The sequence below is a fragment of the Halopseudomonas sp. genome (genome assembly GCF_047631575.1).
Classification (GTDB): domain Bacteria; phylum Pseudomonadota; class Gammaproteobacteria; order Pseudomonadales; family Pseudomonadaceae; genus Halopseudomonas.
Genome location: NZ_JBLIAB010000003.1, coordinates 57,672 through 113,896, shown reverse-complemented (window position 1 = coordinate 113,896; position 56,225 = coordinate 57,672). Strand labels below are relative to the sequence as shown.

At 56.0% G+C, this 56,225-nt stretch carries 60 protein-coding genes and 1 pseudogene (2 of these 61 cut by a window edge); 35 read left to right on the top strand and 26 right to left on the bottom strand.

The genetic code is table 11. From position 1 onward, the window contains the following. From lptB to ACJAXR_RS07255, 6 genes are all read left to right on the top strand, one after another. Nucleotides 1–590 carry the 3' portion of an LPS export ABC transporter ATP-binding protein gene (gene lptB / locus ACJAXR_RS07280; RefSeq protein WP_415057595.1) on the top strand. The gene continues 136 nt to the left of window position 1, outside the view, so 590 of the gene's 726 nt are visible here — the last part of the coding sequence; its start codon lies beyond the left edge, outside the window; it ends in the stop codon at nt 588–590. A gap of 84 nt (nt 591–674) precedes the next feature. Beyond that, nucleotides 675–2,174, top strand: a complete 1,500-nt coding sequence (locus ACJAXR_RS07275) for an RNA polymerase factor sigma-54 (RefSeq protein WP_415057594.1) — start codon at nt 675–677, stop codon at nt 2,172–2,174. A 91-nt stretch (nt 2,175–2,265) separates the two neighbouring features. After that, nucleotides 2,266–2,574 carry a ribosome hibernation-promoting factor, HPF/YfiA family gene (gene hpf / locus ACJAXR_RS07270; RefSeq protein WP_415057593.1) on the top strand — a complete coding sequence of 103 codons (309 nt, stop codon included), beginning with the start codon at nt 2,266–2,268 and terminating at the stop codon, nt 2,572–2,574. Nucleotides 2,575–2,593: 19 nt separating this feature from the next. Further along, nucleotides 2,594–3,052, top strand: coding sequence for a PTS IIA-like nitrogen regulatory protein PtsN (ptsN, locus tag ACJAXR_RS07265; RefSeq protein ID WP_415057592.1), 459 nt, complete (start codon nt 2,594–2,596; stop codon nt 3,050–3,052). Nucleotides 3,053–3,057: 5 nt separating this feature from the next. Then, nucleotides 3,058–3,912, top strand: coding sequence for an RNase adapter RapZ (rapZ, locus tag ACJAXR_RS07260; RefSeq protein ID WP_415057591.1), 855 nt, complete (start codon nt 3,058–3,060; stop codon nt 3,910–3,912). Between the two features lie 2 nt (nt 3,913–3,914). Beyond that, nucleotides 3,915–4,187, top strand: a complete 273-nt coding sequence (locus ACJAXR_RS07255) for an HPr family phosphocarrier protein (protein WP_415057590.1) — start codon at nt 3,915–3,917, stop codon at nt 4,185–4,187. A gap of 52 nt (nt 4,188–4,239) precedes the next feature. Here ACJAXR_RS07255 and pmbA read toward each other — a convergent pair whose 3' ends face one another. Continuing rightward, on the bottom strand, nt 4,240–5,595 hold the full coding sequence (pmbA, locus tag ACJAXR_RS07250; RefSeq protein ID WP_415057589.1) for a metalloprotease PmbA: 1,356 nt from the start codon (nt 5,593–5,595) through the stop codon (nt 4,240–4,242). A 103-nt stretch (nt 5,596–5,698) separates the two neighbouring features. Here pmbA and yjgA point away from each other — a divergent pair, with 103 nt between their 5' ends. Then, complete coding sequence (gene yjgA / locus ACJAXR_RS07245) at nt 5,699–6,214, top strand: ribosome biogenesis factor YjgA (protein WP_415057588.1); 516 nt, start codon at nt 5,699–5,701, stop codon at nt 6,212–6,214. Nucleotides 6,215–6,294: 80 nt separating this feature from the next. On the opposite strand, the gene ACJAXR_RS07240 is transcribed toward yjgA, so the two are convergent. The 8 genes from ACJAXR_RS07240 to bioB form a co-directional block, all read right to left on the bottom strand. Then, entirely contained in the window at nt 6,295–8,100 is a 1,806-nt protein-coding gene (locus ACJAXR_RS07240) for a phenylacyl-CoA dehydrogenase (RefSeq protein ID WP_415057587.1), read from the bottom strand. Nucleotides 8,101–8,370: 270 nt separating this feature from the next. Next, on the bottom strand, nt 8,371–9,141 hold the full coding sequence (locus ACJAXR_RS07235) for a putative metalloprotease CJM1_0395 family protein (RefSeq protein ID WP_415057586.1): 771 nt from the start codon (nt 9,139–9,141) through the stop codon (nt 8,371–8,373). A gap of 24 nt (nt 9,142–9,165) precedes the next feature. Next, the gene (locus tag ACJAXR_RS07230) at nt 9,166–9,474 is read right to left on the bottom strand and encodes a hypothetical protein (protein WP_415057585.1); all 309 of its coding nucleotides are present in this window, start codon (nt 9,472–9,474) and stop codon (nt 9,166–9,168) included. 75 nt (nt 9,475–9,549) lie between these two features. Continuing rightward, nucleotides 9,550–10,230, bottom strand: coding sequence for a dethiobiotin synthase (gene bioD, locus ACJAXR_RS07225; RefSeq protein WP_415057584.1), 681 nt, complete (start codon nt 10,228–10,230; stop codon nt 9,550–9,552). A gap of 1 nt (nt 10,231) precedes the next feature. Then, nucleotides 10,232–11,035 carry a malonyl-ACP O-methyltransferase BioC gene (gene bioC, locus ACJAXR_RS07220; protein ID WP_415057583.1) on the bottom strand — a complete coding sequence of 268 codons (804 nt, stop codon included), beginning with the start codon at nt 11,033–11,035 and terminating at the stop codon, nt 10,232–10,234. Beyond that, nucleotides 11,028–11,756 (bottom strand): alpha/beta fold hydrolase, encoded by a 729-nt coding sequence (locus ACJAXR_RS07215; protein ID WP_415057582.1) that lies wholly within the window; start codon nt 11,754–11,756, stop codon nt 11,028–11,030. The genes bioC and ACJAXR_RS07215 overlap by 8 nt, the downstream gene beginning before the upstream one ends. Further along, entirely contained in the window at nt 11,749–12,924 is a 1,176-nt protein-coding gene (bioF, locus tag ACJAXR_RS07210; protein WP_415057581.1) for an 8-amino-7-oxononanoate synthase, read from the bottom strand. The genes ACJAXR_RS07215 and bioF overlap by 8 nt, the downstream gene beginning before the upstream one ends. Before the next feature lie 86 nt (nt 12,925–13,010). Further along, a complete protein-coding gene (bioB, locus tag ACJAXR_RS07205; protein ID WP_415057580.1) occupies nt 13,011–14,057 on the bottom strand; it encodes a biotin synthase BioB in 1,047 nt (348 codons plus the stop codon). A gap of 86 nt (nt 14,058–14,143) precedes the next feature. On the opposite strand from bioB, the pseudogene ACJAXR_RS07200 reads away from it, so the two are divergent. From ACJAXR_RS07200 to yaaA, 11 genes and pseudogenes are all read left to right on the top strand, one after another. Beyond that, nucleotides 14,144–14,326: pseudogene (locus ACJAXR_RS07200) on the top strand (double zinc ribbon domain-containing protein); the annotation flags it as partial. 39 nt (nt 14,327–14,365) lie between these two features. Beyond that, entirely contained in the window at nt 14,366–14,863 is a 498-nt protein-coding gene (locus ACJAXR_RS07195) for a ComF family protein (RefSeq protein WP_415057883.1), read from the top strand. A gap of 115 nt (nt 14,864–14,978) precedes the next feature. Continuing rightward, the gene (locus ACJAXR_RS07190; protein ID WP_415057579.1) at nt 14,979–15,959 is read left to right on the top strand and encodes a serine/threonine protein kinase; all 981 of its coding nucleotides are present in this window, start codon (nt 14,979–14,981) and stop codon (nt 15,957–15,959) included. A gap of 86 nt (nt 15,960–16,045) precedes the next feature. Beyond that, nucleotides 16,046–17,848 (top strand): acyl-CoA dehydrogenase, encoded by a 1,803-nt coding sequence (locus tag ACJAXR_RS07185; RefSeq protein ID WP_415057578.1) that lies wholly within the window; start codon nt 16,046–16,048, stop codon nt 17,846–17,848. Between the two features lie 151 nt (nt 17,849–17,999). Beyond that, complete coding sequence (gene mscK / locus ACJAXR_RS07180; RefSeq protein WP_415057577.1) at nt 18,000–21,398, top strand: mechanosensitive channel MscK; 3,399 nt, start codon at nt 18,000–18,002, stop codon at nt 21,396–21,398. Between the two features lie 101 nt (nt 21,399–21,499). Further along, entirely contained in the window at nt 21,500–22,066 is a 567-nt protein-coding gene (yeiP, locus tag ACJAXR_RS07175; protein ID WP_415057576.1) for an elongation factor P-like protein YeiP, read from the top strand. Nucleotides 22,067–22,086: 20 nt separating this feature from the next. After that, nucleotides 22,087–22,743 carry an alpha/beta hydrolase gene (locus tag ACJAXR_RS07170; protein ID WP_415057575.1) on the top strand — a complete coding sequence of 219 codons (657 nt, stop codon included), beginning with the start codon at nt 22,087–22,089 and terminating at the stop codon, nt 22,741–22,743. Nucleotides 22,744–22,865: 122 nt separating this feature from the next. Continuing rightward, nucleotides 22,866–24,428 (top strand): ATP-dependent RNA helicase RhlB, encoded by a 1,563-nt coding sequence (rhlB, locus tag ACJAXR_RS07165; protein ID WP_415057574.1) that lies wholly within the window; start codon nt 22,866–22,868, stop codon nt 24,426–24,428. 171 nt (nt 24,429–24,599) lie between these two features. After that, entirely contained in the window at nt 24,600–24,965 is a 366-nt protein-coding gene (locus tag ACJAXR_RS07160; protein ID WP_415057573.1) for a hypothetical protein, read from the top strand. 339 nt (nt 24,966–25,304) lie between these two features. Then, nucleotides 25,305–26,687: a PhoH family protein gene (locus tag ACJAXR_RS07155; protein ID WP_415057572.1), complete on the top strand. Its 1,383-nt coding sequence runs from the start codon at nt 25,305–25,307 to the stop codon at nt 26,685–26,687. 119 nt (nt 26,688–26,806) lie between these two features. Next, the gene (gene yaaA / locus ACJAXR_RS07150) at nt 26,807–27,589 is read left to right on the top strand and encodes a peroxide stress protein YaaA (RefSeq protein ID WP_415057571.1); all 783 of its coding nucleotides are present in this window, start codon (nt 26,807–26,809) and stop codon (nt 27,587–27,589) included. 123 nt (nt 27,590–27,712) lie between these two features. Here the strand turns inward: yaaA and ACJAXR_RS07145 are convergent, their stop codons facing one another. Beyond that, nucleotides 27,713–28,486 (bottom strand): class II aldolase/adducin family protein, encoded by a 774-nt coding sequence (locus ACJAXR_RS07145; protein ID WP_415057570.1) that lies wholly within the window; start codon nt 28,484–28,486, stop codon nt 27,713–27,715. Nucleotides 28,487–28,580: 94 nt separating this feature from the next. Here ACJAXR_RS07145 and ACJAXR_RS07140 point away from each other — a divergent pair, with 94 nt between their 5' ends. Beyond that, nucleotides 28,581–29,336, top strand: coding sequence for a Crp/Fnr family transcriptional regulator (locus ACJAXR_RS07140; protein ID WP_415057569.1), 756 nt, complete (start codon nt 28,581–28,583; stop codon nt 29,334–29,336). Between the two features lie 3 nt (nt 29,337–29,339). On the opposite strand, the gene ACJAXR_RS07135 is transcribed toward ACJAXR_RS07140, so the two are convergent. Further along, nucleotides 29,340–29,792 (bottom strand): flavodoxin domain-containing protein, encoded by a 453-nt coding sequence (locus ACJAXR_RS07135; RefSeq protein ID WP_415057568.1) that lies wholly within the window; start codon nt 29,790–29,792, stop codon nt 29,340–29,342. A gap of 121 nt (nt 29,793–29,913) precedes the next feature. Between ACJAXR_RS07135 and ACJAXR_RS07130 the strand changes: the two genes are divergently transcribed. Then, entirely contained in the window at nt 29,914–30,360 is a 447-nt protein-coding gene (locus ACJAXR_RS07130) for a PAS domain-containing protein (protein WP_415057567.1), read from the top strand. A gap of 12 nt (nt 30,361–30,372) precedes the next feature. On the opposite strand, the gene ACJAXR_RS07125 is transcribed toward ACJAXR_RS07130, so the two are convergent. Further along, nucleotides 30,373–31,215, bottom strand: a complete 843-nt coding sequence (locus ACJAXR_RS07125) for an HD-GYP domain-containing protein (protein WP_415057566.1) — start codon at nt 31,213–31,215, stop codon at nt 30,373–30,375. On the opposite strand from ACJAXR_RS07125, the gene ACJAXR_RS07120 reads away from it, so the two are divergent. Next, nucleotides 31,201–31,476, top strand: a complete 276-nt coding sequence (locus tag ACJAXR_RS07120) for a hypothetical protein (RefSeq protein ID WP_415057565.1) — start codon at nt 31,201–31,203, stop codon at nt 31,474–31,476. The genes ACJAXR_RS07125 and ACJAXR_RS07120 overlap by 15 nt on opposite strands. 9 nt (nt 31,477–31,485) lie before the next feature. Here the strand turns inward: ACJAXR_RS07120 and ACJAXR_RS07115 are convergent, their stop codons facing one another. Both ACJAXR_RS07115 and ACJAXR_RS07110 read right to left on the bottom strand, forming a co-directional pair. Then, nucleotides 31,486–31,614: a DUF3391 domain-containing protein gene (locus ACJAXR_RS07115; RefSeq protein ID WP_415057564.1), complete on the bottom strand. Its 129-nt coding sequence runs from the start codon at nt 31,612–31,614 to the stop codon at nt 31,486–31,488. Nucleotides 31,615–32,006: 392 nt separating this feature from the next. Then, on the bottom strand, nt 32,007–32,975 hold the full coding sequence (locus ACJAXR_RS07110) for a MerR family transcriptional regulator (RefSeq protein ID WP_415057563.1): 969 nt from the start codon (nt 32,973–32,975) through the stop codon (nt 32,007–32,009). Nucleotides 32,976–33,120: 145 nt separating this feature from the next. On the opposite strand from ACJAXR_RS07110, the gene ACJAXR_RS07105 reads away from it, so the two are divergent. Further along, on the top strand, nt 33,121–33,555 hold the full coding sequence (locus ACJAXR_RS07105) for a thiol-disulfide oxidoreductase DCC family protein (RefSeq protein ID WP_415057562.1): 435 nt from the start codon (nt 33,121–33,123) through the stop codon (nt 33,553–33,555). Here ACJAXR_RS07105 and ACJAXR_RS07100 read toward each other — a convergent pair. After that, nucleotides 33,552–33,809 carry a hypothetical protein gene (locus ACJAXR_RS07100; protein WP_415057561.1) on the bottom strand — a complete coding sequence of 86 codons (258 nt, stop codon included), beginning with the start codon at nt 33,807–33,809 and terminating at the stop codon, nt 33,552–33,554. The two genes, ACJAXR_RS07105 and ACJAXR_RS07100, sit on opposite strands and share 4 nt — an antisense overlap. A 209-nt stretch (nt 33,810–34,018) precedes the next feature. On the opposite strand from ACJAXR_RS07100, the gene folM reads away from it, so the two are divergent. The 6 genes from folM (at nt 34,019) to ACJAXR_RS07070 (ending at nt 36,920) form a co-directional block, all read left to right on the top strand. Then, a complete protein-coding gene (gene folM / locus ACJAXR_RS07095) occupies nt 34,019–34,720 on the top strand; it encodes a dihydromonapterin reductase (RefSeq protein WP_415057560.1) in 702 nt (233 codons plus the stop codon). 20 nt (nt 34,721–34,740) lie between these two features. Continuing rightward, nucleotides 34,741–35,298 (top strand): GTP cyclohydrolase I FolE, encoded by a 558-nt coding sequence (gene folE, locus ACJAXR_RS07090; RefSeq protein WP_415057559.1) that lies wholly within the window; start codon nt 34,741–34,743, stop codon nt 35,296–35,298. A gap of 2 nt (nt 35,299–35,300) precedes the next feature. Next, entirely contained in the window at nt 35,301–35,678 is a 378-nt protein-coding gene (gene folX, locus ACJAXR_RS07085) for a dihydroneopterin triphosphate 2'-epimerase (RefSeq protein ID WP_415057558.1), read from the top strand. Nucleotides 35,679–35,756: 78 nt separating this feature from the next. Beyond that, entirely contained in the window at nt 35,757–36,062 is a 306-nt protein-coding gene (locus ACJAXR_RS07080; protein ID WP_415057557.1) for a DUF1244 domain-containing protein, read from the top strand. Beyond that, a complete protein-coding gene (locus ACJAXR_RS07075) occupies nt 36,059–36,394 on the top strand; it encodes a HopJ type III effector protein (RefSeq protein ID WP_415057556.1) in 336 nt (111 codons plus the stop codon). The genes ACJAXR_RS07080 and ACJAXR_RS07075 overlap by 4 nt, the downstream gene beginning before the upstream one ends. A 31-nt stretch (nt 36,395–36,425) precedes the next feature. Beyond that, nucleotides 36,426–36,920 carry an RDD family protein gene (locus tag ACJAXR_RS07070; RefSeq protein WP_415057555.1) on the top strand — a complete coding sequence of 165 codons (495 nt, stop codon included), beginning with the start codon at nt 36,426–36,428 and terminating at the stop codon, nt 36,918–36,920. 27 nt (nt 36,921–36,947) lie between these two features. Here ACJAXR_RS07070 and lptG read toward each other — a convergent pair whose 3' ends face one another. Both lptG and lptF read right to left on the bottom strand, forming a co-directional pair. Next, a complete protein-coding gene (gene lptG / locus ACJAXR_RS07065) occupies nt 36,948–38,009 on the bottom strand; it encodes an LPS export ABC transporter permease LptG (protein ID WP_415057554.1) in 1,062 nt (353 codons plus the stop codon). Further along, the gene (gene lptF / locus ACJAXR_RS07060) at nt 37,996–39,099 is read right to left on the bottom strand and encodes an LPS export ABC transporter permease LptF (protein WP_415057553.1); all 1,104 of its coding nucleotides are present in this window, start codon (nt 39,097–39,099) and stop codon (nt 37,996–37,998) included. Before lptF ends, lptG begins: the two co-directional genes overlap by 14 nt. Nucleotides 39,100–39,249: 150 nt before the next feature. Here lptF and ACJAXR_RS07055 point away from each other — a divergent pair, with 150 nt between their 5' ends. From ACJAXR_RS07055 to ACJAXR_RS07030, 6 genes are all read left to right on the top strand, one after another. After that, complete coding sequence (locus ACJAXR_RS07055; RefSeq protein ID WP_415057552.1) at nt 39,250–40,740, top strand: leucyl aminopeptidase; 1,491 nt, start codon at nt 39,250–39,252, stop codon at nt 40,738–40,740. Nucleotides 40,741–40,804: 64 nt separating this feature from the next. Continuing rightward, nucleotides 40,805–41,236 (top strand): DNA polymerase III subunit chi, encoded by a 432-nt coding sequence (locus tag ACJAXR_RS07050; RefSeq protein WP_415057551.1) that lies wholly within the window; start codon nt 40,805–40,807, stop codon nt 41,234–41,236. A 3-nt stretch (nt 41,237–41,239) separates the two neighbouring features. Then, a complete protein-coding gene (locus tag ACJAXR_RS07045) occupies nt 41,240–41,824 on the top strand; it encodes a hypothetical protein (RefSeq protein ID WP_415057550.1) in 585 nt (194 codons plus the stop codon). A 129-nt stretch (nt 41,825–41,953) separates the two neighbouring features. Next, entirely contained in the window at nt 41,954–44,806 is a 2,853-nt protein-coding gene (locus ACJAXR_RS07040) for a valine--tRNA ligase (protein WP_415057549.1), read from the top strand. A gap of 59 nt (nt 44,807–44,865) precedes the next feature. Continuing rightward, a complete protein-coding gene (gene yejK, locus ACJAXR_RS07035; protein ID WP_415057548.1) occupies nt 44,866–45,876 on the top strand; it encodes a nucleoid-associated protein YejK in 1,011 nt (336 codons plus the stop codon). A gap of 70 nt (nt 45,877–45,946) precedes the next feature. Next, nucleotides 45,947–47,884 (top strand): ATP-dependent DNA helicase RecQ, encoded by a 1,938-nt coding sequence (locus ACJAXR_RS07030; protein ID WP_415057882.1) that lies wholly within the window; start codon nt 45,947–45,949, stop codon nt 47,882–47,884. Between the two features lie 10 nt (nt 47,885–47,894). On the opposite strand, the gene ACJAXR_RS07025 is transcribed toward ACJAXR_RS07030, so the two are convergent. The 6 genes from ACJAXR_RS07025 to ACJAXR_RS07000 form a co-directional block, all read right to left on the bottom strand. After that, complete coding sequence (locus tag ACJAXR_RS07025) at nt 47,895–48,656, bottom strand: ABC transporter permease (protein ID WP_415057547.1); 762 nt, start codon at nt 48,654–48,656, stop codon at nt 47,895–47,897. Beyond that, entirely contained in the window at nt 48,653–49,615 is a 963-nt protein-coding gene (locus ACJAXR_RS07020) for an ABC transporter ATP-binding protein (RefSeq protein WP_415057546.1), read from the bottom strand. The genes ACJAXR_RS07025 and ACJAXR_RS07020 overlap by 4 nt, the downstream gene beginning before the upstream one ends. Before the next feature lie 102 nt (nt 49,616–49,717). Next, nucleotides 49,718–50,137 (bottom strand): hypothetical protein, encoded by a 420-nt coding sequence (locus ACJAXR_RS07015; RefSeq protein ID WP_415057545.1) that lies wholly within the window; start codon nt 50,135–50,137, stop codon nt 49,718–49,720. After that, nucleotides 50,138–50,260 carry a hypothetical protein gene (locus ACJAXR_RS07010; protein ID WP_415057544.1) on the bottom strand — a complete coding sequence of 41 codons (123 nt, stop codon included), beginning with the start codon at nt 50,258–50,260 and terminating at the stop codon, nt 50,138–50,140. A 229-nt stretch (nt 50,261–50,489) separates the two neighbouring features. Continuing rightward, on the bottom strand, nt 50,490–51,425 hold the full coding sequence (locus ACJAXR_RS07005) for a glutathione S-transferase family protein (protein ID WP_415057543.1): 936 nt from the start codon (nt 51,423–51,425) through the stop codon (nt 50,490–50,492). A 13-nt stretch (nt 51,426–51,438) separates the two neighbouring features. Then, the gene (locus ACJAXR_RS07000) at nt 51,439–51,798 is read right to left on the bottom strand and encodes a GIY-YIG nuclease family protein (RefSeq protein WP_415057542.1); all 360 of its coding nucleotides are present in this window, start codon (nt 51,796–51,798) and stop codon (nt 51,439–51,441) included. A gap of 29 nt (nt 51,799–51,827) precedes the next feature. Between ACJAXR_RS07000 and ACJAXR_RS06995 the strand changes: the two genes are divergently transcribed. After that, nucleotides 51,828–52,310, top strand: a complete 483-nt coding sequence (locus ACJAXR_RS06995; protein WP_415057541.1) for an asparaginase domain-containing protein — start codon at nt 51,828–51,830, stop codon at nt 52,308–52,310. 38 nt (nt 52,311–52,348) lie between these two features. Here ACJAXR_RS06995 and tldD read toward each other — a convergent pair whose 3' ends face one another. The 3 genes in view from tldD to ACJAXR_RS06980 are tightly spaced (at most 5 nt apart) and all read right to left on the bottom strand, a layout consistent with a single transcriptional unit that may run on beyond the window. Beyond that, nucleotides 52,349–53,791 carry a metalloprotease TldD gene (gene tldD, locus ACJAXR_RS06990; RefSeq protein ID WP_415057540.1) on the bottom strand — a complete coding sequence of 481 codons (1,443 nt, stop codon included), beginning with the start codon at nt 53,789–53,791 and terminating at the stop codon, nt 52,349–52,351. Then, entirely contained in the window at nt 53,792–54,643 is an 852-nt protein-coding gene (locus ACJAXR_RS06985) for a carbon-nitrogen hydrolase family protein (RefSeq protein WP_415057539.1), read from the bottom strand. Nucleotides 54,644–54,648: 5 nt separating this feature from the next. Further along, on the bottom strand, nt 54,649–56,225 hold the end of the coding sequence (locus ACJAXR_RS06980; protein ID WP_415057538.1) for a YhdP family protein. 2,296 nt of this gene lie beyond the right edge of the window; the window shows 1,577 of its 3,873 coding nt (coding positions 2,297–3,873); its start codon lies off the right edge, out of view; the stop codon is at nt 54,649–54,651.

Genomic DNA, 56,225 nt, shown 5'->3' with positions numbered 1-56,225 from the left:
TCTATATGATCGTCGGTCTGGTCAAGGCCGATCACGGGCACATACTGATCGACGGCCTGGATGTAACCCAGCTACCGATGCATGGCCGCGCCCGGCAGGGGATCGGCTATCTGCCCCAGGAGGCTTCGATCTTCCGCAAGCTCAGCGTCGCAGACAATATTATGGCCATCCTGCAGACCCGCACCGATCTTGACCGGCAGGGCCGCCTCGACAAGCTCGCTTCGTTGATGGAAGAATTTCATATCCATCACTTGCGCGACAGCAAGGGCATGAGCTTGTCAGGTGGCGAGCGCCGACGCGCCGAGATTGCCAGGGCACTAGCGACCGAACCCAAATTCATACTGCTCGACGAACCCTTTGCCGGTGTTGACCCGATTTCAGTCAATGACATCAAGCAGATCATTCAGCATTTGAAAGACAAGGGTATCGGTGTATTGATCACCGACCATAATGTACGCGAGACGCTGGATATCTGTGACAAGGCCTACATAGTCAATAACGGCCACATTATTGCTGAAGGCGACGCCCAGGCGGTTCTGGACAATCAACTGGTCAAGGACGTTTATCTAGGCCATGCGTTCCGGCTATAAAAACCCTGTCAACTCAGGCATGCTAAGAACCCGGGCGGCTGCATCCACCCGCCCGAAACAGCGCACAAGGTAATACGTCCTATAATGAAACCGACGCTCGTCCTCAAGATGGGGCAGCAGCTGACGATGACGCCTCAGCTGCAACAGGCTATCAGACTTTTGCAACTGTCGAGCCTGGATCTCCAGCAGGAGGTTCAGGAAGCGCTCGAAGCCAATCCGATGCTGGAAATGGCCGACGACGGAGACGATGACCACGGCAGCTCCAATGCCGATACTGCTGCCAGCGATGAAGCTCCATCAGTGTCCATACCCGAGCCCGTGGCGATGGATGCGATTGAGCAACATGCCCAGGCAGACGAAGAGGGTAACTGGAACGAACAGAACCCCACTGAGCTGCCCGTCGACACCCAATGGGATGATGTGTACCAGACCTCCAGCAGCTCTCTACCCAGCCAAGATGATGACGAGTGGGACTTCACCGCCCGCACCGGCACCGGCGAGACGCTGCAGAGTCACCTGGAGTGGCAACTCAACCTGATTCCACTTTCCGAAACAGATCAGTTTATCGCTCTGTCGATTATTGATGCCATTAACGCCGATGGCTACTTAGAAGAGTCGCTTGAAGAGATCCTCGCCTCTATTGATCCGGAGCTGGAAGTCGAGCTCGACGAAATCGAAATGGTGCTTCATCGAATCCAGCAATTCGAGCCCGTGGGAGTGGCCGCGCGTAATCTGAGCGAATGCCTAGTGTTGCAACTTCGTCAATTACCCGCCGACACCCCATTGCTGGAGCATGCGTTAAAAGTCGTACGCGACCATCTGGCCCTGCTAGGCAGCCGGGACTTCAGCCAACTGATGCGCCGCACGCGGTTGAAGGAAGACCAGTTGGGCCGCGTGATTGCACTTATTCAAACGCTCAATCCGCGGCCCGGTTCGGAAATTGCCTCAGGCGAACCCGAGTACGTTATCCCCGACGTGATTGTGCGTCGCGACAACAAACGCTGGATTGTCGAGCTCAACCAGGAATCGGTCCCCAAAATTCGGGTGAACAGTCATTATGCATCCATGGTGCGCAGGGCGGATTCCAGCCAGGACAATACCTACCTGCGCAATAATTTGCAGGAAGCGCGCTGGTTTATCAAAAGCCTGCAAAGCCGCAACGAGACGTTGATGAAAGTGGCGACGCAAATCGTCGAACATCAGCGCGAGTTTCTTGAGTACGGTGAGGAGGCAATGAAGCCTTTGGTTTTACACGATATTGCCGAAGCTGTTGGCATGCATGAGTCAACCATCTCGCGGGTAACAACCCAGAAATTCATGCATACACCCCGTGGCATATTCGAGCTGAAGTATTTTTTCTCCAGCCATGTGGGCACATCCGACGGCGGCGAATTTTCCTCCACAGCGATCCGCGCACTGATCAAGAAACTTGTCGCCGCAGAAAACCCGAAGAAACCATTGAGCGACAGCAAGATCGCTGGTTTACTGGAAGAACAGGGCATCGATGTAGCCCGCCGCACTATTGCCAAGTACCGGGAGTCATTGAACATCGCACCATCGAGCGAGCGTAAGCGGATTGTTTGACCATCGAGCCTGACTCGTGGAGCACCAGAGGCGGTATAGCGGAGCAAATATAGAACATCCCTGTTTCATCAAGCCAATCAGGAGAAGTCATATGCAACTGAACCTAAGCGGTCATCAGCTAGACATTACCGATCCATTGCGCGAATACGTGAACGAGAAAATGACCCGCCTGGAGCGGCATTTCGACAAGATAACCAACGTACAGGTGATCCTCGAAGTCGATAATTTCCGTCAAAAGGCCGAAGCTATCCTGCATGTTGCCGGTGGCGAAGTAGTCGCCAATGCAGAGCACACTGACATGTACGCTGCAATCGACCTGATGACCGACAAGCTTGATCGACAGCTGATAAAGCACAAGGAAAAGAACCTCAATCGCCAGCAAGGCGTCAACGACCGCTAAGGCAACCGTAGCCATATCCATGCAAATTGACCACATACTTACCCCCCAGCGTACCTTTGCCGGCGTGCAGGGGGGATCAAAGAAAAGAATGCTTGAGCTGATTGGCAAGATGGTTGCCCAGCACAGTCATCTTGATCCCGACAATATCTACCAGAATCTGATTGCCCGCGAAAAGCTGGGCTCAACCGGTTTTGGCAATGGAATCGCAATTCCCCATTGCCGTCTAGAGGATTGTCACAAACCTGTCGGCGCATTGTTTCAGCTGCAATCGAAAATCGATTTCGATGCTCTGGACGGAGAACCAGTCGATCTTATCTTCGTGCTGCTGGTCCCCCAGGAGGCAACCGATCAACATCTACAAATACTTAAGATGCTCGCCGAGAAGCTAGATCAGACCCGCTTGCGTGAAGCGCTGCGCAGTGCCGAGGATGCCGATGAGTTGTATCGGATTATCACCGCTACAGACCCGGGTAATTGAACACAATGCATCTGGTAGTCGTCAGCGGTCGCTCCGGTTCGGGTAAAAGTACTGCATTGCACTTGCTCGAAGATAACGGCTTCTATTGTATCGATAATCTGCCAGCGGGCCTTCTACCCGAACTGGCACGCCAGGCCAACAATGCCGGCATGGATCTGCCCAAGGTCGCAATTAGTATCGATGCCCGAAACCTGCCTAGTGACCTGCAACGCTTTCCAGATCTGCTGAAACAGGTACGCGAGAGTGGTATTACCTGTGACGTACTCTTCCTCGCCGCGACTGACGAGGTACTGATCAAGCGGTTTTCAGAAACCCGACGCAAACACCCACTGACAGATCACAGCCTTTCGCTAGGTGAAGCCATAGCGGCTGAACTGAAGCTTCTTGGTCCAATCATCGATCTGGCCAACCTGAAAGTCGACACCAGTCATCTGAACCTTTATCAGCTGCGCGACATTTTGAAGCAGCGACTGTTGGGTAGCCGAGGTAGCGCTCCCTCGGTACTTATTCAGTCATTCGGATTCAAACGGGGCATTCCGGTCGATGCTGACCTAGTCTTCGATGTGCGTTGTCTGCCCAACCCTTACTGGAAACCCGAGCTGCGGCCCTTTTCCGGTCGTGACAAGCAGATATGCGACTACCTGAATGATCAGCCCGACGTGCAGGAAATGTATCAGGACATCCTGCAGTTTCTGCAAAAATGGTTGCCCCGCTATGCGGCAGGTGAGCGGAGTTACATGACCATAGCAATAGGCTGCACAGGCGGCCACCATCGCTCGGTGTACATTGCGGAACGTCTGTTGAACGATCTGGGAGCACGAACGGAAAACATGCTTATTCGTCATCGGGATTTACCTTGAACATGCTTACATCCCGTGTAGAGATCATCAACAAGCTCGGCCTGCATGCCCGCGCAGCCGCCAAGTTTGTCGGCGTTGCCAATCGATATGGGTGCGAAGTACGCATCAATGCCGAAGACGAAAATACGGTCAATGGTAAAAGCATCATGCAGGTCATGATGCTTGCGGCGGGCAAAGGCAGTGAGGTGTGTATCACCTGCGAGGGTGAGGACGCGGAACAGGCGATGGAAGAACTACTTGCCCTGATCAACAACTATTTCGAAGAGGGCGAGTAAACCAGAACGCGGACAAGCTAATGCTCGCGCCTGGTCAACTAGTTCCGTGCGCTCACTCTCCGCCGACAGTCATGCCATCTATCAGCCAGCTGCCCGTGAGGTTATTGCCACGACTCTCGATATCGGAACCAACGCAGCGAAGATTGGCAAACATGTCCTTGAGATTGCCGGCAATGGTTACCTCCTGCACGGGATGTTGTATCTTGCCGTTATGTACCCAAAATCCACCCGCGCCACGGGAATAATCGCCGGTGACGCCGTTCACGCCCTGCCCCATCAATTCTGTCACCAGCAAACCTGTACCCATTTCCTGCAGGAGCGCATCCAGATCACCCGCATTACTGGTGATATGCAGGTTACTCACGCCGCCGGCGTTAGCGGTACTGGGTAATCCGAGCTTACGTCCGGAATAGGTACTGAGTACCCAACTGAGCAGCTTGCCCTGGTCAACAAAAGCCTGCTCGCGGGAGGCCAAGCCGTCACCATCAAAAGCTGAGCTGCCCAATGCCCGGAGCAGAAAGGGTCGCTCGTCGATGGTTACCCAAGAGGGGAAAATAGGCTGGCCCAGCGCGTCGAGCAGAAAAGTAGACTGACGGTAAACCGCACCACCGGCTATAGCGCCTATCAAGTGCCCAAGCAACCCGGACGCCTGGTCTGCGGCAAACAGAACCGGCACCTTGGCCGTTTTGATCGGCCGCGTACCCAGCCGCGCCAGCGTGCGCTGGGCGGCCTTACGCCCCAACGCCTCAGGGCTGGGCAAATTATGCGCCTGACGATCCACGTCGTACCAGTAATCGCGCTGCATGCCTTGTTCGGAGGCAACAATCATTACCGCCGAAGCACTGTGCCGGGTACCCATGGAACTGCCAATAAAGCCGTTGCTGTTACCGTATACCCGGCAGCCTTTCTGACTGGCTACATTGGCACTGTCGCTGGTTAGTCGAGAATCGCTTTCCAGTGCCGCTTTTTCGCACGCAAGCGCACGCTCGATCGCATCACTGGCGTCCAGATCCCATGGATGATAAAGGTCAAGGTCGGGCAGATCTCGCGCCATCAGAGCAGGATCAGCCAATCCAGCGTAGCTGTCCTCCGAAGCATGGCGAGCAATCCCCAATGCCGCCTGGATTGCCGCGCCGATAGCCTCATCAGAGGTATCCGACGTGCTCGCAGAGCCCTTTCGCTGGCCTATGTAAAGGCTGATAGCAAAACCCTGGTCACGATTGAATTCGACCGTCTCAACCTCTCCCTGGCGCACTGCCACCGACAGCCCGGTATTCTGACTAACGCCTACTTCACACGCAGAGGCCCCCTGCCGGCGGGACTCTTCAAGAATAAAGGTAACTCGCTGCTCCAGTTCCTGACGCAGCGCATGGGGATCTTCGTATCGGGCGGGTTGGTATTCGGTCATGTAATCTCCTATCGTGCGGTCATTGTACCCCGGACAGCCCCGCTGTGAACGGGTATCATGACGCATTGAACAGTACCCGCAGGCGGGCCGCAACGAGGTGACCATGACAGACTTTTACGACGAGGAACAGGAAGACGAGGGCGTCAGCAGATCGCAGCTCAAGCGCGAGCGCGACGAGCTTCGCGCACTGGGTCGTCGCTTGCTGGAGCTCAAGCCCGCACAACTCGCAAAACTGGAGCTGACCGACAAACTGGTGGCTGCGCTAGAAGAAGCACCCCGCCATACGGCCCGAGGCGCGCTGAAGCGTCATCTCAGTTTTGTTGGCAAGCAGATGCCCGACCAGGATCTGGATGCCATCCGGGCGTACCTAGACCGGCTCGACAGTAGCAGCCAAACCCATGCCCAGCACTTTCACCAGATCGAACGTTGGCGCGACCGGTTGTTAACCGGTAGCAACGAAGACCAGGAAGCTTTCATGTCGGCTTACCCGCAAACTGACCGCCAGCAACTGCGCCAGTTGGTCCGTCAGGCCACCAAGGAAGCCGCCGAAAACAAGCCTCCGGCTGGTTCGCGCAAGATTTTCAAGCTTGTTCGTGAAACGGTGGAGCAGGATCTTTGAGCGCCAAGTAACCGGGTTAACCCGCAATAAAAAAGGCCGCTTTCTAAGGAGAGCGGCCTTTAGTGTTACCACCCTAGCTATTAATAACCCAAAGCGAAGTTCTCTTCAGGCATATCCATCAGGTTGTCGGCACCGGACATCATAGATTCAACATGCATGCGCGTCCGTGGCAGTATGCGCTGGAAGTAGAATCGCGCCGTTTGCAGCTTGGCCTGATAGAAAGCTTGGTCAGAAGTATCTTCCGCCAATTTTGCCGCTGCGACACGAGCCATGTCCGCCCAGAAGTACGCCAAGCAGGCATAGCCCGAGTACATGCAGTAGTCGACTGATGCTGCACCGACCATTTCACGATCCTTCATTGCTGCCATGCCGATCTTCATGGTCAGCTCGCCCCACTCCTTATTCAGCGCGTTCAATGGCGTGACGAATTCCTTGATGGCTTCGTTGCCTTCTTCGTTATGGCAGAACTTGTGGACGATCTTGGTGAAGCATTTCAGTGCTTCGCCTTGGGTCATCAGCACCTTGCGACCCAAAAGATCGAGTGCCTGAATACCCGTTGTGCCTTCGTACAGCATGCCGATACGCGCATCACGAACGTTCTGCTCCATGCCCCACTCAGCGATAAAACCATGACCACCGTAGATCTGCACACCGTGATTAGCCGCTTCGAAACCCACTTCAGTCATGAAGGCTTTGGCGATCGGCGTCAGGAAAGCAAGCAATGCGTCGGCTTGCTTCTTCTGCTCTTCATCTTGACTATTATTCAGGATATCGACCTGCTTGGCAGCGAAATACACCATGGCCCGATTACCTTCAGCAAAGGCTTTCATGGTCAACAACATGCGACGCACATCAGGATGCACGATGATCGGATCAGCTGCTTTCTCAGGTGCTTTCGGACCTGTCAGCGCGCGCATCTGCAGACGCTCACGGGCATACTTGATCCCACCCTGGAAGCCTACTTCAGCATGAGCCAGACCCTGTAATGCGGTGCCCAGACGCGCTGTGTTCATGAAGGTGAACATAGCGTTCAAGCCTTTGTTCGGCGCGCCAATCAAAAAGCCCGTCGCGTCGTCGAAGTTCATCACGCAGGTCGCGTTGCCGTGGATACCCATCTTGTGCTCAAGCGATCCACAGTTCACACCGTTACGCGCGTCTTTCTCGCCGCTGGCATCTGGCAAGAACTTGGGAACGATGAACAGGGAAATGCCTTTGGTGCCGGCGGGGGCATCGGGGAGGCGCGCCAGAACGATGTGAACGATATTCTCGGCCATGTCGTGCTCGCCGGAAGAGATGAATATCTTGGTACCGTTGAGCTTGTAGCTACCGTCAGCCTGCGGCTCTGCCTTGGTCCGCAACATACCCAGATCAGTACCACAATGGGGTTCGGTCAGACACATGGTGCCGGTCCACTGACCCGAAACCAGCTTTGTCAGGTAGATATGCTTGTGGTCATCGGTACCGTGGGTAGCGATGGTGTTCATGCAGCCATGGGACAGACCGGGGTACATACCCCAGGACCAGTTGGCCTGACCGACCATTTCGCTTACTGCCAGACCCAGGGACTCAGGCAGACCCTGACCACCATGCTCTACGTCATGGGCCAGGCTCGGCCAGCCACCTTCAACATACTTGGCGTAGGCTTCCTTGAAGCCAGTAGGTGTCTTGACACCTTCGGGACTCCATGTACAGCCTTCGATATCGCCTACGCGGTTAAGCGGTGCAATGACCTGCTCACAGAATTTTGCGCCTTCTTCTAGAATGGCGTTGACCATGTCCGGAGTCGCGTCTTCGCAGCCGGGCAGGCTCTTGTAGTGTTCTTCATATCCCAGAACTTCGTCACGAACGAAGCGGATGTCACGCAGGGGAGCCTTGTAATCTGGCATGGTACTTGACCTCAACGGTTATAACGGGATGCAAGAGCAGCTGATGGCTGCAGGTTATGTACTGCTATGGCAGCTAATTCAAACATACGTTTGAAACATACGTTTAGACACGACGCGTGTCAAGTGCTTGCTATAACGCGACTCAGAGATTTTTGTAACTGCCTAGCCCATCAGTAGATAACCAGCCAGGGGTGCAGGTACAGATTACGCTTTGCATGTGTGCGCACGTACATACGACGGGCAGGTGCCAGGCTACAACTAAAAGAAGAATCAGGCGGTGGCGCGAAATGTCATTAGGTCAGTATCTGGCGACAGATCTATTTGCCGATAGGTAGCCAACTCTTTGTTGCCTGTCGGCCCGGCTACCATAGTGCCGGAATCGGAATCGGAATCGGAGTATAAATCCGGATCTGATTCGTCTACCTCTGATGATTCCTCCAAACGACCAGCGTCTTCACCTTCGACGTTGCGTGTCGCAATCTCGGCGCGGGCTTGCGCTATCAGCTGAGCCGCCTGCGCTGCTATTGCCAGATCGGCGCCGGAGGGTTCCGCAGGGGCAAGGGCAGCACGCTGAACTTGTTGCATTTTGTCGACGGTGGCCAACGGATCGCCTGCAACCGGGGAGGTATCGATCGAAACTGAACCACCAATAGCGTACAACCGTCCGTCGGGGCCCCGGGAGTAGTCGTAGCTGACGCCGCCAGCGTACTGTCCGCCAACCGCCATGTGCGCCTGTTCGTGGGTGCGCACTTCGCGGTCACGGACAGCAAATTCCCGTATTTCCGCTTGCTCTAGAAGTTCGAGCTCAGCCTCGGTACCAGCGAGCTCCTGCCGCACCTGCGCTTCCCGCTGTCGGGAGTCTGTCGGGGTGGTCTTGGAAAAGTTATTGCCATCCCTGTCACGCGTGGGGTTCGTCGACACTGATGCAGCGTCTTGAGTACCGATTGACGCACGAATGGAGGTTCCGGCCGAGCCCAGGGGCTCGGCCCTGTTGGTAGAGTTATAAAGGGAGGCTGGAAAAGTCGCGCCTATACTGCTCACGGGCAATCCAATAGCCGGATCACCTCAGGCAGAGACATCCAGAAGGGTGCCAAGGACTTCGGACGCCGTATCGATAACAGACGCACCCGCCTCCACCTCACGACGACCTTGTTGCATCTCGACAAGACTGTCGACGAGATTAACCGGGCGGTTGCTATCAACCGCCGTGCTGGCCGCAGGTCCACCTGTAGCGCCTTGAAGAGGAACAGCTTGGGAGGCGGCCGGATCAGATTGAACGCCGACACGGGCAATTTCCGCTGCAGCGGTAGATGCTCGGTACTGTCCTTGGCGGACGCTGTTCATACCGGCTGACATCAGGTCGAGACTAGGCATGGACGTTCCTCTCTAATCAATTATTACTGCTATATAACCACAAAGCGCCGCTGCTGAAAACGCTCAACGCCGCTTTCAGACCAGCGGCTCAATATCCAGACGATCCGCTATGGCGTCTGCTGACGTCTCTTCAAGCCACGGAACAAAGCCCAGAAACGGAGCCTTGATAACCTGCTTGAGCGTCTCCAGATTCTCCTGCGGCCGGCTCATGTGCTGGTCAACCTGATTGGCTACCCAGCCAGCCAGTTGCAAGCCATCGGCGGCGATTGCTTCTGCGGTCAGTATCGCGTGATTGATACACCCGAGCCGCATGCCGACTATCATGATCACTGGCAAGTCCAGTTCACGGGCCAGGTCAGCAAGGGTCTGCTCGGCATTTAAAGGTACGCGCCAACCACCCGCACCTTCTACCAGAGTGAACGCCGCCTGTTGCTCAAAAACCGTCCGGCAGCCCTGCGCCAGAAACGCGACATTCAAGTCAGCGCCCTCTTCGCTCGCCGCTATATGCGGTGCAATGGCCGCCTCCAGGGTGACCGGATTAATGATCTCATAGGCCAGTGGTGGGTTGCATTGAGCCTGTAGCGCAAGGCCATCTTCGTTGCGCAATCCGTCAGCCGTGCGTTCGCACCCAGCCGCTACCGGCTTGGCCGCTGCGGTGGTCAGGCCGGTGCGCGCAACCGCTTTCAAAAGCCCGCAAGCGATGGTGGTCTTGCCAATTTCTGTGTCGGTACCCGTCACAAAGTAGCGTTTGGGCATTTCATAGCTCCTTGAACATCAGAACCTGAGCAACCTGGTAGGTTGCGGGCAGACCCTTGGTTTGACGAAATGTGTCATAGGCTTGAGTGAGTACGCGCAACCGGGTGCGCCCGGTCAGACCGCCCGGTCTGCCAACATTGAGATTATGAGCACCCAACGCCTTTAGCTCACGGGTCAGCTCGGCCAGCTGGGCATAATGCAAAACATGGGTTTCCATTTCGCAGTGCCAGCTACCAAAACCGGCGGCGCCCAGCAGATCTCGCAACGCGTTCTCGGGCATAAAACGATTAACGTGCACAAAACCATCGACGGCCTGCCATGCGCGCTGCAGTTCAAACAATGTGCCGTCTACAAGCGTGTTGAACGCCAAGCAGCCGCCGGGCCGTAATGCTCGCCATGCGTCGCGTAGTACACAGGCAAGATCCGGGCACCACTGCACCGCCAGACTGGAAAAAATCAGATCCTGGGAGCCCGTGCGCAACGGTAACGCCTCGGCATCCGCGACAACCCAGCGAGGATGGATGTTCAATATCTCGGGGCCGCTGCATTGGCGCGCGAAGCGAAGCATGCCTTCTGCGAGATCCAGGCCGACCACAGGCACCGCAAAGCGTTGAGCCAGAGCACGGGTGAAGTAGCCGGTGCCAGCACCAAGATCAACAATATCATTAGGGCACAAGTCTCCGGGCAGTCGTGCCAGCAGATTGTTTCCGGCACTGCGTTGAAAAGCAGCGGCATGGTCATAGGTAGCGGCGGCGCGACTAAAAGACTCAGCCACCCGCTGCTTGTCTAGCATCGCTTCAGACATCACCAGCCTCCAAAAATGCTGCTATCTGGTCGGCAAGCCAGAGCGGATGCTCCAGTGGCAATGCGTGACTGGCATTGGAATGCACTTTCACCCAGGCAGGCGAACCGGTCGTACCAGCCAAATGACTCATAGGCTCTGCCGCTGCCGCCGGCACCAGCGCATCGTTGGCGGCAAGGCAATGCAGCACCGGCGAGGCCCCACGCGACAGCGTGACCCTGTTGTCCAGCACCCCCAATACAGCGAGGGCATGCAGTCGTTGCTGTGAGTCGGCGCTATCCCACTGCAGTGCCTTGCCCAAGTGACGCCGTTGCGTACTGCTCTGGGTAACCAGCAAGGCAAAACGCTTGAGCGCCTTCTCTGGGTCAGTGCGCATATCGGCATAAAACGACTTGAAGGTGTCTGACGGCATTGCCTGCGGCCAGTCTGTGCGGGCAACGAAGCAAGCATTACTGGCAATAGTGACTACTGCGCTGAAACGCTCGGGAAATCGCCGCTGAAGCTGCACCGCCAGCATACCGCCGAAAGACCATCCGACCAGGACGCCTGGACTGAGGCGCTCGGCCAGTGCCACCAGATCAGGCTCCATGCTGGACAGCTGAATAGCGGGCAAGGTGTGGCTCTCCACCTCGCTGCCGGGCAGACGTTGCAGCAGGGCGTCGCGCAGTGGATGCAGGGTTTGCGCTGCCATGGCCCAGCCAGGCAACAGGTTTATATTAGTCATCCAGGCGCTCCGGCAGGCTGGTTATCGCCTGCTTCAATGCGTTTATCAGTTGCGCCACATCGTCCTCGCTATGCCCAGCGCACAGCGTCACACGCAGCCGCGCGGTGCCATGGGGCACTGTTGGTGGGCGGATAGCCGTAACCAGAATGCCTTGATCACGCAGCGCTGCGGAAATCGCCATAGCGCGCTCACTGCTGCCGACCACGATCGGCTGGATCGGACTGGGACTGTCCATCAGGTCCATTCCAAGGTCTTTGACACCCGCACGAAACAACGCTATCAGCCCCTGCAAATGCACCCGACGCCAGTGCTCATCGCGCAGCAACTGCAGGCTTGCCAGAGTCGCACAGGCTACTGCCGGCGGCTGGCTGGTTGTATAGATGTAGGGGCGTGCAAACTGAATCAGGGTCTCTATCAATTCGTCGCTGCCAGCGATAAAGGCCCCGGCGGTACCAAAACTCTTACCCAGGGTACCCATCAGCACGGGGACATCGGTCAGGCCCAGACCATAATGCTCGACGATACCGCCGCCGTGCTCGCCGAGACAGCCAAAACCGTGTGCATCGTCGACCATAACCCAGGCATCACGTGCGCGGGCAGCGGAGCACAGTGCGGGTAGATCAGCCATATCACCATCCATGCTGAAGACGCCGTCTGTGACGACCAGTGTATTGCCCACGGCCTTGTCCAGTCTCGCAATCAGACTTTCCGAATCATTATGCAGATACCGCGAGAAGCGGGCACCGCTAAGTAAGCCCGCATCCAGCAACGACGCATGATTGAGCCGATCCTGTAGCACCGTATCACCCTTGCCGACCAGCGCTGTCACGGCGCCCATATTGGCCATATAACCACTGGACATAAGCAAAGCTCGCGGCCGCCCGGTAAAGTGCGCCAGCGCCTCTTCCAACTGATGATGCGGCTCACTGTGACCCACAACCAGGTGTGATGCACCTCCGCCCACACCCCAGCGACGAGCACCCTGGACGAAGGCATCGACTACCTGCGGGTGGTTGGCAAGGCCAAGGTAATCGTTGCTGCAAAAAGCCAGCAACGGCTGACCATTAACCGTCACCCGGACGCCCTGGGGCGACTCGAGTAACGGCCGACGGCGGTACAAATGCGCTGCGCGCCGCTCGGACAGGCGCGACGCTAGGTCAAAGGACATCGAAATTCCTGCTCTGCGTTGCAGGCGACTTGCTCAAGAAGGAACAGGCCGTGCACGGGTGTGGGTCGCTCTCCGCCTAAGCTGGCTCAGACCGCCGCGTTAGTGAACATGGCGCTGTCGCGCTGCTCAATGACGGCTTGCTCAATGGCGGCCTGATGGACCTCATCATCGTGCTCCTGGCGTTCCTCGGGCTTGATACCCAGACGGTCAAACAGACGCATATCCTTATCAGCCTGTGGGTTGGACGTTGTCAGCAGGCGATCACCATAGAAGATCGAATTGGCACCAGCGAAGAATGCCAACGCCTGAGTCTGCTCGTTCATCTGTTCGCGGCCAGCGGACAGGCGCACGTGGGATTTGGGCATCATGATCCGGGCGACCGCAAGGGCACGAATGAAGTCAAAAGGATCAACATCTGCTTCATTCTCGAGCGGTGTACCCTTGACCTTGACCAACATGTTGATCGGCACACTTTCCGGGTGTTCTGGCAAGTTCGCCAGCTGAATCAACAAACCAGCGCGATCTTCCAGTGACTCGCCCATGCCGAGGATGCCACCAGAGCAGATCTTCATACCCGCATCACGCACATAAGACAGCGTTTCCAGGCGATCGCCAAAGGTACGGGTAGTGATGATCTTGCTGTAAAACTCCGGAGAGGTATCCAGATTGTGGTTGTAGTAATCCAACCCGGCATCAGCCAGCGCAGCGGTTTGCTCTTTACTCAGCTTACCCAGCGTCATGCAGGTTTCCAGGCCAAGCTTGCGTACACCCCTGACCATCTCCAGTACATAGGGCATATCCTTCTCGGACGGATGCTTCCAGGCGGCGCCCATGCAAAAACGAGTGGCACCAATCGCCTTGGCGGCTACAGCCTCGTCCAATACCTTCTGCACCTCAAGAAGCTTCTCCTTCTCCAGCCCAGTATTGTAATGACCCGATTGCGGGCAATATTTGCAGTCCTCCGGACAGGAGCCGGTCTTGATTGAGAGCAGAGTCGATACCTGCACGCGGTTGGCATCGAAATGCTCACGATGGACGGTCTGGGCCTGGAACAATAGGTCGTTGAATGGCTGGCGAAATAGCGCCAGCACTTCTGCGGGAGTCCAGTTATTGCGGGTTACGGAGACGGTCATGGATTCAATCCTGGCAGTTGCACGGAAAACGTCGATAATTGAAGCTATGCATCGCATGATAACGACGGCAAGGAGGCTGTCAACCATTGAACATACGCCAGGTTTACAAGTGGTTAATAAATAACCAGACCTCTAGATGCCTTCTTTGTCTGGGCAGTGGCTCGCAAAGCACCATCGGCATCTGTGACGCTTGCCGCTCTGATCTGCCCTGGCTGGGCAGTCAGTGCCGCCGCTGCGCACTTCCGCTACCTAGGGAACATCAGCTGTGTGGTAACTGCCAGCAGCACACCCCGGCATTCGTCCAGGTGGTGAGCCCCCTGCTTTACCGTTTTCCAATCGACAGCCTGATCCCGGCATTCAAGTATCACGATCAGTTGATCTACGGCAGGACACTGGCCCGGATACTGACCGAAGCGGTTCAATACCATTATGAAGAACATGGACAATCTTTACCCGACCGGGTGCTTCCCATGCCTTTGCATAAAAAGCGAGAGGCCCGTCGCGGGTTTAATCAAGCACTGGAGCTGGCCCGACCGGTTGCCGCCCAATTGCAGATTCCCTTGTGTCGTCGCAGCCTACTGCGGGCACGTCATACACAAGCACAACAGGGTCTGAGCGCCAGCGAGCGCAAACGCAATCTGGCAGAGGCATTCTGCTGCCCGCCTAACGCTGCGGTTCGCGGACTGCACCTGGCCCTGGTGGATGACGTTGTCACCACCGGCGCTACCGCTGACGCGGCAAGCCGCACCCTGCTGGAGGCCGGCGCCGCCAGTGTCAGCATCTGGTGTATTGCCAGAACGCCTTGAGAAACGCCCTGGAGAATGCCTGAACAGGAGTGCAATGCGGGTTCACCGGGCCTTTCACTTGAAGCTTTCAGCTATAAGCGCCACCATAGCTACCCATCATTACCGGCTGCCCCACATGGACTCGCAACACCCCTTTGCTCTGCTGACGCCCGACACCGTACTTGATGCGGTGGAGTCGCTCGGCTTTCTCAGTGATGCGCGCACTTTGACGCTTAACAGTTACGAGAACCGTGTCTTCCAGATTGGCATTGAAGGCGCGCAACCGCTGATCGCTAAATTCTATCGTCCCGATCGCTGGTCTGATGAAGCCATACTGGAAGAACATGCGTACTCACTGGAGCTGGCGGAGCGGGACATACCTGTGATCCCGCCCATGCAGATCGAGGGTCGAACACTGTTTGAGTTTGCCGGCTTCCGCTTCAGCCTTTTCAAGCGTTTCGGCGGGCGTGCACCTGAACTGGACAACCCGGATCACCTGCTGATGCTCGGCCGACTGGTGGGTCGACTGCACGCAGTGGGCGCCATGCGACCTTTCGAGCACCGCCCGTCACTGACCGTACAAAGCTTCGGCCACGACAGCCTCACCTGGCTGCGTGAATCGGGAGTTATACCGGAAAATCTACGCCCAGCTTACTTTTCCGTCGCCGACGATCTGATGCAGGTGATCGAGCAACGCATGCAGCCTGTGCCGTTCAAAACCGTCCGGATGCACGGCGACCTGCACGTAGGGAATCTGCTGTGGCGCGACGAGAGTCTCTACATGGTCGACATGGACGATTGCCGGCAGGGACCGGCGATTCAGGATTTGTGGATGATGCTTTCGGGCGATCATAATCAGCGCCAGGGCCAGCTTGCAGAGCTAGTAGAAGGTTACAACGAGTTTCACGACTTCGATCCGCGCCAGCTGGCTCTGATAGAATCACTGAGAACACTCCGTCTGGTGCATTACAGTGCCTGGCTGGCGCGCCGCTGGGACGACCCAGCCTTCCCTCGGCACTTCCCCTGGTTTGCCAGTGAGCGCTACTGGGCAGACCAGGTACTGACGCTGCGCGAGCAGCGCGCAGCGCTGGATGAACCGCTGCTTCGCCTGTTCTGATCAGGCGGCATAAGAGATATCAATGGCCGTTTCCAGTCACCTTTTGACTGCATACACTGCACGCACTTTAAAAAGAGGCACCGAGCATGTCCGATACCCTACTCGACTCACGTAACCTGGCCTTCGAGCTTTACGAAGTGCTGGATGCCGAAGGCTTGACCCAGCGTCCGCGTTTTGCCGACCACAATCGGGAAACATTCGATGCCGCGCTGAACACCGCACGCACCATCGCGGACAAGTACTTCGCCCCGCACAACCGCAAGAACGACGAGAATGAGCCGCAGTACGTCGATGGTGCTGCAGTGTTGATTCCAGAAGTAAAGCCAGCGGTTGATGCATTCCTCGAAGCCGGCTTTCTGAACGCAACACGCACCTTTGAACAGGGCGGCATGCAGATGCCAAACCTGCTGTCTCAGGCCTGCTTCGCACACTTTCAGTCAGCCAACATCGCCACGTCTTCCTATGCGATGCTGACCATGGGCGCGTCCAACCTGATCGAGGCATTCGGCAGCGATGAACAGAAGGAACGCTTTCTGCAGCCGATGATAGAAGGCCGTTTCTTTGGCACCATGGCCTTGACCGAGCCCCATGCCGGCTCGTCATTGTCGGATATTCGCACTCGCGCCGAACCGGCCGAGGACGGCACTTACCGCTTGAAGGGGAACAAGATCTACATTTCCGGCGGCGATCATTCGTTGTCAGAGAATATCGTCCATATGGTACTGGCCAAGCTACCCGACGCCCCAGCCGGCGTGAAGGGTATCTCGCTATTCATCGTACCCAAATCACTGGTCAACGATGATGGTTCAGTAGGCAAACGCAACGATGTCGCCCTGGCAGGCCTGTTCCACAAGATGGGATGGCGCGGCACCACCTCCACAGCATTGAACTTTGGGGAAAATGGTGAGTGTGTAGGTTACCTGGTCGGTAAGCCTCATAACGGCCTGTCCTACATGTTCCAGATGATGAACGAAGCCCGTATCGGCGTCGGCATGGGCGCAGTGATGCTTGGCTACGCCGGTTACCTGTACTCGCTGGAATACGCACGCGACCGCCCCCAGGGCCGCCTGCCTGACGGCAAAGATCCTTCTTCGCCGCAGGTGTCGATCATTGAGCACACTGACATCAAGCGCTTGCTGCTGACTCAGAAAGCCTATGTCGAAGGCGCGTTTGATCTGGGTCTTTACTGTGCCCGCTTGTTCGATGATACCGAAACTCTGGAGACCGAAGCCGAGCGCAAGACGGCTCTGGAACTTCTCGACCTGCTGACACCGATCGTCAAGTCATGGCCGTCGGAGTTCTGCCTCAAGGCCAACGAGCATGCGATCCAGATTCTGGGTGGCGCGGGCTATACGCGTGAGTATCCGGTCGAGCAGTACTACCGGGATAACCGTCTGAACCCCATACATGAAGGCACTCACGGCATTCAGTCGCTGGATCTACTGGGCCGCAAGGTCGCCATGAACAACGGCGCAGCTCTCAAGCAACTATCAGCGCTGATCCAGGGCACCTGCAACCGGGCGCGCGAGTACGACAATCTGCACGAACTACGCGAGCCTCTGGAAAAACTGCACGCTCATCTCGGCAAGGTAACCCAGGCACTGCTCGGAGACATGATGAAGGGCAAGGTAAACCAAGCGCTGGCCAACTCGGCCCTGTATCTGAACACCTTTGGCCATATGGTCATCGGCTGGCGTTGGCTGGAACAGGCAGTGCACGCCCAGCGTGGCCTCGACACCGGTAAAGAGGTGGACGCCGACTTCTACCGCGGCAAACTGCAGGCAGCTCGCTTCTTCCTTACCTGGGAAGTACCTGGTTGTCACCACGCGCTGGATGTTCTGGAAAATCGTGATGCTACCTGCCTGGAAATGCAGAACAGCTGGTTCTGATCGAGCACTAAAAATAGCTAAAATGACGTGACCTGGGTCGCATCAACAGCATCAGACAAGGCCGCCTTTCAGGTGGCCTTTTTTGTGACGGCTTCCCAAGCCTTTACAGGAAGACTACCCTGCTTCTCAGATCCTTGCCGGAACGATCTCCATGTCGCATTTCTCTCGATTATTGCTTGTAGCAGCCCTGATAGTGCAACTATGTATTGCCGGTTACGCCGCAGCTGCTAGCGAACTGGCTGACGCTGTGGAGGCGACTCAGCAAAAGCTCGAATCACTTACTACCAGCAGTATGCCTGACACCGAAAAGCAGGAATTGCAGGAGCTTTACCAGAACACCATTAATTCTCTTCAGAAAACCCAGGCAACTCAAGACGCGGTAGCCGACTTGCACGCCCTGGTGGAAGGTGCCCCCGAGCAAATCCGGCTGGTCCGCCAGCGCTCGGATGGCATCAAGATCAAAGCGATTGCCGATATTCGTAACAGCTTCGCCAGCCAGAAGCTGGAGACGCTGGAGGCGCGGCTGAACGAGAAAGTGACCACCATGTTTGATTGGCAGAATCAGTTGACTGCCATCAACAGCAATCTTATTGCAGCGCAGACGCGGCCCGAACGAACCCAAGCGCGCGTAACCGCCAACCAGGCACGCAGTCAGGCTATCGCTGAGCAGCTGCGGTTGCTGCAACGCCAGACTGACAGTACGCAGAAAAATGCGCGCCAAGTCATGCTCAAGGCGGAACAGCAAAGCCTGCAGGATGCCAGCGATCTGTTAAGACAGGAGCTGGCAGTCAACAGTGTTCTGCAAGATCTCGCCAGTCAACGCCGCAGTCTGATGAGCCAGCAGATAGCCGACATTGAAGTTGAAATTCAGGCGTTGCAGGACGTAATTAACGAAGAGCGCTTGAGTCAGTCCGAACAAACGGTCACTGACACTGCAGCGCAGGCGTTGCGGGGGGCCAGCAATCACGAGCTACTCAAGACACAGGGCAGTCTGAATCGACGACTCAGCGAAGAACTGCTCAGTGCGACCAATGAGATGGGCGAACTGACCCGCAAGAACATCACAACCAAACAGCAGACCGACAGCACCACACAGATCGAAAGTGCTCTGGAGCAACAAATTAGTGTACTGGAGGGCAGCTCACTCCTTTCACGCATTTTGCAGCAGCAGAAACAGGCGCTTCCCACGGTACGCATGGATACGCGCATTGCCGACCGGGTGGCCGATCTTCGGCTGCGCGAATTTGAACTCAACCAATTGCGCGAAGAACTTGCCAATCCGGAAACCTATCTGACCAAATTGCTGAACCCCTTGCCTGATGAACAGCGAGAGGCGTTGCGCGATGACATTCGCGAGGTCATTGCCAATCGCACACCGCTTGCCGAGCAACTGAGCAATAACATCAGTACGGTACTCAGCCTGGCAATAACTCTGCAAATAAACCAGAAGCAGCTACAACAGCTGAGCAGCCAATTACGCCGCACCATAGATGATCAGCTATTCTGGGTGGCCAGCAGCCGACCAATCGACACGGATTGGCTGCTGGCCCTGCCAACGCGAGTCAGCGAGCAATTTCAGGCATTGAAGCTGGGTAATCAGGCGTCAAAAGCAATCGCAACCTTTCGCGACCGCTGGCCCGGGCTCGTCGTGCTGATACTTTTACTGGGTCCGTATATCTGGTGTCGCGGACGCTGGCGCGCCAAGCTGCGCGATCTCAACGCCGATGTCGGCCACTTTCGCCGCGACAGCGCCAGACATACACCCAAGGCGCTGGGCCTGACCGCACTGATCGTACTACCGGTACCGGTCGTACTGTGCGTCGCCGGACTGATCCTGATAACGGGCGAGAGACCCCCGCTACCCGCGGTAGGTTCGGCGTTGCTTAAGCTTGCGTTAGCGTGGATGGTTCTGCATTTCCTATATCGCGTCCTGGAGCCCAAGGGAATCGCTATCCGCCATTTCCGCTGGGACAGTGAACTGGTTACGCGTCTGCATCACCTGATCCGTAACGTTTCATGGGTATTACTCCCCCTGGTGCTGGTGATCGCTGTGAATGCCGCAATGCCAGAGCATTTGAGCGATGATGTGATCGGCCGCATTGCCATGTTAATTGGCATGCTGCTACTCAGCCTGCTACTGGGTCGCATGATGTGGCGCAGCGAACCTCTCTACCATTCACGCATATTGCATATGAGCGCCACCCTGTTGTTGGTAATGGCGCCTCTGGCACTGGCTGTCATGTCATTTTGGGGCTACCACTACACCGCCACCAAGCTCGCCGACCGATTCTTCAGCACCCTGTATCTGATCGCCGGCTGGATGGTACTGCAGGGCACCGTTGTACGTAATCTGAACGTAGCCGGTCGGCGGCTGGCTTATCAGCGCGCATTGAACAAGCGTCAGGCGGCGCCGGTACGCGAAACACAAGATGCCGAGATGGGTGTTGAAGTCCCTGAAATGGATATTCGTCAGATCAACCAGCAGTCATTACGTCTGGCACGCCTGACCCTGACCGTCCTTTTTGCGGTATTGGTTTACTTCACCTGGGCCGATCTACTCAGCGCCGCATCCTACCTAGAGTCGGTGACGCTATGGGAATACAACAAGGGCACCTCCGACAATCCGCTGATGGCTCCGATCAGCGCAGGGGATGTGCTGGGCGCACTGGTCATCGTCATATTGACCGTCACCTTGGCACGCAACCTGCCAGGACTGCTGGAAATACTGTTGCTGTCGCGACTGAATCTGCGTCAGGGCAGTAGTTATGCCATCACTACGCTGCTCAGCTACGTCATTGTCAGTGTCGGGGTGGTTTATGGTCTTTCGGCGCTGGGGGTTAGCTGGAACAAGTTGCAGTGGCTAGTCGCCGCACTGAGCGTGGGGCTGGGCTTCGGTCTGCAGGAGATCTTCGCCAACTTCGTTTCCGGTCTTATCATCCTCTTCGAGCGCCCCATCCGCATCGGCGATGTGGTCACGATTGGCGACCTGTCCGGCACGGTAAACCGCATCCGCATTCGTGCCACCACCATTACCGACTTTGATCGCAAGGAGATCATCGTCCCGAACAAGACCTTTGTTACCAGTCATCTGATCAACTGGTCACTCTCGGATACCATTACCAGGGTGATTATCAAGGTAGGGGTGTCCTATGGCTCGGACTTGACGAAAACCCGAGAGCTACTGTTGCAGGCGGCTCGAAACAACCCGCGCGTACTGAATGACCCCGAACCGCTGGTGCTGTTTCTCAACTTCAGCGACAGCACCCTTGAACACGAACTGCGCGTCCATGTGCGCGAGCTGGTCGATCGCAATATGGCAATCGATGAGATCAACCGTGACATCGATCGATTATTCGCACAAAACGGTATTGAAATCGCTTTCCGCCAGTTGGACGTCAATGTGCGCAGCAGTGCAGGACTGGAGAAATTAATCAGCAGTCAGCGTACAGACTTCAGTCAACCGCATTCAGCATCGGAACCCGGCCCCAAGCCCGAGCTGCCTGACAGCGAGGCGGCACTTGGTGCCGGGCCAGATAATCCGTCAGTCTGATCTGGCGCCGGGCCATAAGGGTCCGGGCCGCTGATCCACGCTTGAAGCCGGCATGCCCGAGCAAGCACAATAGCTGTTTCCTCTATCGAGTGTGTTGAATCATGCCCAGAGCCGCTGAACTAAAAAAAGGCCAGATCGTTCAGATCAATGGTCAGCCCTATATCGTGTCGCAGATCGACGTGAAAAGTCCCTCCTCGCGCAGCGGAACCACGCTGTACAAGGTTCGGTTCAACCATGTGCAGACCAAGCAAAAACTGGATCAGAGTCTGACCGGCGATGACATGCTCGCCCCTATCGACTTTCAGAAACGGGCCATGCAATTCCTTTATCAGGATGCAGATGGCTATACCTTCATGGATAACGAGGATTATGCCCAGTTCACTCTGAGCGTCGACCAGATAGAAGAGCAGATCGAATACATATATGACGGCGTCTCTGGCCTGTATGGCTTGGTTGTCGAAGGCAATCTGGTCGGCGTCGAGCTGCCTGCCGTGGTGGAAATGCCCATCGAGGAGACACCACCTGCGGTCAAGGGGTCCTCTGCCAGCGCGCGAACCAAAACTGCACGCTTTGCCACCGGCCTGGAAATTCAGATACCGGAATACTTGGAAACTGGCGAAGTCGTCCGCATCAACACCGAATCCGGAAAATTCATGTCCCGCGCCTGACGCGGCAACAGGAGCTACTCATGAGTCATGCACCACTGGTTATCGATCCAACCTCTCAGGCCGACGCCTGCATCATCTGGCTACACGGCCTGGGCGCCGACCGCTTCGACTTTGTTCCCGTCGTCGATGCGTTGGATTTGCCCACCAGTCACGGCCTGCGTTTCATCTTCCCGCAAGCTCCGACCCGCCCGGTAACGATCAACGGCGGCATGCCGATGCCCAGCTGGTATGACATTATCGGCATGGCCCCCGCGCGAGCGATCAGTCACGAGCAGCTGCAGGAGTCGGCCGATATGGTTCGCGCCTTGGTTGACGAGCAGGTCAGCCAAGGAATAAAAGTCGAGCGCATCGTTCTCGCTGGTTTTTCCCAGGGTGGCGCGGTAGTGCTGCACTCGGCGCTGCAATCGGGACTGCCACTGGCGGGTGTCATGGCCTTGTCGACTTACGGCCCGACAGTCGAGGATCTGCTCGTGGAAACAGGTGAGAAACTCGATATGTTCTTTGCCCATGGCAGCCAGGACGCCATGGTTCCGCACTCGATGGGCCGCCTGGCTCACGACCTGGTAGTCCAAGCCGGACATCGCGCGCAATGGCATGAATATGCAATGGGACACGAGGTTTGCCCGCAGGAAATTGTCGACATCAATAGCTGGCTGCGTAAGCGCTTGAGCATCTGATTCGCAACCCTGGGCGAGCTAGGCAGGTGCTGGTTAAAAAATAACCTGCCGGGGCTTCGCTCAGACTTCCCCTTGCTTTACACTGGCCGGTGACCACCCATACGCCATGTAGAGAGATGCCTGTGCTGAAAGCACTGAAGAAGCTGTTCGGGGCCGGAGATGCCCCGCTTGAACCTGCCCAGCCCCGCGACAGCGACAACTCCAATAGAGCCGTCAACAACCGTCTTGACGCCCAGTCCGCTCCGGCCAAAAGCCCTCGGCAGCCGCGCCGGCCGACGGCCACCGCGCCACGCAAACAGCCTGCATCGAGCGCCAAAAGCCCGTCTACTCCCGTTGCAACCCAACCCGCGCAGGCAGTCAACGCCTGGACGATAGCCGATTTCGTCGCCGAGCCGGCGGAAGGCAAGACCCGCTTTCATGATTTCCCACTTCCCGATAGCTTGATGCAGGCCATTCAGGAGCAGGGTTTCAGTTATTGCACACCGATTCAGGCTGAGGTGCTGGGTAATACACTCAAGGGCCACGATGCGATTGGACGGGCTCAGACCGGCACGGGCAAGACCGCTGCGTTCCTGATTTCGACCATCACCCAGCTACTCGAGACGCCACCGCCAGACGAGCGTTTCATGGGCGAGCCACGGGCCTTGATCATTGCCCCGACACGGGAATTGGTCATGCAAATCGCCAACGATGCCATCGGTCTGACCAAGCATTGCAATCTCAACGTCATGTCTTTTGTCGGCGGAATGGATATGGACAAGCAGATCAAGCAGCTGGAAAAACGCCATTGCGACATCCTGGTCGCTACCCCCGGTCGCTTGCTTGATTTCTGCAACCGCAGTGAAGTCCATCTGGATCTGATCGAAGTGCTGATCCTCGACGAGGCCGACCGGATGCTGGATATGGGCTTCATTCCCCAGGTGCGGCAAATCATCCGTCAGACGCCACGCAAGGGTGATCGTCAGACGCTGCTGTTCTCAGCGACCTTCAGCGATGATGTGATGAATCTCTCCAAGCAGTGGACCCACGAACCAGCGATAGTCGAGATTGAGCCCGAGCGCGCCGCTTCCGCCAATGTGGACCAGCAGGTCTATGCCGTCAGTAGCGGCGACAAGTACACGCTTCTCTACAATCTGATCACCCAGCTGGATCTGACCCGAGTGATGATTTTTGCCAACCGCAAGGATCAGGTCAGGCGCATTCAGGAGCGTCTGGTGCGCGACGGCATCAACGCTGCGCAACTGTCCGGTGATGTGCCACAGCAAAAACGCGTGCGCACACTGGACAATTTTCGCGACGGTACGCTACGGGTGCTGGTAGCCACCGACGTCGCTGGCCGCGGCATCCATGTCGAAGGTATCAGCCACGTAATCAACTACACGCTCCCTGACGATCCCGAAGACTATATCCACCGCATTGGCCGCACTGGTCGGGCCGGCGCCAAGGGCACATCCATCAGTTTCGCCTGTGAAGATGATGCGTTCCAAATCCCACCCATCGAAGATCTGCTCGGCAACAAGCTGGTGTGTATCCCACCCGAAATGCACATGTTGGAAAAGGTTCCAGCACGCAACCAGAGTGATGCCGAACGAGCCGCGAGCGACGCCAACGAGGCCGAACAAGCTGCAGCCGCAACCGCGAATCGCAAACGCGCAAACGGCAATGATCGCCCACGCCGCCGCTAAAAGGCGCAATATCCGGTAGCAATAGCGCCGGTCAAAACGGCGCCTGTTCCTTGCAGCGCCGTTCCTCACACTTTATTGTCCCACCCCTTTATCAAACATTAAGGATTGGCCTCTTTCGCAGAGAGCAGGCCTTCGCCTTGATCTGAGGTCACGATTTTAAAGGAGTCAGGCATGCAGATAATCAGAATTCGTAACATCGTCGCCCTGAGCAGCGCCCTTTTGTTGGGAGCGGGCTGTGCCACCAGCCAACCGAGTACATCTGACTTGATGCGCGATTACGCAGCGGAACAGGGTTCGCAGGTAGCCAAGCAAGAGGCACTGGCGAAAGACTGGGACAAGGGTTCCGAACTGATCAATACAGGTGAGCAGCGTGTGCAACAAGCGGAAAAGGATATTCGACAGGCAGAGAAACAACTGCGGGACGCTCGCAGAGCGCTAGAGAGAGGCAAACGCGAAACCGTCCGGGGTCAGGAGTTGAAAAAAAGCAGCGAAAATACGTTTCGCGCATACTTCCCTGACAATGCCCTGAACGAGTAAATAACACTATCCACACATCGCAACGCAGGGGTTGGCAGCCTGCGTTGACGATCGCTTAGGTTGCAATATCGGCCTCACAGCCTCACTTGGCCCGCGAACATAAGGCTTTATTTAATTGTCTGAACAAGCCCGCTGAACTCGTCGCATGTAAATCCGAAGACGCCCGTCAGCACGCTTGTGAATGTCACAACAAGTGCGCTATAAAATGATCAACCAGCCGATTCCCGCAGGTGATCCCTTGATACCTGCAGGCTCTCAGTGCTGGCTCTACGAACTGCCAAACGCCGCATTTGCGTCTGATACAGCTTCGTATAAACGGCTCTTGCGAGGTGACAGCTTATGGAAGCGTGCGGACCCACCCGACATACCTTCTACGTCCTCGATACCAATGTTCTGATCCATGATCCCAACGCCCTCCTTAACTTCGAAGAACACCATGTCATTATTCCGATGACAGTCCTCGAAGAGCTCGACAAGCTCAAATCAGGCAAAACCAGTATCGCGGCAGATTGCCGCCAAGCCATCAGGCTAATCGACAGAACATTGGCAGACGCACCTCCCGATCTTGTGGAAAAGGGCGTGCCTATCCAGCGTGGGAAAATCGGCTTTAACGGCAGCCTGGCGATCCTCATGGATCGCACAGTCATTCCCGCTCACTGCTTACCCAACGACCTAAATGACAACAAGATCATTAACCAGCTCTGTCATCTGCAGAGCCTGCATCCTGAAGTGCGTGTGGCATTGGTATCCAAGGATATCAACATGCGGCTCAAGGCCAGGGGTTGCGGGATCGACGCCGAGGACTACCACACGGATCAGCTCGTGGACGACATCGCTCTGCTTTCACGCGGTTACCACGAGGTAAAGGGCTCATTCTGGGACAAGGTCGATCGCGTGGAGACACACCAGCGCTTGGGCAAAACCGTACATGAAGTCCAACTTATGGAGAAAATGCCGGGGCTGCATATCAACGATTTTATCATCGATGGACAGGGCTTCGTCGGCTGGGCGTCCTCAATCGAGGGTAATCGTGCAGTCCTGCGCGATCTGCATCAGGAACCTCTGATGCGTCAGGAGGCCTGGGGGCTGCAACCACGGGATATCTTTCAGGCACTGGCGATGTATGCCTTGCTGGATCCGGATATCCACCTGGTCAACCTGACAGGAGCAGCCGGATCAGGTAAAACCATCCTCGCGCTAGCCGCGGCGATCGAACAGACCATGGTGAGCAAGCGATACAGGCGTATTATCGCCACCCGCAGCACTCAGGGGCTGGATGAGGATATCGGCTTTTTACCGGGCACCGAGGCAGAAAAAATGGAACCCTGGCTGGGTGCCATTACCGATAACCTGGAGGCGCTGCACATGGACGACGAAAGTACGCACGGCAGCGTCGAGTACATTCTCGACCGCGTACCTCTGCAGTTCAAATCACTGAACTACATACGGGGCCGCAGTTTCCAGCAAAGCTTCATCCTGATCGACGAGAGTCAGAACCTCACCCCGCACCAGATCAAGACCATCATTACCCGAGCCGGGGCCGGATCAAAAGTGGTTTGCCTCGGCAATCTGGCCCAGATCGATACGCCCTACCTGAATGCAACCAGCTCAGGGCTGACCTACCTGACCGAATGCTTCAAGGATTTCCCCCATGGCGTGCATATTCACCTGCAGGGCGTGCCGCGCTCGGTACTAGCCGAATACGCCGAAACCCATCTTTGAATCAGCAAGCCCGCCCATAACGGCGGGCACTGATTAAGCCGCTTTATCAAACCCATACGGAGCCAGTGCGCGCCGAATAAGGCATAATGCCTGTTATTCCGATGACAGGAGCCATGCCCATGTTGATGGTTATTTCGCCAGCAAAAACACTCGATTATGACACCCCTCCGGTGACCGACAAGCTCACCCAGCCACGCTTTGTCGAGCACAGCGCAGAGTTGATCGACGTGCTGCGCGAGAAGTCGCCACAGGACATTGCCGAACTCATGTCACTGTCGGACAAACTCGCCAGCCTGAACGTTGCCCGCTATGGCAGCTGGGAGTACGAGAGCAACCTGCGCAACAGCAAGCAGGCCTTGCTCGCATTCAAGGGTGATGTCTACACAGGCATCAACGCCGAAGACTTCGAGGCCGATGATTTTACCTTTGCCCAGGATCACCTGCGCATGCTGTCAGGACTCTATGGTCTGTTGCGCCCGCTGGACCTGATGCAACCCTATCGTCTGGAAATGGGTACCAAGCTGGTCAACCCGCGAGGCAAGGACCTTTACAGTTTCTGGGGCGAACGCATCAGCCAGTGGCTGAATGAGGACATGGCAGCGCAGGGCGATCAGATATTGCTCAATCTGGCCTCACAGGAATACTTTGGCGCCGTTAAGCTCAAAACGCTCAATGCCCGTATCATCGATACGGTATTCAAGGACCAGAAAAATGGCCAGTACAAGATAATCAGCTTTTATGCCAAGAAGGCGCGCGGCCTGATGGCCCGCTACGTGATCAAGCACCGCCTGACCGATCCTGACGCACTGAAAGATTTTGATCTGGATGGTTATTACTACGATGCAGCGAGTTCAAGCAAGGATAAGCTGGTATTTCTGCGCGACGAATCCAGCCGAGACTAAGCTCGAAGGCACCCTGGTTAGGGGGCTCACACCGGCATCGAAAAAGGCCCGTCCGGTGAACCGGTACGGGCCTTTTAGTATCCAGAGCAGTCGCGCCGAACGCGGCTGACCGGGAAGTCTGGATCAGCTGTCGAAGCCGGGATTAACCCGCTGCAGTTTGCGTAACAAGGCCGGCCAGGCAAGATTGCCACCCGCGCCACGAGTCACCTGTCGCATACTTTCCTTCGCCCCGTCGAGGATCGACTGGGAAATCGGGATCAATTCACCACCGCCGGCCTGCGCAGCAACCTGAATTTCGCAACAGCGCTGCAACGTGTACATACCCAGAAAGGCTTCGGCAATCGACTTGCCACAAGTCATCAGGCCGTGATTGCGCAAGATCATGGCATTGGTCTTTCCCAGGTCAGCCTGAAGCCGGGACTTCTCGTCCTCGTTCAATGCTACACCCTCATAGTCGTGATAGGACAGGTTGCTGAGCACAAAAATGGACTGCTGCGAAATCGGTAGAATGCCCTCTTTCTGGGCAGAGACTCCGACCCCAGCAGCAGTGTGGGTGTGCAAAACACATGTAGCGTCATGACGCACCTCGTGAACCGCACTGTGAATTGTAAAACCGGCGGGATTGATGTCGTAGGGCGTGTCCATCAACTTATTGCCCTGCAGATCGATCTTGACCAGATTGGAAGCCGTCATCTCTTCGAACATCAAACCATAGGGGTTGATGAGAAAGTGCTCGGTACCTGGGATTTTCGCCGATACGTGGGTGAACACCACATCATCCCAGCCGTACATCGCAATCAAGCGGTAACAGGCAGCAAGATCAACGCGGGTCTGCCATTCTTCGGCGCTCACCTGATCTTTCACGTCCATGACCGGCAGGGGTTGTATAGCATTCATCGCGTTAATCCTCATCGAGTTGGATAACGGCCAAGCACAGACAGGCCGGGTTACGTCATACTAGATCATTCTTACAATAGCAGGAGTGTAAAGCGTGACAGAGAAAAGAACTGTCAAACACTTTACAGTGTCGTCCAGCCCGGATGCCGCGATGTTCCGTTCCTTATTGCTGCGCAATCGCTGGCTCCGCGATCTACCTACAAACTGCCTGGATGATATGGCGGATCTGGCGCGCTTGCGTCAACTTGAAGATGGCCAACTACTACACGCCAAGGATGATGCAGCCGACGGTCTTTATGGGGTAGTCAACGGCGCGATAAAAGTGAGTAGCACCGGACTGGATGGACGCGAGGCTGTATTGACCGTACTGAGCCCAGGTAGCTGGTTTGGCGAAATATCCCTTTTCGATGACTTGCCGCGCACACACGATGCCCACGCAACAGGCCCCACTACGCTGGTAATGATTCCACGTCGGGGCTTTCAGCAACTGCTCGAGCGCCGCCCAGAACTCTATCCGCATTTTATGCGCTTGCTCTGTCGCCGAATCCGACTGTCGTTCGCGATGCTTGAAGACAGCGCGCTATTACCCCTTTCCTCGCGCCTGGCAAAGCGTTTGTTAATGCACGCTCACAACTACGAACAAAATGATCAGGGCAGCAACCAGGCGACGATACAGTTATCTCAAGAGTCTCTGGGCTTAATGCTGAACAGTTCGCGGCAGAGTATCAACAAGCTGCTCAAGCGTCTGGAACAAGCGGGCTGGTTACGTATCCACTATGGCCAGATAGTGATTCTCGACGAAGCAGCTCTCGCGCGTCTGGCACTCGGTGAGCTTGCTGAAGAGCTATAAGGCTTAGCATTGTATTACGGCAATGAACTGATCAAACCAGGGCGCGGCGTCCAGCTCGGGAGATACCGTCTCGCTGGCGTCCAAACGCAGCATGGGCAGCGCCTCATGCGCCTGAAGCTCAAGCAGTAACTCACGCAGCTGCTCGCCACCTTGGCAGAAGGTATCTCCATAGGCCGAGTCACCCAAGGCAACGACCGCAAAGGGCTTGCCGGTAAAGAGCGGGAAGCGATCCTGAAGGCCTATAAAAAAAGGCATGAACGAATCGGGCAACTCGCCCATGCCCGTTGTTGAAACGCATACCAAGATAGCGTCTGGATTCGCCTCGAGGAGCCCATCAACATTGGCGGGCTTTATCCTTGACACCCCAAGCCCTGCCTCACGGCAGCGATCAGCAGCCTCGTCCGCAACCAGATCTGCAGTCCCGTAAACAGAACCACTCAGCACAGCGACATGCATTTTTTCCTCCAAAGTACCCGCTAAAGTGACCTATTATGCCGCACTCTTTGCCCTCTCGCGCGTTGGACAGGGCGGGATGTTGCTATAGAATGTGTTTAAACAATTGGAGAATGTGGTTGCAATGATCAATGCCAAACTTCTGCAGCTCGTGGTTGATGCATCAAATGACGGCATTGTCGTCGCCGAGCAGGAGGGCGATGACAATATCCTTATTTACGTCAACAAGGCTTTTGAGCGTCTCACTGGTTATCACACAGATGACATTCTCTATCAGGATTGCCGATTTCTGCAGAAAGATGATCGCGACCAGTCAGGACTCCGGGCAATACGCGACGCGGTAAAAACCGGGCAGCCATCCCGTCAGATTTTGCGTAATTACCGCAAGGACGGCAGCATGTTCTGGAACGAGCTATCCATCACTCCTGTGTACAATGAAGCAGATCAGCTGACTTATTTCATCGGTATACAGAAGGATGTCACCGAGCAGGTGCAAAATCAGGAGCAAGTTGAAACCCTGAAACAGGAAGTCGCCCAGTTGCGGGCGCAGTTGGCAAACACGGGGAAGTAGAATAATCCCCTGTTAGCCCAGCTTGATATTGGCGAACATAAATGACTCCAGATTAATGCCATAAGCCCCATCCGCAAGTACCCCCGCAATCTTCATTCCACCCTGCAGCGCAGCCGGCTCATGCTTCAGATCCACAACCAGCTGCTGCATTGGTTGTTTTTGGTCATCGAGTAACAGTGCCACCTTCGGTGAAAGTCGGTGCAACGGATCGACGGAGAGAACAATACCTACCTCACCACTGCCCATTTGCATCAGAGAGCCCGGGGGGTATAGGCCGATGCATTCGATGAACTTGATCACCAAGCTTTCATCGAACTGCGTTCCAATGTTTTTGTAGAGAATTTTCAACGCTTCTGCCGGCGATTTACTAGGGCTATAACAACGCTCGCTAGTGATGGCGTCATAGGCGTCGACTATCGTGATCGCACGGGTATAAAAATCAAGCCTGCCCGCCGGCAGCTTCTCTGGGTAGCCCTTACCGTCTATACGTTCGTGGTGCGGGTAGGCCACGTTGATAACTTCCTGCGGTACCTTCGGATCCTTTGCCAACTGGTCTCGACCCATGACAGGATGCAGCCGGAGGTGCCTGGCGTCCTCGGGAGTAAGGCGTCCGCGTTTATTGAGAATGTCTTGGTCGAGGCTCATTTTGCCAACGTCGTACAGCATGCCACACAAACCAAGCAACTCAATATGCTTGGCTCCCAAGCCCAGATGCCGGCCCAGAGCCATTGCCTGGATACCGACGTTCACGCAATGCTCGGCCGTGTACTGATCAACGTGCTTTATCCGCGTCAGCCATAACAGTGCAGAAGGGTTTCGAATAACCGATTCCAGGCAGTCATGTACGACAACCATCATCTGCTCGATATCGATACTCTGATGGTCGCAGATGAGCTGGAGAATGTATTTTATTTCTGCCAAAGAACGGCTTTAGGCCTTAACAGCCCGGCCAATCTCACTCTCGATATCCACGTTGATCGGATACGCCTGAGGCCCGGGGCCGGAGATTGCCTTAAGTGGCTTCAGCACGGAAACATCCACTCGGGTAAGCAGGAGATCAATATAAACGTATTCGCACAGGCTTTTCAGCGCAACAAGGTCATCTTCGTGGGATAACAGGAAGCCCTAGTACAAAAAGGGCGTTTCCAGCCAAGGCTTATCCAGTCTACATACGTACATTCCAAACTGCAGCTGAATAGGATGAATACGGACCTGATGAAGATCTTTGGTTAGTTTTTCTGTCACGCAGCTCATCTATTTCAATATGATGATGAAACATGGCGCTGGCGAGCGAAAGCCCTACACACTAGTGCGATAAATGTTAAGAAACACATTCTACTATGGGCAAAGAAAATCCAAAGACATGTCCGACGAAGAGCAATGCTGATACGCCATAACAACTTGAATAAAGCAGATGATTTGATAGTATAAGTCTTGAGCAGAGAACACGCGGACTGGGTAAACGCAGAGGGTACATAATAAGTGTGGTTTTAAAAAACCCCGGTAGTCCAAAGGAAGAACCGACTACCGGAGTGCGCAGCTTTGGATCCGTGTCTCGCATTAACTACGAGTCCGTAGATATAAATTATACAAAATTACTGACATTGTATAATTTTGAACGTTACCGGATATTCCGCGCTTACCCTTTAATGGTTATCCAGCCGCCCGGCAAGCAAGCCACGCATTTTGTTGACCAGTCCATGCCCGTAAGCTCCCAGAATCTGAACTCCCGCGGCTTCCAACTCTGCTGACTGCACTTCACACACGGGACCTACGATAGCGACAGGGCAGCCCAGAGCCTGCTCCATTCGTGGTAACGCCTTGCTCAGAGCATCCCCGTCCAGCGCATGATCGCCGTAAAGAAAGAGAGCGTCGCACGCCGAACGTTCAGCAATGGCTGTCAGTTCGGCATAAGAAGACATGACCGGCACATAGGTAACGTTGGCATCTGCCTCAATAATAAGGGCTGCCACCGAAAGAATCTCGAACTCGGACGCGCTACCCGGCATCACCACGAGCATCACTGTCGGTAATCCTGGTCTCAGATAACCGATGCGCTGGAACAGCCGGCCGCGAACAAAAGCATCCAGAAAGGCCCACTGTCCAGTCGCTACGTCAAGGCCCGCTTTGTCGCGAAAAAGCCTCCATACCGGAAGCGCAATGTCATACAAAACGGTGGTGACTGGGAAAGCAGAGTGCGCTTGCCCGTAGACAGCATCCAGTGTCGCCAGATCGATACTGTTAACCGCTTCAACCAGCTTCGTCTGCCAATCCGGCAGACCGCTAGCCGCCTCAGCACCGGCAGTGATCCCATCGACTTGGGGGGCGTCCCTGACGGCAACTTCCCGATCAATAATTGAGGCGACCTTACTCACGGCCACACCACGCTCAATCCATGCAGTTACCTGACGCACCCGTTCAATATCAGCCATGGAATAGAGTCGATGGCCGCTTGGCGTCCGGTGGGGTACTAGCATGCCGTATCGGCGTTCCCACGCCCGAAGCGTAATAGGGTTAACGCCGGTCAGACGCGACACCTCTCTAATGGGATAGAGATCTTCCTTTTCCAGGTCAACATTCTGGACTGTATGGGTAGAATCAGTGTTATCGGTCATATCTGTTTACAGAGGAAATCGGGGGTACGGCCGTTAGCGTTTGCGGAAACCGCACCTGGCCCGTTAGATTGAAACCTATTGTACAGAACTTGCGCAACAGCAAAAGCCTGTACACACCTGCTGGCCAGTTGAATGGAGAATACCCGTGCTTACCATTTCACCCGCGTGGCCGCTGACTCTTTATTACGACGGTGAGTGTCCCTTGTGTCTTCGTGAAATACGCATGTTCGAAAGGCGTAACGCCGATACCCGACTGAAACTGATCAACATCGCGGCACCCACTGCTGATACCTTACCGGGCCTCTCGCGCGACGAGATGCTGGCTTGTTTGCATGCCCGATTCCAGGATGGACACATCGTGAAGGGCATAGATGCAACGTACTGGAGCTATCACGCTGTGGGTCTTGGCTGGCTGGTCAAACCCTTGTGCTGGAACTGGGCAAGGCCGTTCTGGGAATGGGCATACCGACTGTTCTGCCGGCTACGCCCTGCCATAGCACGCATGGTTCCGATGCCCGGTAACTCTGTGACGGCAAGTTGTGAGAGCGACCGTTGTGAGCCGCGTAAAAAAGATCATTAACGGCCGATGACCTCATCCTGTGCTACGGTCACTTTCAACGTCGGCGGCACTATGCCGCGCCGGCGCAAAGTAGCTTGCAGTTGACCTAGTGACTGCCAGAAGCAGGGTTTCTGGTTGTCTGTCAACAACAGGAATGGAGCCTTTCCAGCAGGCAATACCTGCACCGCGTAACGATTAAGACCACTATGCGTGATAATATTGATTCCCTGTACCTGGCCGCTTTGCAAAGCAGCGGCAAGTTTGCCAATGTTCATTCGGGAACTCCTGTGGCCAGACTGTCACGGGGCAACTGCGAACAAGCTAATAATTCAGAAAACGTCACATGCGTCGCAAATGGCAATACTAATAAGTTGTACATATTATTAGTATCGTATAAGTTTAGCAAAGGATTTGGCCGCTTAGTCCGTTGCCGCTGTACCCCCGGACTGAGCGGCCGGGTCCTTACCCTGACGACGAGAGCCTGATGACTGTCAGTAACACGATTTTGATAACCGGCGGTGCACAAAGGGTAGGTCTGCATTGTGCTCAGCGGCTGGTAGAAGATGGTTACCACGTAATCATCACATGTCGGTCACTTCGCCCCGAGTGGAGAGATCAGCCCTTGTCAGGCATTGATGTAATGCTCGCCGACTTCTCCAGCCTCAAGGGTATCGAGCAGTTTATAGAGCGTCTTCAGGATCAAGGTCCCAAGCTTCGAGCAATCATTCATAATGCTTCACTGTGGCTTGAGGATCAGTCCGGCGCAGAGGCCATGCAACAGATGTTCATGGTACACATGCAGGCCCCCTTCCTGATCAATGACGCATGCTCGCTGTTGCTCGACCCGCACCAGACAACCGATATTATTCAGCTCACCGATTATGCCGCCCAACGCGGCAGCAAAAAACACGCCGCTTATTGTGCCAGCAAGGCTGGACTGGAAAACCTGACACTGTCTTTTGCGGCTCGGCTGGCGCCGCAGGTCAAGGTCAACTCTATAGCCCCGGCACTGATCATGTTCAATAGCAGTGATGATGAAATATACCGCCGCAAAACGCTGGCGAAATCCGCTCTGGGCATCGAACCCGGACCGGAAGTTGTTTACCAGTCCATTCGCTACCTGATGGACAATTCATACGTGACCGGCACCAGCCTGACCCTGAATGGCGGCAGGCACCTGAAATGACACCCCGAGAGACTCCTCAAATGAGCCTAGAAAACCTCACCCGCAACTACCACGACATTATTACCAACCTCGGCGAGAATCCCGACCGCGAAGGGCTCAAAGGCACACCTCAACGTGCAGCCAAGGCCATGCAATTTCTGTGCAGGGGATATGATCAGTCCCTGGATGAGATTGTGAACGGCGCGCTTTTCGCCTCGACCAATGATGAGATGGTGATCGTCAAGGACATCGAACTCTATTCCTTGTGTGAGCATCATCTGCTGCCCTTCATTGGCAAGGCGCATGTCGCCTATATTCCGACCGGTCAGGTTATCGGCCTGTCAAAAGTAGCTCGTATCGTGGACATGTTTGCCCGCCGCCTGCAGATTCAGGAGAACCTGACACGGGAAATAGCCGAGGCTCTCCAGTCTGTGACCAATGCCAAAGGCGTGGCGGTCGTCATTGAAGCCAAGCACATGTGCATGATGATGCGCGGGGTCGAGAAACAGAACTCATCGATGCACAGCTCGGTCATGCTCGGTGCGTTCCGCGAGTCGGTTAATACCCGGCAGGAATTTCTGCAATTGATCGGGCGCTAAACATGAACAAACTGACACCCGGCATGGCACGTATTCGAGTCAAGGATCTTCGTTTGCGCACCTTTATTGGTATCAAGGAAGAAGAGATCCTCAACCGCCAGGATGTGCTGATCAATCTGACCATTCTTTACCCGGCGGCTCAGGCCGTCGAGCTGAATCAGATTGATCAGGCATTGAATTACCGCACCATAACAAAAGCGGTCATCCGACATGTGGAAGACAACCGTTTTGCCCTGCTCGAGCGTCTGACTCAAGAGCTGCTCGATCTGGTGATGTCTCACTCCGAGGTGCGCTATGCCGAGGTAGAGGTCGATAAACCCCATGCGTTGCGCTTTGCCGAATCCGTCTCAATCACGCTGAGCGCCGACCGGGATAGCTGACAACGAGGTTATTGCTGCGCCTGAACGGGGCCAGTATGATCGCGCCAAACGTCCCCAAACAACTCTGCGGAGTCGAACATGACCAAGCAAGAACGTACTGAACTGGAGGCTGCAGCCTTTCGTACTCTGCTAGCGCATCTCAATGGACGTAAGGATGTGCAGAACATTGAGCTGATGACACTCGCAGGGTTCTGCCGCAACTGTCTTTCCAAATGGTACAAAGCAGCCGCCGATGATATCGATGTGGAGCTGACAATGGATCAGGCGCGCGAAGCGGTTTACGGGATGCCCTACTCCGACTGGAAGGACCGCTACCAAAATGAATCCAGTCCAGCGCAGCTGGCAGATTTTGCTGCTGCACAGCCCAAGGCGAATCAAAAGTGAGCCGAAATACGCTAATCGAAATACTCAAATGCACGAGCCATTGTTTTGCCGATACCCTGAGCTTTATCGAAAAGCATTATCATTACCGGGCCAGCGGTTTTGATAACGGTCCAGTACGAAATGATGTGGGTGACAATCAGGGATCATGTAAGGCTCTGGCAATGGCGCTGGATCTGGGCCTGAGCGACTCACAGGCACTGCAGTGCTTCGCTGAGCATTATCAGGCAGTACTGATCCATCCCGATGGCAGCGATCACGCCAACATTCGCGCATTGCGTGAGCACGGCCTGGCCGCAGTCCGATTCGACACCCCACCCTTGACCCGGCGCTAGGCGCCTTCGCCTCATTCGCTCCGGAGCACAGATGAATATTAAACAACTCGAACCAGTGGGCGACTTTCCAGCTACTACATTAGCTCGGCGAATCACGGTGGCTAGTTACGACCTGTTCCTGCTGATCGCTGTCTGGATGGTCGCCACTTTTGCTTATCTGGGCGTTCATATTGTGCTTACAGGCGAAAAAGTGGCGCACCAACAGGCAGAGGCAGGCAGTTTCATCGGCGATTACCTGCTGACTGTCATGGTGATCCTTCTAAGTTTGTTATTTTACAGTATCTTCTGGACCCTCAAAGGCCAGACGCTGGGCATGCAGGTATGGGGGATCAGAGTCCAGCAGCCAGGGGGACGTTCGATCACACGTCGCCAGGCATTGATCCGGTTTATTGTCGCTCAATTGGCCTGGCTGTGTCTGGGTCTGGGGTTTCTCTGGGCACTGTGGGACCCACGGTCCCGAACCTGGCACGACATCGCATCAGGCACCCAGCTGGTTACTCTGCCAAAGGGTACCTTCAAGAAATAGCACGTGGCCGGGGTGCCGGCATCCGGATTATCCCGCCCTTCTCATCAGCCATGCGCCGAGCAGGAACAGCAGCAGCATCGGAGCCAATACCGCAATCAGCGGCGAAAATCCGAATACCAGACTGGACGGTCCAAGCAAGTCCTGAACCATGCGAAAACTGAAGCCAACAAGCACACCGGTGAACACCCGCTGGCCCAGCGTGACAGAACGCAACGGGCCAAATACAAAAGAAATCGCAACGAACACCAGGGCTAGAGTAGCAAGGGGCTGAAAGAGCTTTTTCCAGAACGCCAAGCGGTACTGTTCGTTGCTCAGGCCCTGCTCGGCCAGGTATCTCTGATAATGCCAGATCCCGCTCAGGGGTAGCACACCGGGGTCAAGTACGACCACCTGCAGCAACTCAGCGGAAAGCAGAACGTTCCAACGCTCCTGGGTAACCAGGCCCACCTCACTACGGTCAGGCTCGGGAAACCGTGTGGTCTGCACATTTTCCATTAACCAGCTGTCATCTTCTACGATAGCTTTGCTGGCAAAGCTGGCTTCAAGCAAACGGCGCTTATCATCAAAGCGGTACCGGGTAATCCCGCGGAGTGCGCCATCGAGCTGCACCGCATTAATATGCAAAAAATCGTTGCCTTCGCGATGCCAAAAGCCACGAGATTTGAACGCCTGCTCTGTACCTTGGGCTATAGCACGGCGGCTTTCAGCCATGTTTTCGCTACGGGGCGCTGCGTACTCACCAAGGAGCACACCCGTCAACAAAACCACCAACACAGGTTTGAAAACCGCCATGACAATGCGCGTAATGGATACACCCGCGGCACGCATGACAGTCAATTCCGAATTACTCGCCAGCGTACCCAGACCAATCAGCGATCCGATCAACGCAGCCAAAGGCAGCAGGTCATACAGCCGGCGTGGCAGTGTAAAAAGCGTATAAACCAGCGCGTCCATCCCGCCATAGCTGCCTTCCACATCGTCCAGCTCGTCGATGAAGGCGAAAAGCAGATCAAGCCCAAGCACGATCACCGCGACGATCACAATACTCAACAAAACCGTCGCACCTATATGCTTATCAAGAATGCGCATGAGCAATCTCCCGCGGCACTGGCTGAGGCAAAAGGGCCTGGCGATTAAGCACCACACCGATAATCAAAAAGAGTACATGCACCCACCATAAGCCCAGAACTGCCGGCAAGGCGCCCGACTCCATCCAGCCTCGGGCGCTGATCAGCAACGCCAGATAGGCCATATACAGCATCACCGCAGGCAATAACTTGAGAAAGCGCCCCTGCCGCGGATTGACGCGCGAAAGCGGTACGGCAAAGAAAGCAACTATGAAGACCAGCAGAGGCAGCGCCAATCGCCATTGCAACTCCGCACGCAGATCAACGTCAGAATGACCAAACAACTGCAGCGTGGGAATACCTTCGCGGTCGGTCACCTCGGTTGCAATCTCCGGCTTTGGCAGCAGTACGCCGTAGGTGTCATAGCTGATCACCCGAAAGTCGGCAGAGCCAGGTGTGCCGTCGTAACGATAACCGTCATACAGCACAAGGTAGCGACTGCCATCGACATTCATCTGCTGTCGTCCGGTTTCCGCCACCAGAACGCCTACCGTTGTATCATCGATGCCCCCGGCGCGTTCGGTAATAAACAGATCCTCCAGCTGAGTACGATCTTCTGAAAGACCACCGGCATAGGTCACACGCTGACCGCTGCCCAGCGATTGAAAACGGCCCGCCGCCAGGGTATCGAACTCTGTCATGGCAGCCTGCTGATTAAATAGCTGCTGGGTTTTCAAAACGCCAGCCGGCGCCAACCAAAGACTCAAGATGGCAACAATGAGAGCCACTATCAGTGCGGAGCCCTGGGTATACCAGAGTATTCGTCGATCACTGAAGCCATTAGCGGACAGCACTGTCATTTCGCTATCCAGATACATCCTGCCGTATGCCAGCAGGACGCCGAGAAACAGGCCCAGCGGCAGAATCAGCACCATGAATCCAGGCAGCCGATATCCTATGATCAGGAAGAGCACCCCGGGGTCGAGTTGGCCCGCGGCCGCCTGGGCGAGGTACTTGATGAACCGTCCACTCATGATGATGAGTAGCAGTACGCCACTGACTGCAGTCAGGGTCAGCAACACTTCACGGCTCAGATAACGAAACACAATCACAATAACTTCCTTGGCCCCAGGCACTTGAATGAGCCAGAATGGAGGGATATCGAGTTTGGATGCAAGTGTAACGCCGATCCCGGCGCACGGCGGTCCGACTTGCTGGCTGTATTATCAGTCAATCAACATCATTTGTCTTGGGGAGTACTAATGGACTTTAACGTCAAGCACGGCACACTCGAAACCATCAAGAGCGGCTGCCTGGTCGTCGCCATCAGTGAAGGCGCCCCCCTTGAGGGCCCCGCCGCCGAACTGGATCACGCGTGCAGTGGCCAGATTAGCGCCGCAATCAAGCAGGGCGATATTACCGGTAAAAGCGGCCAGACCCTCATGCTGTTTGGTCTGCCGGGTATTAGTGCGCAGCGTATATTGCTGGTGGGCCGGGGCAAGGATGCCGAACTTGGCGACCGGCAGTTCCGCAAACTGGTCCAGAAAGTCATCATTACATTGAAGGATGGTGGCGCCACTGATGCGCTGCTGACGCTGGCCGAGCTGCCAGTCAGCGGACGTGACCTGTATGCACGTACGCGCCTCATGCTGGAAACAATACGCGAAAACCTCTACCAGTTTGATCAGTTCAAAACACTCAAAGCCAGCAAGCCACGACTCAAGAAATGTCTGATCTGGTCTGCCGATAAAGCCGATGCGGGCCAGCTCAAGCTAGCGGTAGAGCATGCCGAGGCCATCAGCGACGGTATCGACCTCACGCGTACTCTGGGCAACCTGCCTGGCAACGTCTGCACACCGACCTATCTGGCCAATCAAGCCAAGGCTTTGGGCAAGACCTACAAAGAACTGGACGTCGAGATTCTCGATGAAAAGGATATGAAAGCGCTCGGCATGGGCGCCCTATTGTCCGTCAGCGCGGGCAGCGCGGAACCTGCCAAACTGATCCGCATGAGCTACCAGGGCGCCAAGGCCAAGGATCAGCCTCATGTACTCGTCGGTAAAGGCATTACCTTCGATACTGGTGGTATCAGTATCAAGCCGTCGCCGAATATGGACGAAATGAAGTACGACATGTGTGGCGCTGCGACCGTCTTTGGGGTTCTTAGAGCCGTTGTTGCCCTGAAACTACCGATCAATCTGGTATGCCTCGTGGCCTCGGCAGAAAATATGCCCAGCGGAACGGCCACCAAGCCAGGCGACATTGTCACCAGCATGTCCGGCCAGACTATTGAGATCCTCAATACCGACGCCGAGGGCAGACTGGTGCTCTGCGACACCCTGACCTACGCCGAACGCTTCAAACCTGCCAGTGTCGTCGATATCGCCACCCTGACCGGCGCCTGTATTGTCGCGCTGGGTAGCAATACGTCGGCGGTGATGGGGAACAATGAGGCGCTGGTGCAGCAACTATTAAACGCCGGCAAACAGGCCGATGATCGTGCATGGGAACTACCTCTATTCGAGGAGTACCAGGAACAACTGGACAGCCCCTTTGCCGACATGGGCAACATCGGTGGCCCGAAGGCCGGTAGCATAACCGCAGGCTGTTTCCTGTCACGCTATGCCAAGGCTTACCCCTGGGCTCACCTGGATATTGCCGGCACAGCCTGGACCAGCGGCGGCAAGGACAAAGGCGCAACAGGACGCCCCGTACCGCTATTGATGCAATATCTTCTGAACCAGATCCAGTGATCAGCAGCGACAGGCCGGGCAACACCACATCCGCCACCTGTCGCCTGCCTCCCAGGTAGCCACCATGACCCGCATAGACTTCTATCTGCTGACCAGCACCAACCCTGGCCTGCGCCTGGATTATGCCTGCCGGCTGGCTCACAAAGCCTGGATCAAGGGTCACCGGGTCTATCTCAACTGCACAGATGCCGAGCAGGCCGAGACTCTTGACCGTTTGTTATGGCGCTTTCGCGCCGACTCGTTCCTACCCCACGGCCTGGCTACAGACGACCCCACACAAGCGGTGGTGTGTGGCCACGGTGAACCCCACGCTGCCCACAACGATTTACTGATCAATCTCGCGGACAACACCGCCGAATCGTTCAGCCGGTTCAACCGGCTGGCCGAAATTGTCGTTGAGAACGACCCGATTCGCCTTCCGGCACGCGAGCGATTTCGCTTTTACCGCGAACGGGGCTATCCTCTGCAAACCCATCAGATACGGACAGCAGGATGAATCATGGCGCAGCGCGACCCTTCGGAACCATCACGTCTGCTCAAGGACCTGGAGTCCATTCGTACTCTGCTGGACGAGCCATCAGAGCCCACCGCTAGTATTGCAGGTAGCACTGACGCGAAGCTGGACGTACCCCTCCTGCAGGACATCATTACTGACGCTCCCGGCCTGGACCTCAGCCAGCCACTGACGCCTGTCAACCTGATCGCAGGCAACCCCCCTGCACCTGCAGCGCAGCTTATCCCAAACCCTACCCAGCCCTTACCTGCACGCCCCCCAACGCCCAAGCCGAATCCGTTTCTGCCCTATGATCAACTAGCAAGACTGGCGGAGGAACGGGTGCAACTGGATCGCCTGATGGCCGGCCACGTCCCTCCGCCCTCGATGCGCCCCTCGACACGCCAGAGTATCGGTCGTGACAGTGCACACACCGGCGCGCGGGAAGTCCGTATGGAGGCACGTCTGCAGGCCGAAGCACACCTCATTCTGCAGGAAGTCATAGACGACATGATGCCGACCATTGAGGCCGAACTGCGTAATCGCCTGCAGGACAAGTTGCAGCAGATGGTGCGCGAGCAACTTAAATAAGCGCCTGCGGGCTGGGCCTCAGCGTCCCCTGCCCGCTATAATGGGTGTTTTTTCCGCGACGATCCTGCCTGCTACGCCGCAACCGGCACGGCCTGTCGCCGACTGACCAATCGGATACCCAGCATACCCATGGACAAGACCTACCAGCCCCACGCTATCGAATCTTCCTGGTACCAGAACTGGGAGCAGAATAACTACTTCTCACCCCAGGGCTCGGGCGAGTCCTACACCATTGCGCTGCCACCACCCAACGTGACCGGTAGCCTGCACATGGGTCATGGTTTCAATAACGCGATCATGGATGCATTGATCCGTTTCCGTCGCATGCAAGGCCGCAACACCCTGTGGCAACCCGGCACGGACCACGCTGGTATAGCAACCCAGATGGTTGTCGAGCGCCAGCTCGCGGCTCAAGGTCAGTCACGTCATGACCTGGGCCGCGCGCAGTTTCTCGATAAAGTCTGGCAGTGGAAGGAAGAGTCCGGCGGCAACATCACCCGGCAGATACGCCGCCTGGGTAGCTCGGTAGATTGGAGCCGCGAACGCTTCACCATGGACCCAAGCATGTGCGAAGCGGTCAAGGAAGCCTTTGTTCGCTTACACGAAGACGGCCTGATCTACCGCGGCAAGCGCTTGGTGAACTGGGACCCGGCGCTGCACACTGCCATATCCGATCTGGAAGTGGAAAATCACGAGGAGACCGGCTCGCTGTGGAACCTGCGTTATCCGCTGGCAGACGGCGCAACCACGGCCGAGGGTCAAACCTATTTGATCGTTGCCACCACGCGTCCCGAAACAATGCTGGGCGATACTGCAGTGGCCGTCAATCCACAGGATGAGCGCTATCAGGCGCTGGTCGGCAAGTTCATTGAGCTGCCACTGGTTGGCCGGCGCATTCCCATCGTCGCGGATGACTACTGCGATCCCGAATTTGGCACTGGCTGCGTGAAGATCACCCCGGCCCACGACTTTAACGATTACGAAGTCGGAAAACGTCACGCCATGCCGCTGATCAATATTCTCGACAAGGACGCGGCGATTCTTGCCAGTGCCCAGATCTTCAATATCGACGGCACCATGAACACCGATGTCGATCCGGGCTTACCTGCTGAATACGCGGGTCTGGACCGCTTCGAAGCGCGTAAGCGTATCGTCGCCGATTTCGAGGCGGCCGGTCTGCTGGAAAAAATCGAGCCTCACGCACTCAAGGTACCCAAGGGTGACCGCTCAGGCGTGATCATCGAGCCCTGGTTGACCGACCAGTGGTATGTGTCGACCAAGCCTCTGGCCGAACCCGCGATTGCAGCAGTAGAGGATGGACGAATCCAGTTCGTGCCTAAACAATACGAGAACATGTACTTCAGCTGGATGCGTGACATTCAGGACTGGTGCATCAGCCGCCAGCTCTGGTGGGGGCACCGAATTCCAGCCTGGTATGACGAGTCCGGCAAGGTCTATGTGGGTCGCGACGAAGCCGAAGTACGCGCCAAACACAGCCTTGGCGACGCTGTCCTGCGCCAGGATGAGGACGTGCTCGATACCTGGTTCAGCTCCGGCTTGTGGACTTTCTCTACCCTTGGCTGGCCCGAGCAGACCCAGGCATTGAAGACGTTTCACCCGACCGATGTTCTGGTGACCGGGTTCGACATCATTTTCTTCTGGGTTGCACGGATGATCATGCTGACGATGCATTTGATGAAACACGACGACGGCAGCGCTCAGGTCCCCTTCAAGACGGTTTATGTGCATGGTCTGGTCCGCGATGGCCAGGGCCAGAAGATGTCCAAGTCCAAGGGCAACGTACTCGACCCGTTGGATATCATCGATGGTATCGATCTGGAGTCACTGGTAACCAAGCGCACCAGCGGCATGATGCAGCCAAAAATGGCGGCCAAGATCGAGAAGCAGACCCGCGACGAGTTCCCCGACGGAATCGCCGCCTATGGCACCGATGCCCTGCGCTTTACCAACTGCTCCCTGGCTTCCACCGGACGGGATATCCGGTTCGATATGGGCCGCGTTGAAGGCTATCGCAACTTTTGCAATAAGATCTGGAACGCCGCGCGTTATGTGATGATGCAGTGCGAAGACAACGACACCGGCATCGATGGCGCAGCGGCGGTAGAGCTGACCCTGGCTGATCGCTGGATCATTTCAGCCCTGCAGCGTACCGAAACCGAAGTGACCCGGCAGCTTGATCAATTTCGTTTTGATCTGGCGGCACAGGCACTCTACGAATTCATCTGGAATCAATACTGCGACTGGTATCTGGAGCTGTCCAAACCGGTTCTGTGGGACGAAAACGCCCCGGCCGAGCGCCAGCGGGGCACCCGCCGTACACTGGTGCGCGTGCTGGAAGCAGCCCTGCGTCTGGCCCATCCGTTCATGCCCTTTATCACCGAAGAGATTTGGCAACGCGTGGCCCCGCTGGCGGGTAAAGCTGGCCCTACGATCATGCTCCAGCCCTGGCCGCAGGCCGATGAGAGCCGACTGGATGAAACTGCCGAGCAGGACATCGAATGGCTCAAGGGACTAATCCTCGGCGTACGCAACATTCGCGGCGAAATGAATGTTGCCCCCGGCAAGGAACTTGATCTGCTGCTGCGCAACGCGGCACAGGAAGATCACCGCCGACTGGCAGAAAACGACACCTTCCTGAAGAAGCTCGCCAAGCTATCCTCGGTCACCGTCCTGGCAGAAGGTGACGAAGCACCTTTGTCCGCTACCGCCCTGGTCGGCGAATTGGAAGTACTGGTGCCCATGGCAGGCCTGATCGACAAGACCGCCGAGCTGGCCCGACTGGACAAAGAGATCCAACGTCTGCAAGGCGAAGTCAAACGCATCGGCGGCAAGCTAGGTAACGCCGGATTTGTCGACAAGGCGCCGCCGGCGGTGATCGACAAGGAGCGTGGCAAACTCGCCGATGCTGAAAAAGCTCTGAGCCAACTCAGCGAACAACGTAGTCATATTGCCAGCCTTTAGGCTCGAGGCGGGCCGGAGCTCAATCCGGACCGCCCGGTATCAGCAACAGAAGAGACACCATGCCCATCGATAACAGTATTGTTCATCAAATTCACAAGAAACCCGACGGCCAACCGGCCAGCCTGAGCCTGCGCGACAGCGAGCTGACCAATTCCGAGGCACTCGAGCAGCTGCTTGCCGGCCTGATCGAGGCCTACAATAGCAAGCCAAATAAGGCCTGGGGCTATTTCCAGCCCGAAAGCGGGGCCTACCCATTCAGCGGTTGGTTGCAGCAGCTGGTCGACGGTGAGCAGGATTTCATCGGTTTCTCACGCCAGTCCACCGAGCAGCTGAAAACCCTAATGGAGGGCTCCAATCTCGCACTGGGCGGCCATGTACTCTATATCCGCTACCGTCAGGGCATGACCGCGTTTCTGATTATCGCCCTGTTGCACCATACCGAAGGGGTCACTGTCACCGACAGTCTGGAGGTCGCTTCGGCACGTCACCTGGATCTATCCAGCTTGAACATGGCGGCGCGGATCAATCTGACCGAGTGGAAACAGAACGCCCAATCGACCAAATACATCTCCTTCATCCGTGGGCGCAGCGGCAAACGGGTCTCGGACTACTTTCGCGACTTCATCGGCTGTATCGAAGGCGCCAATCCTGAAGAAGAAACCACTACCCTGCTGCAAGCCTTCAGCGATTATGTTGGCGAAGCGGATTACCAGCCCGAAACCTTACGCAATAAGACCAAGGCCATGAGCGGCTACGTCAACAGCCAGGCTCGTCAGGGCGAACAGGTCGCGCTGGAAGAGCTCTCTGGTGTCATCGACGAAGAAAAACCGCGTGCCTTCTACGATTACATACGCAACAAGGATTACGGCCTGTCCCCGGAAATTCCAGCGGATAAACGTACCCTGAGCAACTTCATGCGTTTTTATGGCAAGGCTAATGGCCTGTCGATCAGCTTCGAAGCGCACCTGCTCGGTGAACAGGTGGAGTACGACGAAGGTCAGGATTCGCTGGTTATAAAACATCCTCCCAAGGGCCTGGTCCAACAACTGCGGAATAAAAAAAGCCGCTGAGACAGAGGCTATTTGATTGATTGTGCGACAGGTCGCAGACAAGACGGCGCAAATTGCGCACCATGTCACCATGATCAAACAGACACTGCTCGACACTTTCGGCTTCAGCCAGTTTCGTCCCGGCCAGGAGGCGGCCATTACCTCCGTGCTGGCAGGTCGCTCCGCGGCCGCAATATTCCCTACCGGCTCGGGCAAGTCGCTTTGCTACCAGCTCTCTGCCCTGCATCTGCCGCATCTGACCCTGGTTATCTCGCCGCTGCTGGCGCTGATGCAGGATCAGCTGACGTTTCTTGAGCGCCATGGTATTGCCGCAGGCAGCATTGACTCGGCCCAGGGCCGTGACGAGAGTAACCGAGTCATGGCCCGAGCACGTAACGGCGAACTGAAGATCCTGATGATCTCGGTCGAGCGGCTAAAGAATGAGCGGTTCCGGCATTTTATCCAACAGGTGCCCATCTCACTGATGGTCGTCGACGAAGCACACTGTATCTCCGAGTGGGGGCATAATTTTCGTCCCGACTACCTGAAACTGCCGGCGTATCAGCAACAACTGAATATCCCTCATGTACTGCTGTTGACTGCCACAGCGACCCCGCCAGTTATCGCGGATATGCAATCGCGCTTCGCTATTGCCGGGGAAGATGTAGTGACAACCGGCTTCTACCGCCCCAATCTGCATCTGGGTGTTGAACCGGCGGCTACCGCTGACAAGCCCGGCAGACTTGTTGAATGGCTTGGCGCTCGGCCTACAGAGGCATCCATCGTCTATGTGACTCAACAAAAAACCGCAGAGGATGTTGCCCTCCAGCTGAGCACCCAAGGCATTGCAGCCAGCGCTTACCACGCAGGCCTTGCGCACGAGCGCCGGGAGACTATCCAGCAACAGTTCATGGGCGGACAGATCAATTGCATTGTCGCAACCATCGCTTTCGGCATGGGCATCGACAAGAGCAATATCCGCAATGTGGTGCATTATGATCTGCCAAAATCGATCGAAAACTACAGTCAGGAAATCGGCCGCGCCGGGCGTGACGGTGAACCGTCGCGCTGCCTGATTCTGGCTAACCGGGACAATCTGAATGTGCTGGAAAACTTTGTCTATGGCGACACACCGGAACTAATCGGCATTCGCGGCGTGCTGGACGATCTACTGACTACCCCTGACCAGTCGGGACAGTGGGAGATTATGCTCAACGCCCTCTCCTCGCTGAGTAATATTCGTCAACTGCCACTCAAGACTCTGCTGGTGCAACTGGAGTTGCGCGGAATCATTGCGCCTCGCTACGCCTATTTTGCCGAGTACCGCTTCAAGTACCTGCTCGCGGCAGACGAATTAGTCGCTCGCTTCCAGGGTGAGCGGCAGCAGTTTGTTCAGGCGATTGTCAGTACATCAACGCGGGCACGCACCTGGTGCACTGTGGATTTCGAAGCGCTCTGGCAGCAAAATGGGGCCGAGCGCGGCCGGGTAATCAAAGCCTTGGACTACTTTCAGGAGCAGGGCTGGATCGGGATGGAAAGCAAGCAGATGACCGAAGTGTATGCCTTGGTCGCCCGAGATTTCGACCCACAAACACTGGCAGAAGAGTTATACACATATTTCCTCATGCAGGAGCAGAGCGAAATACGTCGCATCCACGCGATGCTCGATCTTTTCGCAACCGGCACCTGCCTGAGTCATCGACTGGCCCTGCATTTTGGCGACGAGCAGGTGCCTTTGCACTGCGGCCATTGTTCGGTGTGCGACGGCCAACATCAAGCCTTGCCCGAGCCGCCGCAGGCAGAGCTGCCAGAGGCTTCCAAGATACGCTCGCTAGCCGATTCCTTTATCCAGAGATACGCTGCACTGCATGGCATGGCGCCCGGCAGCGAATGCCTTACGCGCTTTCTTTGCGGTATCACCACGCCGCTGTTCACCCGGATGAAAGCACGGCAAATTCCCGGCTTTGCCGCACTACAGAACCATCCTTATGCACGGGTCAGAGCGCTGAGTGGCAACATTCAGGACTGACTCTGCACGCTCAAGGCTTGAGTCGATAACCGGTCTTGAATATCCACCCGACAATGCCAAGGCAAACGAACAGAAACACCAGCGTCATGGCCAGACTGATCGCAATATGGACGTCGGCAACGCCGTAGAAACTCCAGCGAAATCCGCTGATCAGGTAGACCACCGGATTAAACAAAGTGATGGTCTGCCAGATCGGCGGCAACATGCTGATCGAGTAAAAACTGCCGCCCAGGAATGCCAGCGGGGTAACAATCATCAACGGAATAATCTGCAGCTTTTCGAACCCGTCAGCCCAGACCCCGATAATAAACCCGAACAGACTGAACGTTACTGCCGTGAGCACCAGAAAACAGAGCATCCAGACCGGATGCTGTATCTCGTACGGGACGAAGATTCTCGCCGTGACCAAAATCAGTAAACCAAGAATGACCGACTTCGTAGCGGCGGCTCCGACGTAACCAACAACAATCTCCGCCGGCGACACCGGTGCCGAGAGGACTTCATAGATGGTGCCGGTAAATTTGGGCATGTAGATACCAAACGAGGCGTTGGAAATACTTTCGTTGAGCAACATCAGCATGATCAGACCCGGAATGATGAAGGCGCCGTAACCTACGCCATCCACCTCAGCCATGCGTGAACCGATCGCCGCGCCAAACACCACAAAATACAGCGACGTAGAAATAACCGGAGAGGCAACGCTTTGCAACAGAGTGCGGCGCATGCGGTTCATTTCAAATTGATAGATCGCTTTGATTCCATATACATTCATGACAGCTCCTCGGTAGCCTGCTGTTTCAGCTGTCCAGGATGATTGTGAACCAGCCCGACAAAGATATCCTCCAGAGAGCTTTGACTGGAGTGCAGATCCTTGAACTCAATCCCTTCGCGCGCCAGCGCCCGCAACAGCTCGGCAATACCCGTCTGTTCCGTAAGAGCATCAAAGGTGTAGACCAGAGCGTGGCCGCCCTGCGCCAGCTCCAATTGATATTCCGCCACCGTCTCCGGTATGTGAGTCAGAGGCTGCTGCAAGTGGATACTTAATTGCTTGGTACCCAGCTTGCGCATCAGCGTGGCCTTGTCTTCCACCAAGATGAGGCGACCTCCATTGATCACCCCGATACGGTCAGCCATCTCCTCGGCCTCTTCGATGTAATGGGTGGTCAAAATGATCGTCACGCCTTTGTCTCGCAGAAGCCGGACCATCTCCCACATATCCCGGCGCAGCTCCACATCAACGCCGGCGGTCGGCTCATCCAGAAACAACACATCGGGCTCGTGGGAGAGCGCCTTGGCAATCAGCACGCGCCGCTTCATGCCTCCGGACAGGCTCATGATTTTCTCGTTGCGCTTGTCCCACAACGACAGATCGCGCAAAACCTTTTCCAGGTGTGCAGCGTCAGGTGCCTTACCAAATAGCCCGCGACTGAGCTTCATGGTCGCCCAGACACTATCAAACATGTTGTTGGTCAGCTCCTGCGGAACCAGACCAATTGTCTTCCGTGCTGCCCGATAATCACGAACAATATCATGGCCATCGACGATGACCTGCCCGGCCGTGGCATTGACGATGCCGCAGATAATACTAATAAGGGTAGTCTTGCCCGCACCGTTGGGCCCAAGTAGAGCAAATATCTCACCACGGCGAATATTCAGGTCGATGCCGTCCAGGGCTTTGAAACCCGTTGCGTATGTCTTGGTGATACCTTTTACCTGGATAATGTCGTTCACGATGCCTCCGTAGTAGAGTCGAGACGGCTATACAGCCGCGTCGCGGAATATCCGTCCCACCATCATCGCATGCGTAGCGGCATTGCTGCCGACCGGTGCGATCTATTCGATATGAGAATATGTCTGGCTTGGACTCCCACCGAACGGCAGCTGATCAAAAGGCGTGATGCGCTCCTCGATACAAATGCTGTGACGCAGGAGAAATAGTCCATTCACAGAGCGAACCAGCCCGTCGCTGGCATGGGCAAGAAAGTCCGCCGCGGCCCGCTGCTCTTCGCCACCGTTCAGCGGCAACTGCTTTACCCTTGCTGCATCTATGTCGAGTAACGATTCAGCATCGATGGATTCCCGACGCACCGAGTGGCAATAGGCATCCACCGGCAGGTCATCGAATTTGACCTCCAGCTGTTTCAACTGATATTGATAGGACGCTCGGCACCGCTCCAGGTTCCGCTCAAATTCATCGCGCAAGGCATCATCAATGCGCTTGCCAACATCGGCATCGGCATCAGCGGCGTTCAATTAACCCATAAAACGTTGAACTGGCTCAGCACAGTGCGCCTGCGCATCGGCTGGATCAGTCTTGGGCGGTGCCTGGGTCGTATCGGCCAGGGTTGGCAATGACAATGCGAACACGATCGCCATTGCTAAAAACATCTGGCACAGAAAGGTTTTTTTAGTCGTTAAAACCATCGCGCCTGATGCAGCCTGCTGACATATTCAATGACCGTTCGGCGACTGCCGTGTCGGCGGGGAATATATGGCGACCAGTGGTGGCTAAATGATCAAGTCCTGAAACCAAAAAGCTCTGATTCCTCTGTATTATGACATCGGGCTCCTGCGCGCGAATACCGCTCAGAAGCCCAATCAACGATCAAGCCGCCTGGATGCGAAAGCCAAATCGTGGAAAGTGCACCTGAACCTGGCCGGCACGCTCGTCATCGCGCGCTATCACGACTTCTTCAGCGTCTTCGTATACCAGCTTGCCCGCCACTGGGTCGGTACCGTAATCCACTGCGTTGACCTGCACCGTTTGACCAACTTGCAAACCTTCCGGGCTGGCAAAGTCGCTTGCAGTGTACGCACGAGGGGTGCCATCGTTTGCTATCTGCAGCGCAGCCGAGGAATCCAGATCAGTCTGCGAACCATGACCAAAGTCGGCCATACGTGACATCCAGTCTCTGACTGCTGGATAGCCATCGAGCGCACCGGCAACCGCCGCATTGCTGGCAACGAACCACAGTGGATGATAATAGGCGAAGTCTGCGATACAAGCCTGATTGCCTAGCACGTACTCGCCGTCTCTTTTCAGCTGGATTTCCAGACGACTCAACAGGGTTGGCCACTGGGAAAGAGCCACAGGCGCTTCCAAGCGACTGGCGCTGCCACCCTGAAAAAGCTTTTGTCGATCGGCCATAAAGCCTTTGACCATGGCCTCCGGAGCACCGGCAAAACGGGCAGCCAGACCATGGGGCTGAAAGTTGATGGCTACCGCGTGCTGAAATAACACTTGATCAGCGAATTGTGCCAGGGCCGAGCTAGCCGCTTCGCGCCCCTCGGGAAACAACGCAGGAGTGGCCTTTCTCTCCTCCAGCAGTCTTGCGATCAACGCCGTATCGCAGTAAATGTCAGCGCCAACCTGCATCACCGGCGTACGCCGATAGCCACCAGTCAGCGCGATCAGATCAGGCTTGGGCATCGCTGCGGGAATCATTACCGATTTCCAGGCCAGCCCCTTGAAGCCCAGCATCAGGCGGACCTTCTCGGCAAACGGGGATTGCGGGTAATGGTGCAGAATCAGATCGCTCATAGGTATTCTCCAGTCAAGGGTGGCTTAGCTTAACTGGTGCGCAAGACGCTGCAAAGTCACTCTTGGGAACAAATGACGCGACATTGGCCTGACTAATCAGTTGCTCCTTGGCCGTCTTGCCCAGAGCCTTGATAACTATTTCCCGCCGCAACGCGTCGGTGTGGCCGTGACAGACCTCTGTCCATACCAGTGCCTGCGCCGGACTGCGGTTGAAGAAACGCGCACCTTTACCCTGTTGATGCTGCACAAATCGCCGTGCCGGATCCGTGCTGATGCCGGTGTATAGATAGCCGTTCTCGGCACGCACCATATACACCCACCAGATTCTGACTGCCTCCGGCGCGGGGCTGCTTTCAGGTGTATCTACAGGCATACTGATTTCCGTCACTGTTGGAGCAACCCATGTTTATACAAATTTATGGTACCGGCGGCACCCTCGACAAGCTCTATTACGATGCACTAAGCGAGTATCAGATCGGTGAGCCGGTAGCTGGAGAGCTGATGGAGCAGGGGCGGGCCAACGTCGGTTATTCTGTCCAATCACTTATCAGAAAAGACAGCCTCGAATTGGATGACGCCGACCGACAACTGATCCACGATACGGTGGCAGCATGTCCCTATGAACATGTGCTGATCACCCACGGCACCGACACTATGACCGTGACAGCGGCAGGTTTGGCGAACATACCCGATAAAGTCATCGTGCTGACCGGCGCGATGCAGCCCGCTCGTTTTCGTGATTCTGATGCCCTGTTCAACCTAGGCCTGGCAGTCGGGGCGCTCAATACACTCGGCCATGGTGTCTATATTGCGATGAGCGGACGAGTATTCCCTGCCGATCAGGTGAAGAAAAACCGACTCGCAGGACGCTTCGAGAGCCCCTGAGGGCCCATCGAACGTTCAGCGCTATGAATCGATGCGCCTTAGCCAGTACCACCGACAGTAATCTGGTCGATCTTGACGGTCGGCTGCCCGACGCCCACCGGCAATGACTGACCGTCCTTACCGCAGGTTCCGACACCGCTATCGAGCGCTAGATCATAACCTACCATGGACACTCGGTTCATGACTTCCGGGCCGTTACCAATAAGCGTCGCACCTTTCACCGGGGCCGTAATCTTGCCATCCTCTATTAGATAGGCCTCGCTGGTGGAGAAGACGAACTTGCCACTGGTGATGTCGACCTGACCGCCACCGAGATTCGCGCAATAAATACCCTTCTTGACTGACTTGATGATGTCCTGCGGATCACTTTCGCCGGCGAGCATATAGGTGTTCGTCATCCGCGGCATAGGCAGGTGGGCGTAGGATTCGCGACGACCGTTACCCGTAGCAGCCACGCCCATAAGACGCGCATTGAGCTTGTCCTGCATATAACCTTTGAGAATGCCGTTTTCGATCAGCGTGGTGCAGTTGGTCTGATTGCCCTCATCATCCATACTCAGCGATCCCCGACGGCCTGGCAGCGTGCCGTCATCGACAATAGTGCACAGGCTGGATGCCACTTTCTCTCCCACCCGCCCGCTGTAGGCCGAGCTGCCCTTGCGGTTGAAGTCGCCCTCAAGACCATGGCCGACCGCCTCGTGCAACAGCACTCCGGACCAGCCTGGCGCCATGACCACCGGCATGCTGCCGGCCGGTGCCGAGATCGCACTCAGATTGACCACGGCCTGGCGCACCGCTTCTCGGGCATAACCCATCGCGCGCTCTTCCGCTTCGAAAAAGCGATAGTCTGTTCGCCCGCCGCCACCGGAGCCGCCCCGCTCGCGCCGGCCGTTGTGTTCGATGATGACACTCACGTTGAGCCGCACCAGTGGCCGAATATCACCTGCCCACGTGCCGTCGCTTGACGCCACCAGCACCGTATCGTGAACACCACCCATACTCACAGACACCTGGGTGATACGTGAATCCAGACTTCGGGTATAGGCGTCCAGCCGCTGTAGAAAAGCAACCTTGTCTGCTTGAGGCATGACATCCAGGGGATTCTCTGCGGAGTATAAGGGTGCGCTGTTGCCGCGATCCCAGGCCTTTACGCTGCCTGCCTGGCCGGACCGGGCTATCGAGCGGGCTGCACCCGCCGCCTGACTTAATGCGGTCAGACGGATATCATTGCTATAAGCAAAGCCGGTTTTCTCACCAGACTGAGCGCGCACACCCACCCCCTGATCGACATTGAAGCTACCCTCCTTGACGATACCGTCTTCCAACACCCACGACTCGCTGATCTGGTGCTGAAAGTACAGGTCAGCCGCATCCACACCAGGCGTGGAGACTAACTGGCCAAGGACGCCCGCGACGCTGTCAGGGCTGAGATCGGCCGGCATAAGCAGGCGATTTTCCACTTGGGTTAAAACATTACTCATTCAATCTGACTCCTTGGCGGCCGCGGCAATGATGTCCGCCTGCGCGAACCGGCGATGTTGGGCAACCGGCATGCGTTCACGAATTTTTTTCAGGTAATTGATATCGATACTCTGACAAAGGACCGCTTTACCCTCGACCAGGGAGGCCTGAACCTCACCCCAGGGATCAATGAGGCAACTTCGGCCAAAGGTCTCACGACCGCCAGGGTGAAGCCCACCCTGATTGGCAGCAAGAATGTAACACTGGGTTTCGATCGCCCGGGCGCGCAGCAGCACTTCCCAATGCGCCGCCCCGGTAACCGCGGTAAATGCCGAGGGTACCACTATCAGATCCGCTCCGGCGCGGCGTAATGCGATATAGAGTTCGGCAAATCGAAGATCGTAACAAATACTCAGCCCGACCCGGCCTACCGGCGTATCGATGCAGACGATTCTATCGCCATAGGCGTAATCGTTGGATTCATGGTAGCTGCCCTGGCTGTCGTCCACATCGACATCGAAGAGATGTAACTTGTCATAGCGGGCCACCTCCTGCCCCTGGTCATCAAAAACCAGACAACAGGCCATCGGTTTATTGCCTTCGGCGCGTGGTAACGGAATACTGCCACCAATCAACCAGATCCCGTGCCGACGTGCCTGATCCGATAGAAAACGTCTAATGGGTTGCTCGCCGACCAGTTCCGCCTTGGCGATAGCCTGCAGACTGCGGTTACCGAGCGCGGCGAAGCATTCTGGCAGGAGCACCAGTTTCGCCCCCGCGCCTGCGGCCTCGGCTATAAGCGGCGCGGCCTGATCCAGATTGGCCTGCACATCGGGACCACTGATCATTTGTATCGCTGCTACCTGATGCATGCTGATCACTCCTCAAGGGCTGCTTCGTTATCAAAAGCCCTGTCGAACTCAATCGTAGGCTGCTGCCAGTCCCCACTGATTCGGTATTTTACCGAGGCAAACCGCGCTACCCGGTCGCCCAGTATCTTGTCGGCGAGAAACAATACGCCACCAATATAAGGCGCCCCAGCGATAATGGCCGCCAACGGCAGGTTATTAGTTACTGGCAAGGTTACCAGCATACCCATATCAATGCTGCCTGCCGGCAGGTCCAACTGACCGTCTAGCTGCACCTTGGCTCCCGGCCCGTCCATAATCAAAGGGCTACGGGTGCGCATAACACCATCTTTAAGCTGCAGATCACCGGCGAGAGTGTCATAGGCGGTGCCGCGACCGAACAGGTCACTGAAATCGAGCCGCAACCGGCGGGTCAGGGCGTTGAAGTTAAGCAAGCCGAACACACGCAATGCATCGGCCGAGCCTTCGCCGCTCTGCAATGTACCGTTGCGCGCATTGATCTGCAGATCACCGCTGCTGCGTCCGAGCGCGAAGAAAACAGGCGAACCGGACCAGACCAGACTCGCGGTGGTAGCGAAGCTTCGGCTAGTCAGCGTTGGAGCGTAATCCCATGCCCGCAACACCTCGCTGATGTCGTCAGTGTTAAGTTTGCCCCGAAATCCGCTGGTCGGTCCTGCTGCGTTCCAGTCCATGTCACCTGTCAGATGCAGTCCGCGCAGATTCACATCCAGACCGGTTATACGCGCTCCACGTTGACTTGGACGCATCTTAAAGCTCAAGCCTCCCACTGGGTCGGCTCCCCAGTATAAGGTATCTATGTTGACATCTACGGGGGGCAGATCAAAGGGGTTCACTCCCGGAAGGGGATCCTCGGGCACCAAAGGACTGGCCAGAGCATCAACCCGCGGCGCGTGATCCTCCTGTGCCAGAGAAAGCCGCTGCATGTTGAATACCACTGGCTGAGCTTTCAGATTCGGAACGATAACTTGACCGCGCATGCGGGGCTGGTCGATATCGAATAGCCAGCCGGTCTCGTCACGAATTGCACTCATGGCCAGATCATCCAGTGTCTGACCGAAACCGATAAACTCATCCACACGCAGGTCTAACGTCCGCACATAGGCTATTTTGGCACTGGGTCTTTGACTCGGATCCGCCGCTTCTGTGCCCTGCATCTGATCGGGCAGCAAAGTCCGGTTCTGTTTGACCCATTGCTGCCAAAGGGGCAACTCAATCTGCTCGAAACGCGCCGCCAGACTCAAGCCTGGCTCACTACTCAGCACGGGGTTGCCACTACGATAGCGCACGTCGCCACGCATACTGGGCCCGCCTGTTTGCACAACCGCCTGGAGGTCTGACCCGAGAGTCAACCGCCAGTTCTGGCTCTCCCCGCGGCGCGTCAGAATAAGTCTGCTCGGCAGACTCTCATCCTCGGTTTTGGCAAGGGGGCCGGGCAGGTCAATGGCTACGCCTACCAGGTCGCTATCGATCTGTAACGAGATCGTTGGCGTTGCGATTACGCCACGCGCCTCCCAGGCCAACTCGCCGCTGAAAAGGCCCTCGGGAAGGCCAGATAACATGGACC

Coding starts and splice junctions, on each gene's coding strand:
- folX (WP_415057558.1), top strand. CDS start 35,301: ATGAACAAACTGACACCCGGCATGGCACGTATTCGAGTCAAGGATCTT.
- ACJAXR_RS07130 (WP_415057567.1), top strand. CDS start 29,914: ATGATCAATGCCAAACTTCTGCAGCTCGTGGTTGATGCATCAAATGAC.
- ACJAXR_RS07115 (WP_415057564.1), bottom strand. CDS start 31,614: ATGAGCTGCGTGACAGAAAAACTAACCAAAGATCTTCATCAGGTCCGT.
- ACJAXR_RS07030 (WP_415057882.1), top strand. CDS start 45,947: ATGATCAAACAGACACTGCTCGACACTTTCGGCTTCAGCCAGTTTCGT.
- ACJAXR_RS07045 (WP_415057550.1), top strand. CDS start 41,240: ATGGCGCAGCGCGACCCTTCGGAACCATCACGTCTGCTCAAGGACCTG.
- ACJAXR_RS07215 (WP_415057582.1), bottom strand. CDS start 11,756: ATGACTAATATAAACCTGTTGCCTGGCTGGGCCATGGCAGCGCAAACC.
- ACJAXR_RS07125 (WP_415057566.1), bottom strand. CDS start 31,215: ATGGTTGTCGTACATGACTGCCTGGAATCGGTTATTCGAAACCCTTCT.
- bioB (WP_415057580.1), bottom strand. CDS start 14,057: ATGACCGTCTCCGTAACCCGCAATAACTGGACTCCCGCAGAAGTGCTG.
- ACJAXR_RS07070 (WP_415057555.1), top strand. CDS start 36,426: ATGAATATTAAACAACTCGAACCAGTGGGCGACTTTCCAGCTACTACA.
- bioF (WP_415057581.1), bottom strand. CDS start 12,924: ATGTCCTTTGACCTAGCGTCGCGCCTGTCCGAGCGGCGCGCAGCGCAT.
- rapZ (WP_415057591.1), top strand. CDS start 3,058: ATGCATCTGGTAGTCGTCAGCGGTCGCTCCGGTTCGGGTAAAAGTACT.
- ACJAXR_RS07240 (WP_415057587.1), bottom strand. CDS start 8,100: ATGCCAGATTACAAGGCTCCCCTGCGTGACATCCGCTTCGTTCGTGAC.
- ACJAXR_RS07055 (WP_415057552.1), top strand. CDS start 39,250: ATGGACTTTAACGTCAAGCACGGCACACTCGAAACCATCAAGAGCGGC.
- ptsN (WP_415057592.1), top strand. CDS start 2,594: ATGCAAATTGACCACATACTTACCCCCCAGCGTACCTTTGCCGGCGTG.
- ACJAXR_RS07050 (WP_415057551.1), top strand. CDS start 40,805: ATGACCCGCATAGACTTCTATCTGCTGACCAGCACCAACCCTGGCCTG.
- ACJAXR_RS06995 (WP_415057541.1), top strand. CDS start 51,828: ATGTTTATACAAATTTATGGTACCGGCGGCACCCTCGACAAGCTCTAT.
- ACJAXR_RS07120 (WP_415057565.1), top strand. CDS start 31,201: ATGTACGACAACCATCATCTGCTCGATATCGATACTCTGATGGTCGCA.
- bioD (WP_415057584.1), bottom strand. CDS start 10,230: ATGCCCAAACGCTACTTTGTGACGGGTACCGACACAGAAATTGGCAAG.
- ACJAXR_RS07110 (WP_415057563.1), bottom strand. CDS start 32,975: ATGACCGATAACACTGATTCTACCCATACAGTCCAGAATGTTGACCTG.
- yejK (WP_415057548.1), top strand. CDS start 44,866: ATGCCCATCGATAACAGTATTGTTCATCAAATTCACAAGAAACCCGAC.
- tldD (WP_415057540.1), bottom strand. CDS start 53,791: ATGAGTAATGTTTTAACCCAAGTGGAAAATCGCCTGCTTATGCCGGCC.
- yaaA (WP_415057571.1), top strand. CDS start 26,807: ATGTTGATGGTTATTTCGCCAGCAAAAACACTCGATTATGACACCCCT.
- ACJAXR_RS07100 (WP_415057561.1), bottom strand. CDS start 33,809: ATGAACATTGGCAAACTTGCCGCTGCTTTGCAAAGCGGCCAGGTACAG.
- ACJAXR_RS07185 (WP_415057578.1), top strand. CDS start 16,046: ATGTCCGATACCCTACTCGACTCACGTAACCTGGCCTTCGAGCTTTAC.
- ACJAXR_RS07000 (WP_415057542.1), bottom strand. CDS start 51,798: ATGCCTGTAGATACACCTGAAAGCAGCCCCGCGCCGGAGGCAGTCAGA.
- ACJAXR_RS07255 (WP_415057590.1), top strand. CDS start 3,915: ATGCTTACATCCCGTGTAGAGATCATCAACAAGCTCGGCCTGCATGCC.
- ACJAXR_RS07135 (WP_415057568.1), bottom strand. CDS start 29,792: ATGCATGTCGCTGTGCTGAGTGGTTCTGTTTACGGGACTGCAGATCTG.
- ACJAXR_RS07005 (WP_415057543.1), bottom strand. CDS start 51,425: ATGAGCGATCTGATTCTGCACCATTACCCGCAATCCCCGTTTGCCGAG.
- ACJAXR_RS07080 (WP_415057557.1), top strand. CDS start 35,757: ATGACCAAGCAAGAACGTACTGAACTGGAGGCTGCAGCCTTTCGTACT.
- bioC (WP_415057583.1), bottom strand. CDS start 11,035: ATGTCTGAAGCGATGCTAGACAAGCAGCGGGTGGCTGAGTCTTTTAGT.
- folM (WP_415057560.1), top strand. CDS start 34,019: ATGACTGTCAGTAACACGATTTTGATAACCGGCGGTGCACAAAGGGTA.
- ACJAXR_RS06985 (WP_415057539.1), bottom strand. CDS start 54,643: ATGCATCAGGTAGCAGCGATACAAATGATCAGTGGTCCCGATGTGCAG.
- ACJAXR_RS07010 (WP_415057544.1), bottom strand. CDS start 50,260: ATGGCGATCGTGTTCGCATTGTCATTGCCAACCCTGGCCGATACGACC.
- hpf (WP_415057593.1), top strand. CDS start 2,266: ATGCAACTGAACCTAAGCGGTCATCAGCTAGACATTACCGATCCATTG.
- mscK (WP_415057577.1), top strand. CDS start 18,000: ATGTCGCATTTCTCTCGATTATTGCTTGTAGCAGCCCTGATAGTGCAA.
- ACJAXR_RS07155 (WP_415057572.1), top strand. CDS start 25,305: ATGGAAGCGTGCGGACCCACCCGACATACCTTCTACGTCCTCGATACC.
- ACJAXR_RS07275 (WP_415057594.1), top strand. CDS start 675: ATGAAACCGACGCTCGTCCTCAAGATGGGGCAGCAGCTGACGATGACG.
- pmbA (WP_415057589.1), bottom strand. CDS start 5,595: ATGACCGAATACCAACCCGCCCGATACGAAGATCCCCATGCGCTGCGT.
- yeiP (WP_415057576.1), top strand. CDS start 21,500: ATGCCCAGAGCCGCTGAACTAAAAAAAGGCCAGATCGTTCAGATCAAT.
- yjgA (WP_415057588.1), top strand. CDS start 5,699: ATGACAGACTTTTACGACGAGGAACAGGAAGACGAGGGCGTCAGCAGA.
- folE (WP_415057559.1), top strand. CDS start 34,741: ATGAGCCTAGAAAACCTCACCCGCAACTACCACGACATTATTACCAAC.
- ACJAXR_RS07145 (WP_415057570.1), bottom strand. CDS start 28,486: ATGAATGCTATACAACCCCTGCCGGTCATGGACGTGAAAGATCAGGTG.
- ACJAXR_RS07025 (WP_415057547.1), bottom strand. CDS start 48,656: ATGAATGTATATGGAATCAAAGCGATCTATCAATTTGAAATGAACCGC.
- ACJAXR_RS07160 (WP_415057573.1), top strand. CDS start 24,600: ATGCAGATAATCAGAATTCGTAACATCGTCGCCCTGAGCAGCGCCCTT.
- ACJAXR_RS07230 (WP_415057585.1), bottom strand. CDS start 9,474: ATGCCTAGTCTCGACCTGATGTCAGCCGGTATGAACAGCGTCCGCCAA.
- lptG (WP_415057554.1), bottom strand. CDS start 38,009: ATGCGCATTCTTGATAAGCATATAGGTGCGACGGTTTTGTTGAGTATT.
- ACJAXR_RS07190 (WP_415057579.1), top strand. CDS start 14,979: ATGGACTCGCAACACCCCTTTGCTCTGCTGACGCCCGACACCGTACTT.
- ACJAXR_RS07040 (WP_415057549.1), top strand. CDS start 41,954: ATGGACAAGACCTACCAGCCCCACGCTATCGAATCTTCCTGGTACCAG.
- ACJAXR_RS07170 (WP_415057575.1), top strand. CDS start 22,087: ATGAGTCATGCACCACTGGTTATCGATCCAACCTCTCAGGCCGACGCC.